The 56970-nt window shown below is 64.3% G+C and carries 54 protein-coding genes and 1 other RNA gene (2 of these 55 running past the window's edge); 19 read left to right on the top strand and 36 right to left on the bottom strand.

Translation table 11 applies throughout. The features are described 5' to 3' along the window. The 12 genes from murC to rsmI all read right to left on the bottom strand — a co-directional run. Positions 1-236 carry the beginning of a UDP-N-acetylmuramate--L-alanine ligase gene (gene murC, locus QD280_RS09410; protein ID WP_216059803.1) on the bottom strand. Its footprint begins 1177 nt before the window's first position, so only the first 236 of its 1413 coding nucleotides appear in the window; it begins with the start codon at positions 234-236; the stop codon falls past the left edge of the window. Positions 237-258: 22 nt separating this feature from the next. After that, complete coding sequence (gene murG / locus QD280_RS09405; RefSeq protein ID WP_279839128.1) at positions 259-1335, bottom strand: undecaprenyldiphospho-muramoylpentapeptide beta-N-acetylglucosaminyltransferase; 1077 nt, start codon at positions 1333-1335, stop codon at positions 259-261. Between the two features lie 77 nt (positions 1336-1412). Then, positions 1413-2642 carry a putative lipid II flippase FtsW gene (gene ftsW, locus QD280_RS09400; protein WP_279839029.1) on the bottom strand — a complete coding sequence of 410 codons (1230 nt, stop codon included), beginning with the start codon at positions 2640-2642 and terminating at the stop codon, positions 1413-1415. After that, positions 2635-4146, bottom strand: a complete 1512-nt coding sequence (gene murD / locus QD280_RS09395; RefSeq protein ID WP_279839027.1) for a UDP-N-acetylmuramoyl-L-alanine--D-glutamate ligase — start codon at positions 4144-4146, stop codon at positions 2635-2637. The genes ftsW and murD overlap by 8 nt, the downstream gene beginning before the upstream one ends. 13 nt (positions 4147-4159) lie before the next feature. Further along, entirely contained in the window at positions 4160-5242 is a 1083-nt protein-coding gene (mraY, locus tag QD280_RS09390) for a phospho-N-acetylmuramoyl-pentapeptide-transferase (RefSeq protein ID WP_043332504.1), read from the bottom strand. 9 nt (positions 5243-5251) lie between these two features. Then, positions 5252-6715 (bottom strand): UDP-N-acetylmuramoyl-tripeptide--D-alanyl-D-alanine ligase, encoded by a 1464-nt coding sequence (murF, locus tag QD280_RS09385; protein ID WP_279839025.1) that lies wholly within the window; start codon positions 6713-6715, stop codon positions 5252-5254. Beyond that, complete coding sequence (locus tag QD280_RS09380; RefSeq protein ID WP_279839023.1) at positions 6712-8310, bottom strand: UDP-N-acetylmuramoyl-L-alanyl-D-glutamate--2,6-diaminopimelate ligase; 1599 nt, start codon at positions 8308-8310, stop codon at positions 6712-6714. Before QD280_RS09380 ends, murF begins: the two co-directional genes overlap by 4 nt. A gap of 105 nt (positions 8311-8415) precedes the next feature. Further along, complete coding sequence (locus QD280_RS09375; protein ID WP_279839126.1) at positions 8416-10077, bottom strand: penicillin-binding protein 2; 1662 nt, start codon at positions 10075-10077, stop codon at positions 8416-8418. Positions 10078-10193: 116 nt separating this feature from the next. Then, a complete protein-coding gene (ftsL, locus tag QD280_RS09370) occupies positions 10194-10514 on the bottom strand; it encodes a cell division protein FtsL (protein ID WP_043332508.1) in 321 nt (106 codons plus the stop codon). Positions 10515-10764: 250 nt separating this feature from the next. Beyond that, positions 10765-11751, bottom strand: a complete 987-nt coding sequence (gene rsmH, locus QD280_RS09365) for a 16S rRNA (cytosine(1402)-N(4))-methyltransferase RsmH (RefSeq protein ID WP_054555089.1) — start codon at positions 11749-11751, stop codon at positions 10765-10767. Positions 11752-12036: 285 nt separating this feature from the next. Then, an RNA gene (gene rnpB / locus QD280_RS09360) (RNase P RNA component class A) lies at positions 12037-12389 on the bottom strand. Positions 12390-12491: 102 nt separating this feature from the next. Beyond that, complete coding sequence (gene rsmI / locus QD280_RS09355; protein ID WP_043332510.1) at positions 12492-13355, bottom strand: 16S rRNA (cytidine(1402)-2'-O)-methyltransferase; 864 nt, start codon at positions 13353-13355, stop codon at positions 12492-12494. A gap of 196 nt (positions 13356-13551) precedes the next feature. On the opposite strand from rsmI, the gene QD280_RS09350 reads away from it, so the two are divergent. The 4 genes from QD280_RS09350 to QD280_RS09335 are packed head-to-tail and all read left to right on the top strand — an operon-like array spanning position 13552 to position 17087. Further along, entirely contained in the window at positions 13552-15453 is a 1902-nt protein-coding gene (locus QD280_RS09350) for a penicillin-binding protein activator (protein WP_279839021.1), read from the top strand. Position 15454: 1 nt separating this feature from the next. Continuing rightward, positions 15455-15856 (top strand): YraN family protein, encoded by a 402-nt coding sequence (locus QD280_RS09345; protein ID WP_052384397.1) that lies wholly within the window; start codon positions 15455-15457, stop codon positions 15854-15856. Between the two features lie 21 nt (positions 15857-15877). Next, positions 15878-16471, top strand: a complete 594-nt coding sequence (locus QD280_RS09340) for a phosphoheptose isomerase (RefSeq protein WP_043332512.1) — start codon at positions 15878-15880, stop codon at positions 16469-16471. 37 nt (positions 16472-16508) lie between these two features. Further along, positions 16509-17087 carry a BON domain-containing protein gene (locus tag QD280_RS09335; protein ID WP_054555092.1) on the top strand — a complete coding sequence of 193 codons (579 nt, stop codon included), beginning with the start codon at positions 16509-16511 and terminating at the stop codon, positions 17085-17087. 208 nt (positions 17088-17295) lie between these two features. Here the strand turns inward: QD280_RS09335 and QD280_RS09330 are convergent, their stop codons facing one another. The 8 genes from QD280_RS09330 to zapE all read right to left on the bottom strand — a co-directional run bounded on the left by QD280_RS09330 (position 17296) and on the right by zapE (position 24027). After that, positions 17296-17892, bottom strand: a complete 597-nt coding sequence (locus QD280_RS09330) for a ClpXP protease specificity-enhancing factor (protein WP_043332514.1) — start codon at positions 17890-17892, stop codon at positions 17296-17298. A 167-nt stretch (positions 17893-18059) separates the two neighbouring features. After that, positions 18060-18686 carry a stringent starvation protein SspA gene (gene sspA / locus QD280_RS09325; RefSeq protein WP_043332516.1) on the bottom strand — a complete coding sequence of 209 codons (627 nt, stop codon included), beginning with the start codon at positions 18684-18686 and terminating at the stop codon, positions 18060-18062. A gap of 215 nt (positions 18687-18901) precedes the next feature. Then, positions 18902-19636 carry a cytochrome c1 gene (locus QD280_RS09320; RefSeq protein WP_279839125.1) on the bottom strand — a complete coding sequence of 245 codons (735 nt, stop codon included), beginning with the start codon at positions 19634-19636 and terminating at the stop codon, positions 18902-18904. A gap of 74 nt (positions 19637-19710) precedes the next feature. Further along, on the bottom strand, positions 19711-20973 hold the full coding sequence (locus tag QD280_RS09315; protein ID WP_107335416.1) for a cytochrome bc complex cytochrome b subunit: 1263 nt from the start codon (positions 20971-20973) through the stop codon (positions 19711-19713). Beyond that, entirely contained in the window at positions 20973-21569 is a 597-nt protein-coding gene (gene petA, locus QD280_RS09310; RefSeq protein WP_043332520.1) for a ubiquinol-cytochrome c reductase iron-sulfur subunit, read from the bottom strand. Before petA ends, QD280_RS09315 begins: the two co-directional genes overlap by 1 nt. A gap of 217 nt (positions 21570-21786) precedes the next feature. Then, complete coding sequence (rpsI, locus tag QD280_RS09305) at positions 21787-22176, bottom strand: 30S ribosomal protein S9 (RefSeq protein WP_043332522.1); 390 nt, start codon at positions 22174-22176, stop codon at positions 21787-21789. A 13-nt stretch (positions 22177-22189) separates the two neighbouring features. Beyond that, complete coding sequence (gene rplM, locus QD280_RS09300) at positions 22190-22618, bottom strand: 50S ribosomal protein L13 (RefSeq protein ID WP_043332524.1); 429 nt, start codon at positions 22616-22618, stop codon at positions 22190-22192. 251 nt (positions 22619-22869) lie between these two features. Then, on the bottom strand, positions 22870-24027 hold the full coding sequence (gene zapE, locus QD280_RS09295; RefSeq protein ID WP_043332526.1) for a cell division protein ZapE: 1158 nt from the start codon (positions 24025-24027) through the stop codon (positions 22870-22872). Positions 24028-24581: 554 nt separating this feature from the next. Between zapE and QD280_RS09290 the strand changes: the two genes are divergently transcribed. Next, the gene (locus tag QD280_RS09290; RefSeq protein ID WP_279839018.1) at positions 24582-25034 is read left to right on the top strand and encodes a DUF1043 family protein; all 453 of its coding nucleotides are present in this window, start codon (positions 24582-24584) and stop codon (positions 25032-25034) included. An 88-nt stretch (positions 25035-25122) separates the two neighbouring features. On the opposite strand, the gene QD280_RS09285 is transcribed toward QD280_RS09290, so the two are convergent. After that, positions 25123-25890, bottom strand: a complete 768-nt coding sequence (locus tag QD280_RS09285; protein WP_279831685.1) for a Nif3-like dinuclear metal center hexameric protein — start codon at positions 25888-25890, stop codon at positions 25123-25125. A 186-nt stretch (positions 25891-26076) separates the two neighbouring features. Between QD280_RS09285 and QD280_RS09280 the strand changes: the two genes are divergently transcribed. After that, entirely contained in the window at positions 26077-27393 is a 1317-nt protein-coding gene (locus tag QD280_RS09280; RefSeq protein WP_192838345.1) for a Do family serine endopeptidase, read from the top strand. A gap of 134 nt (positions 27394-27527) precedes the next feature. On the opposite strand, the gene hisD is transcribed toward QD280_RS09280, so the two are convergent. From hisD to QD280_RS09235, 9 genes are all read right to left on the bottom strand, one after another. After that, positions 27528-28832, bottom strand: coding sequence for a histidinol dehydrogenase (gene hisD / locus QD280_RS09275; protein ID WP_107335420.1), 1305 nt, complete (start codon positions 28830-28832; stop codon positions 27528-27530). 215 nt (positions 28833-29047) lie between these two features. Beyond that, positions 29048-29692: an ATP phosphoribosyltransferase gene (gene hisG / locus QD280_RS09270; protein ID WP_043332537.1), complete on the bottom strand. Its 645-nt coding sequence runs from the start codon at positions 29690-29692 to the stop codon at positions 29048-29050. Between the two features lie 83 nt (positions 29693-29775). After that, positions 29776-31041, bottom strand: a complete 1266-nt coding sequence (murA, locus tag QD280_RS09265) for a UDP-N-acetylglucosamine 1-carboxyvinyltransferase (RefSeq protein WP_043332539.1) — start codon at positions 31039-31041, stop codon at positions 29776-29778. Between the two features lie 12 nt (positions 31042-31053). Further along, positions 31054-31308, bottom strand: coding sequence for a BolA/IbaG family iron-sulfur metabolism protein (locus QD280_RS09260; protein WP_043332541.1), 255 nt, complete (start codon positions 31306-31308; stop codon positions 31054-31056). A 223-nt stretch (positions 31309-31531) separates the two neighbouring features. Beyond that, complete coding sequence (locus tag QD280_RS09255) at positions 31532-31903, bottom strand: STAS domain-containing protein (RefSeq protein WP_279839015.1); 372 nt, start codon at positions 31901-31903, stop codon at positions 31532-31534. Positions 31904-31917: 14 nt separating this feature from the next. Next, positions 31918-32580 carry an ABC transporter substrate-binding protein gene (locus tag QD280_RS09250; RefSeq protein ID WP_043332543.1) on the bottom strand — a complete coding sequence of 221 codons (663 nt, stop codon included), beginning with the start codon at positions 32578-32580 and terminating at the stop codon, positions 31918-31920. A 139-nt stretch (positions 32581-32719) separates the two neighbouring features. Continuing rightward, on the bottom strand, positions 32720-33184 hold the full coding sequence (gene mlaD, locus QD280_RS09245) for an outer membrane lipid asymmetry maintenance protein MlaD (protein ID WP_043332545.1): 465 nt from the start codon (positions 33182-33184) through the stop codon (positions 32720-32722). Beyond that, positions 33184-33984 (bottom strand): lipid asymmetry maintenance ABC transporter permease subunit MlaE, encoded by an 801-nt coding sequence (mlaE, locus tag QD280_RS09240; protein ID WP_043332547.1) that lies wholly within the window; start codon positions 33982-33984, stop codon positions 33184-33186. The genes mlaD and mlaE overlap by 1 nt, the downstream gene beginning before the upstream one ends. Continuing rightward, positions 33981-34901, bottom strand: coding sequence for an ABC transporter ATP-binding protein (locus tag QD280_RS09235; RefSeq protein ID WP_279839013.1), 921 nt, complete (start codon positions 34899-34901; stop codon positions 33981-33983). Before QD280_RS09235 ends, mlaE begins: the two co-directional genes overlap by 4 nt. Before the next feature lie 315 nt (positions 34902-35216). Between QD280_RS09235 and QD280_RS09230 the strand changes: the two genes are divergently transcribed. The 12 genes from QD280_RS09230 to mgtE all read left to right on the top strand — a co-directional run bounded on the left by QD280_RS09230 (position 35217) and on the right by mgtE (position 46325). Beyond that, on the top strand, positions 35217-36161 hold the full coding sequence (locus QD280_RS09230) for a calcium/sodium antiporter (RefSeq protein WP_043332549.1): 945 nt from the start codon (positions 35217-35219) through the stop codon (positions 36159-36161). A gap of 99 nt (positions 36162-36260) precedes the next feature. Continuing rightward, positions 36261-37328 (top strand): KpsF/GutQ family sugar-phosphate isomerase, encoded by a 1068-nt coding sequence (locus tag QD280_RS09225; protein ID WP_215823915.1) that lies wholly within the window; start codon positions 36261-36263, stop codon positions 37326-37328. 126 nt (positions 37329-37454) lie between these two features. Next, positions 37455-38024, top strand: a complete 570-nt coding sequence (locus QD280_RS09220) for an HAD hydrolase family protein (RefSeq protein ID WP_279831699.1) — start codon at positions 37455-37457, stop codon at positions 38022-38024. After that, positions 38024-38707 carry an LPS export ABC transporter periplasmic protein LptC gene (lptC, locus tag QD280_RS09215; RefSeq protein ID WP_279839010.1) on the top strand — a complete coding sequence of 228 codons (684 nt, stop codon included), beginning with the start codon at positions 38024-38026 and terminating at the stop codon, positions 38705-38707. Before QD280_RS09220 ends, lptC begins: the two co-directional genes overlap by 1 nt. Positions 38708-38815: 108 nt before the next feature. Further along, positions 38816-39394, top strand: coding sequence for a lipopolysaccharide transport periplasmic protein LptA (gene lptA, locus QD280_RS09210; protein WP_225347607.1), 579 nt, complete (start codon positions 38816-38818; stop codon positions 39392-39394). A gap of 3 nt (positions 39395-39397) precedes the next feature. Further along, positions 39398-40138: an LPS export ABC transporter ATP-binding protein gene (gene lptB, locus QD280_RS09205; protein ID WP_279839008.1), complete on the top strand. Its 741-nt coding sequence runs from the start codon at positions 39398-39400 to the stop codon at positions 40136-40138. A gap of 233 nt (positions 40139-40371) precedes the next feature. Then, positions 40372-41820, top strand: coding sequence for an RNA polymerase factor sigma-54 (locus QD280_RS09200; RefSeq protein WP_192838341.1), 1449 nt, complete (start codon positions 40372-40374; stop codon positions 41818-41820). A gap of 660 nt (positions 41821-42480) precedes the next feature. Continuing rightward, the gene (gene raiA, locus QD280_RS09195) at positions 42481-42789 is read left to right on the top strand and encodes a ribosome-associated translation inhibitor RaiA (RefSeq protein WP_043332555.1); all 309 of its coding nucleotides are present in this window, start codon (positions 42481-42483) and stop codon (positions 42787-42789) included. 9 nt (positions 42790-42798) lie between these two features. Continuing rightward, positions 42799-43269, top strand: a complete 471-nt coding sequence (locus QD280_RS09190) for a PTS sugar transporter subunit IIA (protein ID WP_043332557.1) — start codon at positions 42799-42801, stop codon at positions 43267-43269. A 137-nt stretch (positions 43270-43406) separates the two neighbouring features. Continuing rightward, the gene (gene rapZ / locus QD280_RS09185) at positions 43407-44342 is read left to right on the top strand and encodes an RNase adapter RapZ (protein ID WP_279831710.1); all 936 of its coding nucleotides are present in this window, start codon (positions 43407-43409) and stop codon (positions 44340-44342) included. After that, positions 44329-44598, top strand: a complete 270-nt coding sequence (locus tag QD280_RS09180; protein WP_043332560.1) for an HPr family phosphocarrier protein — start codon at positions 44329-44331, stop codon at positions 44596-44598. The genes rapZ and QD280_RS09180 overlap by 14 nt, the downstream gene beginning before the upstream one ends. A gap of 371 nt (positions 44599-44969) precedes the next feature. Then, positions 44970-46325 carry a magnesium transporter gene (mgtE, locus tag QD280_RS09175; RefSeq protein WP_043332561.1) on the top strand — a complete coding sequence of 452 codons (1356 nt, stop codon included), beginning with the start codon at positions 44970-44972 and terminating at the stop codon, positions 46323-46325. 105 nt (positions 46326-46430) lie between these two features. Here the strand turns inward: mgtE and pmbA are convergent, their stop codons facing one another. After that, on the bottom strand, positions 46431-47801 hold the full coding sequence (gene pmbA / locus QD280_RS09170; RefSeq protein ID WP_153635169.1) for a metalloprotease PmbA: 1371 nt from the start codon (positions 47799-47801) through the stop codon (positions 46431-46433). A gap of 76 nt (positions 47802-47877) precedes the next feature. On the opposite strand from pmbA, the gene yjgA reads away from it, so the two are divergent. Continuing rightward, a complete protein-coding gene (gene yjgA / locus QD280_RS09165; protein ID WP_043332563.1) occupies positions 47878-48381 on the top strand; it encodes a ribosome biogenesis factor YjgA in 504 nt (167 codons plus the stop codon). Positions 48382-48518: 137 nt separating this feature from the next. Here the strand turns inward: yjgA and tldD are convergent, their stop codons facing one another. The 5 genes from tldD to mreD all read right to left on the bottom strand — a co-directional run. Continuing rightward, positions 48519-49979, bottom strand: coding sequence for a metalloprotease TldD (tldD, locus tag QD280_RS09160; protein ID WP_107335429.1), 1461 nt, complete (start codon positions 49977-49979; stop codon positions 48519-48521). Continuing rightward, positions 49976-54289, bottom strand: a complete 4314-nt coding sequence (locus QD280_RS09155) for an AsmA-like C-terminal region-containing protein (RefSeq protein ID WP_279839004.1) — start codon at positions 54287-54289, stop codon at positions 49976-49978. Before QD280_RS09155 ends, tldD begins: the two co-directional genes overlap by 4 nt. 80 nt (positions 54290-54369) lie before the next feature. After that, entirely contained in the window at positions 54370-55833 is a 1464-nt protein-coding gene (gene rng, locus QD280_RS09150; protein WP_043332570.1) for a ribonuclease G, read from the bottom strand. Between the two features lie 185 nt (positions 55834-56018). Then, on the bottom strand, positions 56019-56627 hold the full coding sequence (locus tag QD280_RS09145) for a Maf family protein (protein WP_279839002.1): 609 nt from the start codon (positions 56625-56627) through the stop codon (positions 56019-56021). A 282-nt stretch (positions 56628-56909) separates the two neighbouring features. Continuing rightward, positions 56910-56970, bottom strand: the final stretch of a protein-coding gene (mreD, locus tag QD280_RS09140) for a rod shape-determining protein MreD (protein WP_043332574.1). Its footprint extends 422 nt past the window's final position; the window shows 61 of its 483 coding nt (coding positions 423-483); the start codon falls outside the window, past its right edge — the gene reads right to left on this strand; its stop codon occupies positions 56910-56912.

Below are 56970 nucleotides of genomic sequence, written 5' to 3'. Positions count from 1 at the left end.
TCCGGGTTGGTGGTGTCCACCGCGGTCGAGACCACGACCACATCCGCGCCTTCGGCATTGATGGCCGCATGACCGATGGCGACACGCACGCCGCACTCACGCAGGTGAGCCGTGACGGCGGATTCCTTGAGGTCACTGCCGCTGACCTCATAGCCCATGTTGCCCAGTACTTCGGCGATACCACACATGCCCACACCGCCGATGCCGACGAAGTGGATACGACGGATGCGGCGCATACCTGCACCGCGATCAGAATTGCTAGCGTTCAAGGCGAGTCTCCATGCAGCCTGCCAGCATGGTCGCTACCGCATCGAGTTCCGCACTATTGCGGGCGCGAGCGGCCATGCCAGTGAGTATCTTGGGGTCGAGCAATTCTGCCAGCGTCTCGGCGAGGCGCTCGGCAGTCAACGTATTCTGGGGAATCAGGCGCGCGGCATCCGCCTTGACCAATACCGCGGCATTGACGGTCTGGTGGTCATCCACGGCGTGGGGGAACGGCACCAGCACCGCAGGGCGACCTGCCGCAGCCAGCTCGGCCACGGTCAGCGCGCCGGCGCGACAGACCACGAGGTCTGCCCAGGCGTAGGCCTCGGCCATGTCACCGATGAACTCGCTGACCTCAGCCGTGACGCCGGCTGCCTGATAGGCGGCAAGGGTTGCCTCCTGCTTGTCACGTCCGGCCTGATGGCGCACCACGGGGCGCGAAGCTTCCGGCAGCAGGGCCAGCGCCGGCGCGAGCGTCTCGTTGAGCGCCTGAGCCCCCAGCGAGCCGCCCATCACCAGCAGATGCAAGGCACGCGACTCGCCTGCCGCCTCGGCAGCAGACTCGGGCGTATGACCTGCGGCACCGACATTCGCGATCTCATCGCGCACCGGATTGCCCACCACCTGAGCCCCGAGGGCCGGCGGGAAGGCGCCCGGGAATGCGGCGTAGACACGCGTCGCCATCCGCGCCAGGACCTTGTTGGTCAGGCCCGCGATGGCGTTCTGCTCATGAATGACCAGCGGAATGCCTTCAAGGCGCGCCGCGAGCCCGCCCGGGCCACTGGCGAAGCCACCGAGGCCCACCACCAGCACCGGCTTGAGCTCACGAATCACGCGCCGTGCCTGCAGGACGGCGCGCGCGAGACGAAACGGGATCGCCGCATAGCCCGCCAGTCCCTTGCCACGCAGGCCTGCGACCTCGACCCGATGCAGCGGGTAGCCGGCGTCGGGCACCAGGCGATTCTCGATGCCGCGCGGGCTGCCCAGCCAATGGATCTCGTGGCCGGCAGCCGCGAGGGCACGCGCCAGCGACAGCGCCGGGATCACATGCCCTCCCGTGCCGCCGGCCATCATCAGCACGACGCCCTTGGAGACAGTGTCTACCGAGTCGACCGCCCCCTCGGGAGCGATGGTAGAAGAAGATGACGTCATGCCTGTGCTCCTTGCGGTGTCTCGGTCGGCTTCTTGGCCTTGCGCCGGGGCGCGGCGGCATTTCCTGTCGAGGTGCGGGTCAGCTTGCGGGTCTCGGCATCGATACGCAGCAGTATCGCGATCTGCACGCAACTGACGATCAGGCTGGAGCCGCCATAACTCATCAGGGGCAGAGTCAGCCCCTTGGTGGGCAGCAGTCCGCTGGCCACACCGATGTTGATGAAGGCCTGCGCCCCCAGCACGAGGGCGATACCGTAGCCGAGGTAGGCGCTGAACGGCAAGCCGGCGAGTTCAGCGCGGCGACCGATCTTGAAGGCGCGGTAGATCAGCAGTCCGAACAGCGCCACCACGGCCGTCGCCCCGATCAAGCCAAGCTCTTCGGCCAGCACGGCAAACACGAAATCGGTATGTGCTTCCGGCAGATAGAACAGCTTCTGCACGCTGTTGCCCAGCCCCATGCCGCTCAGGTGGCCACGACCGAAGGCAATCAGCGCCTGGGTCAGCTGGTAGCCACTGTCATACATGTTGGCCCACGGGTCGGTATAGGTGGTCAGACGCTCCCAGCGATAGGGTTCGGCGATCGCCAACAGCCAACCACCACCGCCGGCCAGGCCCAGCAAGACGATGAAGCCCCACCAGGCAACGCCCGCCATCAGCAGCATGCCCATCACGGCGCCGCCCATCACCACGATGGAGCCAAAGTCAGGCTCCAGCGCCAGCAGCACGATCATCAGCAACAAGGGGACGCAGGGCAGAATGAGGCCGTTGACGACGCTGGCGCGCACCTTGTCGAGGCGGCGGTCCAGATAGCCGGCCAGCCAGATCATCAGACACAGCTTGGCGATCTCTGAGGCCTGCACCCCGCCGACCAATGGCAGCGGTATCCAGCGCTTGGCGCCGTTGATCTCACGCCCGACCACCAACACGACCACCAGCAGCACGAAGCCCAGCATCAGCATCGCGAAGCTGCGCTGCTGCCAGGCAGACATCGGCACGCGCAGCGTACAGATCGCGGCCACCAGGCCGATCACGATGAAGATGCCGTGGCGCATGCTGTAGTAGAAGGCATTGCCATCGAAGCGCTCGCTCGAGATCTCGCTGGAGGCAGAGGTCACCATCACCCAGCCGATACACAGGATCGCCAGCGCGCAGAACAGCAGCCAGCCGTCGACGGGCTGACGCTCTGCCGTCAGGGTGTCATGGACTCGCCGGGCCTTGTTACGCATCGCAGGCTTCCTTGTCGCTGCCGCCAGGGCCAGAATTGCAGTCAGCACCGGACATGATGTGCTGCGTGACCCAGTCACGGAACGCATCGCCGCGCGCCATGTAATTGGGGAACTGATCGAGACTGGCGCAGGCCGGTGACAGCAGTACGCAGTCCCCCGCCTGAGCGATCTGTCGAGCATGACGCATGGCCTCCAACAGCGTCATGACTGGCGTCACGGTAACGCCATCGGCCAGGGCTTGCGTCAATAGCGGCGCATCCTGACCGAACACCACCGCCTCACGGGCGTAACGGGCCAGTGGCGCCGCCAGCGGCGTGAAATCCGCGCCCTTGCCCTGGCCACCGGCCAGCAATATCAGCTTGCCCTCGAGCGTCGGGCCGAGACCGGCGATCGCCGCCAGCGTCGCCCCGACATTGGTGCCCTTAGAATCATTGATCCAGCGCACGCCCGCCACCTCGGCGATCAGCTCGCCGCGATGCGGCAGCCCCGCGAAGCTTGCTAGCTCGGCGACCATCGCCGTCTCGTCGAGGCCGATCGCGGTGCCCATCGCGAGTGCCGCCAGCGCATTGGCCTGATTGTGGCGGCCGGCCAGTCGCACCTCCGCAGCAGGCATCACGCCGCGCAGCTGGCCAGACTCGACATGACACAGCGACAGCGTGCCGCACTGCTCCGCCAGGCACCATTGCGCCTGCCTGGTAGCCTCATCGGTCGACTTACCGGCCGACTCCCCGAGCTGCACGCTGAAGCTGACTCGCGCCACCGCATCATTCTCGGCCGGCCAGCTCCAGGCGTCATCGGCATTGATGACCGCAAGGCCTGCGCCGCGGAAGATACCGCGCTTGGCGGCCTGATAGCCGCGCATGCCATCGTGGCGATCCAGGTGATCTTCGGAGAGATTCAGGAAGCAGGCGACATCGGCCTTGAGCTCAGGCGTGGTCTCGAGCTGGAAGGAAGACAGCTCCAGCACGTAGAGCTCGGCATCAGGCTGCTCACGCAACAATGTCAGCGCGGCAGTGCCCAGATTGCCGCCGACCGCCACGTCACGACCGGCACGCACGGCCATCTGCGCGATCAGTGTGGTCACGGTGGACTTGGCGTTCGAGCCGGTGATCGCGACCAGCGTGGGCCGCTTGCCCTGCGCATCGCGGGCCTGGCGCTCGTCCAGCGCACGCACGAAGAGTGCGATCTCGCCGACCAGCCGCTCGCGAACCCCATCGAATACCGCCTGACGCGGGTCAATACCTGGACTGAGCACCACCTCGCCGAAGCGTGACAGGTCCAACGCTTCCAGCGGGCCGAGATGTACCTCGGCCTGCGGCGCATGCTCGCGCAGGCTCTCGAGGCCCGGCGGTGCGCTACGGGTATCGGCGACGGCAAAGTCGATGCCGCGATCACTCAGATGGCGAGCGATCGCCTGTCCGGAGACACCAAGACCGACCACCAGGGTCGGTCCTTTGGCAGGCACCGGCGAGGCCGGTGCTTGAGAGGTGACAGAGAGGGTCATCGCGAATGCGTCCTCAGCGAACCTTGAGTGTGGCCAGGCCAAGCAGCACCAGCACGACGGTGATGATCCAGAAGCGCACGATGACGCGCGGCTCCGGCCAGCCTTTCAGCTCGAAGTGGTGATGCAGCGGCGCCATGCGGAAGATGCGTCGCCCGGTCAGCTTGTAGGAGCCGACCTGCAGGATCACCGAGACGGTTTCCATCACGAAGACGCCACCCATGATGAACAGCACGATTTCCTGACGCACGATGACCGCCACGACCCCCAGTGCCGCGCCGAGTGCCAGCGCGCCCACATCGCCCATGAAGACCTGGGCGGGATAGGTGTTGAACCACAGGAAACCGAGGCCGGCACCCGCGATGGTGGCGCAGAACACGGCCAGCTCGCCGGAACCGGCGATGAACGGAATGTGCAGATACTCGGCGAACTTCAGGTTGCCAGAGGCGTAGGCGAAGATGGCCAGGCCCATGGCGACCAGTACGGTCGGCATGATCGCCAGACCATCGAGGCCATCGGTCAGATTGACCGCATTGGAGCTGCCGACGATCACGAAGTAGGTCAGCACCATGTAGAACACGCCCAGCGGGATGACGACGTCCTTGAAGAACGGTACCAGCAGGCCCGTCTCGGCCGGCGTGCTCGCCGTCAGGTACAGCACCACGGCGGCGCCGATGCCCACCACCGACTGCCAGAAGTACTTCCAGCGCGCCGGCAGGCCACGCGGATTCTTCTCCACCACCTTGCGGTAGTCATCGACCCAGCCGACGGCGCCGAAGCCCAGCGTGACGGCCAGCACCACCCAGACATACAGGTTGGTCAGATCGCCCCACAGCAGGGTGGAGACGGCCATCGACAGCAGGATCATCACGCCGCCCATGGTCGGGGTGCCGGCCTTGGAAAGGTGAGACTTGGGGCCATCGTCGCGCACGGCCTGGCCGATCTGACCATCGACGAGCTTGCGTATGACCCAGGGACCCAGCCATAGACACAGCAACAGTGCCGTCAACGTGGCCAATACCACGCGCAGGGTCAGATAATTGAAAACCGTAAAGGCGCCATTGAATTGGGCCAGAAACTCAGCAAGCAGCAGCAGCATGACTCACATTCACCTTGATGCGTCGACCTTGAGCGCGGCAACGACATTCTCCATGCCAGCGCTGCGAGACCCCTTGACCAGAACACTGGCCCCGGTGGGTAGATGGTTACGGGCGTAAGCTTCCAGCTCTGCCCGCTCGATAAAGTGCTTGCCACCGGCCCCGAAGGCCTCGGCAGTCGCCTGGGCGCCCTCGCCGCAGGTGGCAATGAAATCTATGCCCAGCTTGCGGGCGTGGTCGCCCACCTCGGCATGCAGACGTTCGGCGTCTGCTCCGAGTTCGCCCATGGCGCCCATCAGGCACCAGCGCGGCGCAGGCAGTGTCGCCAGCAGATCCAGCGCCGCCAGCATGGCGCCGGGGTTGGCGTTGTAGCTGTCATCCAGCAGACGCGAACCGTTGATGCCCGCCACGACGCCCAGCCTGCCGGGCACGCTCTCGGCGCTCTCGAGTCCGGCGATCACCAGATCACTGTCGATGCCCAGTGCCAGGCACGCCGCGGCAGCCGCCAGCGCATTGGCCACGTTGTGACGCCCCAGCAACGCCAGCTGGACACGACCGAGCGAGCGGCCATCAAACGTCAGTTCGAAAGCATAACGCCCGAGTTCATCCGCGCCTAGCTCACGTGCCTGCAGGCGTGCCGGGCGGTCAACGCTATCCACGCTGCCATCCACAACGTCATCCGCAACGCTGAAGTCGATGACATCGACCGCCTGGCCGGTTGCGGCCAGCGCCTGCCATAGCGAGAAGTAGGCGTCATCACGGTTGAGCACCGCGACCGGACGTCGCCCTCCCAACGGGCTCAAGCCCGCCAGGATCTCGCCCTTGGCCTGGGCGATCTGCCCCATGCCGCCGAATTCGCCGACATGGGCGCCGGTGACATTGGTGATCACCGCCACTTGCGGGCGCGCCAGGGCCGTCGTCCAGGCGATCTCGCCGAGATGATTGGCGCCCAGCTCGACCACGCCGTGCTGGTGGGCATTGCTCAAGCGCAGCAACGTCATCGGCAGGCCGAAATCGTTGTTGAGGTTGCCGTGATTGGCGAGGCTTTCGGCCTCGAAACGCGCGGCATCCCGCACAAGGATGGCATGCACCAGGCCCTTGACGCTGGTCTTGCCGCTGTTGCCGGTCACCGCGATCAGCGGCCTCCCCCAGGCACGGCGACGCGCCGCCGCCAGCAGCCCGAAGGCCAGCCGGGTATCCGCGACGACGATCTGCGGCAGCGGATCATCCACTGCCCGCTCGACCAGCGCCGCGACGGCGCCATTGGCGCGCGCCTGGGCGAGGAAGTCATGGGCATCGAAGCGCTCACCCTTCAGGGCCACGAACAGCGGTGCGGCCTGCTCGCCAAGCTTGCGGGTGTCCGTCTCGATGGCGCCCAGCGCCTGATCGCGCAATGCCTGTGGCAACTGCACCCCGAGCACCGCGGCCACTTCCTCGAAGGTACTCAGACCGACGGGCTGTTCAGGCGCACTCATGCGTCACGCTCCTGACCTTCCAGCATCGAGAGCTCTCGACGCTCCAGCGCCGCGACCGCATGAGCCACATCGGAAAACGGCAGTCGCTGACCGTCGATTTCCTGATAGTCCTCGTGCCCCTTGCCGGCGATCAGGATGACATCATGCTCGCCGGCATCGCGGATGACCTGGGCAATGGCTTCGCCCCGCTCGGCGATATCCAGCACGCGCTCGCGGGCATGAATGCCGGTCATCATCTGCTGACGGATGGCGGCGGCATCCTCGCTACGCGGATTGTCATCGGTGATCACGACACGATCGGCGCCCTGTTCGGCGGCCGTGGCCATCAGCGGACGCTTGCCGCTGTCGCGATCGCCGCCACAGCCGAGCACACACCACAGGCGCGCATCATCCCGCGCCGGAAGGTGGGCGCGCAGCGCGGTCAGTGCCGTCTCGACGGCCTCCGGCGTGTGGGCATAGTCGACCACCACCACCGGCGCGCCATCACGGCTCAGGCGCTGCATGCGCCCCGGTACCGGCGTCAGACGCGGCGCGGCGGCAAACAGCCCCTCGAACGAATAGTCGAGGCCATGCAGGATCAGCATTGCCAGCAAGGCGTTGTCGAGATTGAAGCGCCCCATCAGATTGAGGCCCAGCTCGCGCTCGCCATCCGGCGTCGCGATCACGGCAACCTGGCCCAGCGGCTCGGGGAAGACATCCAGCACGCGCAGGGTCGCGACATCATCACGCCCCATCGCCAGCACTCGCACGCCGCGCTGCATGCCGGCCAGCATCAGACGCGCCAGCGCATCATCGGCATTGAGCACCGCAAGCTTGAGTTCGGGGCGCTTGAACAGCTTCGCCTTGGCCGCCGCATAGGCCGCCATGCTGCCGTGGTAGTCGAGGTGGTCTCGCGAAAGATTGGTATAGCCCGCGACGGTGAAGCGACAGCCATTGACGCGCCCTTGATCGAGCGCATGCGAGGAGACTTCCATCGCGATCAGCTCGGCACCGGCCAGGCTCAGGCCCTTGAGCGCCGCCTGCACGGCCAGAGCATCAGGCGTGGTGCGCTCGCCCGCGACCAACGCGCCGGGACGCCCGATGCCGAGCGTGCCGATCATGCCGGCGGGCGTGCCCATCGCTTCGGCCAGCTCGGCGATGTAATGGGTGACGGAAGACTTGCCATTGGTGCCCGTGACCCCGACCAGCGTCAGCGACTCGGGCACACTGAAGGCCTGGCGGCCCAGCTCACCGAGCTGCTCGCCCAGGTTCTCGAGCCAGACGACTCTGGCATCGCCTGAATGCAGCGCGAGACGTGCATCCCCGCCTGCGGGTCTTTCGGCCAGCACCAGCTCGGCACCGCCCTCAAGCGCCGCGGCGATATAGTCGCGGCCATCGCTGGCGATGCCGGGGATGGCAATGAAGAGGGAGCCCTGCGCGGCACTGCGACTGTCGATCGTCAGGTGCCAGTCATCGCGCGCGGCAAGCCGTGCACGGCAATCGTCATTGAGGGCGCCTGGCCACAGCGCCAGCAATGCTGCCAGCATGTCTGTCGCCGTGGCCAACGGGCGCGCCAGAAACTCGCCCAGGCGCCTGGAATCGTGCGGTGAAGTCATGTCGGAAGACCTTCCTTGTTCCCGATGTCCCGGAACGTATTCACTACATGAGAAAAAAGACGCAGTCGCCCGCCTGAGGCCGACGACCGTGCCACATGAAAAGCGTTACTCACCGACCTTGCTGTCCGGCGGCACATCCAGCAGGCGCAATGCCTTGCCCACCACGCGCCCGAACACGGGCGCCGCCACCAGACCGCCGTAATATTCTTCCCCTTTGGGGTTCTCGATCATCACCACGGTCACGATACGCGGATCAGACACCGGTGCCACACCCGCGAACAACGAACGATACGCGGTCTTCTGATAACCACCGGCCGTCACCTTGCGCACGGTGCCGGTCTTGCCGGCGATGCGATAGCCTTCGACCACCGCCCGCTTGGCAGGCCCGTTGGGCTGCACGATCTTTTCCATCATGCCGAGCAAGGCGTGCGCGTTGTCCGATGAGATCACCTGGTCACCGACCGGCGGCGTCTTGACCTTGAGCAGCGACGGCGGCACACGACGGCCGTCGTTGGCGAGCGCGGTGTAGGCGCTGGCCAGCTGCAGCGCCGAGACGCTGATACCGTAACCGTAGGAGATGGAGGCCCGCTTGCTGCGCGACCAGTTGGTCGGCGGCGGCAGCACGCCGGTCGTCTCGCCCGGGAAGCCGGTGCCCGGCGCCTGACCGAGGCCCAGCTCATAGTAGCGATTCCACACCGCATCATCCTCGAGACTCAGCGCCATGCGGCTCATGCCGATATTCGAGGAATGATAGAGGATGCCCGCCATGTCGAGCTTGCCGTAGTTGCGGAAGTCACGAATGGTGAACTGATCGACCCGCATGTAACCCGGCGTGGTATCGATCACCGAGTCCGGCTGATACTTGCTGGAGGCAAGGCCGGCGCTCATCGACAGCGGCTTCATGACCGAGCCGGGCTCGAAGGCATCGGTGATCGCGCGGTTGCGTAGCCCGGCGGGATCAAGCCCGGCGCGGTTGTTCGGGTTATAGGACTTCTGATTGACCATCGCCAGCACTTCGCCGGTGCGCGCATCCATCATCACCAGGGTGCCGCCATCGGCGCGGTGCTCCGCCACGGCCGCCTTGAGCTCGCGGTAGGCCATGTATTGCAGACGCAGGTCGATGGAAAGGGTCAGGTCGCCACCGGGCTTGGCTTCGCTGATCAGATGCAGGTCACGCACCAGGCGCCCCTTGCGATCCTTGAGCACACGTCGCTTGCCCGGCGTACCGGAAAGGTAGGAATTGTAGGCAAGCTCAAGCCCCTCCTGGCCCTTGTCATCGACGTTGGTCACGCCGATCAACTGGGCGGAGACTTCTCCGGAGGGGTAATAGCGCTTGTATTCCTGCTTGTGGCTGACGCCCGGAATATCGAGGTCGATGGCAGGCTGGGCCTGCGGCGGGGTCATCTGGCGTTTGATGTACATGAAGCCCTTGCCGGCATCACGATAGCGGCGGACGCGTGCGATCAGATCATCCGGCTCCTGACCCAGCGCGCGCGCCAGCAATGACAGCCGCACGGGGTCGTCGGGCACCTTGCGCGGGTCGGCCCACAGGGTGATGACCGGCGTGGAGATCGCCAGCGGCTCACCGGTGCGATCGGTGATCATGCCGCGGTGAGCATTGATGCTGTCGACACGCAGGGTGCGTGCGTCGCCCTGATCCTGCAGGAACTGCTGATCGAAGAGCTGGAGATAGCCGATGCGGCCGACCAGAGCGACAAGCCCGGCCAGCACGATGAAGAGCATGATGCGATAGCGGGCAGGCCCCATGGCCGCGCGCGCGCTCTTGCGGGCACCGCTTGCGGCCTTGGGACGAGCGGGCGTCTCAGCGCCGGTGGCTTTGCGCGGATTGCGCGGGCGAGACGAAGGCGGGCGACGCGTGGCCATCAGCGAATGACCTCGACATCGTGGACATCCGGGACGCGCATCTCGAGTCGCTCGATGCTGATGCTTTCGATACGCGCCGGTGCCGACCAGGCACTCTCTTCCAGCAACAGGCGGCCCCAGCGTGCACGCGCATCATCGCGCGCCGCTTCCAGCTTCTGCAGCTGGGCATATTGGCCGCGCGAGAGGTGGGAGCTGATCACGACAGCAGCGGCAGAGCCGAGCAGACTGAGCATCAGCACCGCGAAACACAGGTGACGCCAACGCATCTGCACCTTGATCGGCCAGTTACCCGTCCAGCCATCCTGTCTCCGTCCCGCCATGCCGACTCCCTAATCACTCTGAACGTGATGCCCCGCATCACGAATATCCTTGCAGACTGCCAACGTGCAGGCGCGATGTTCGCTCACTTGTTTGAAGCGCCCGGCGCATTATGTCAGCAAGTGGCGTTAGCCGCTAAGAGTTGCAGCACGGCAACACTTGTGTCGTCCTTTCACCACAGCCCACTTGCGCGCGCGCCTGCCGGTAGGCAGGCGCAGAAAGAGGCACGATTCCCCAGAGGGAGCACTGACGCTATTTGAGCTTTTCGGCAATGCGCATCACGGCACTGCGCGAACGGACATTGGCATCGACTTCGCTTTGCGAAGCCTTCTGCGCCTTGCCCACCAACTTGAGACGCTTGTTGAGCTGGTCTTCACGGATCGGCATGCCACGTGGTGCCTGATCCCCCCGCGCCTTGTCACGCATGAAGCGCTTGACGATGCGGTCTTCCAGCGAGTGGAAGCTGATCACGACCAGACGACCGCCGGGCTTGAGCGCCTCGAGACCGGCATCCAGCGCGCGGGTCAGCTCATCCAGCTCACCATTGATGTGAATGCGGATCGCCTGGAAGACACGCGTCGCCGGGTGCTTGTGCTTCTCCCAGTTGGGGTGGGCATCCTTGATCAGGCTGGCGAAGTCGCCGGTGCGCGTGATGGGTCGCTCGGCACGACGCTCCACCACGGCGCGTGCCAGACGCTTGGCATAACGCTCCTCACCATAGGTCTTGAAGACCCAGGCCATGTCCTCGGCACTGGCACGCGACAGCCACTCGGCGGCGCTCTCGCCACTGGTGGGGTCCATGCGCATGTCCAGCGGGCCATCATTCATGAAGCTGAAGCCACGCTCGGCATCATCCAGCTGCGGGGATGACACGCCGATGTCGAGCAGGATGCCATCCAGCTGGCCGTGCACGCCCTCACGCTCGGCATACTCGCCAAGACGCGCGAATTCACCGGCATGGATACTGAAACGCTCGTCATCGATGGTCGCAGCTTCCGCCAGCGCCTGGGGGTCACGATCACAGGCGATTAGACGCCCCTCGGGCGCCAGACGCGACAGGATCAGACGCGAATGGCCACCGCGACCGAAGGTGCCGTCGAAGTAGACGCCGGCCGTGTCCTGAATCAGGCCATCGACCGCGCCATCGAGCATGACACTGACATGCGCGAAGCGATCAGCCACTTCGACGGACTCGGTATCGGCAGACTCGGTAACGGAAGGAGCGCTGGGCTTGGACATGACGAAACTCTGGACCTTGGCACGCGATGCGAGCAGTGAAAGCCGGTGGCAAAGGGCACCGACAGCATAAGAGCGGAAACAGCGCCTGCGTGCAGCAGGCAAGCGGCTGAAACACGAATTCAAGTGCCATAACCGACAACCGGCGCCTGTCACGGCAGCGTGTTCGTTGCCATCCAACTGCAATGGTCATTCACGAAACACGCAGCGGACGGCGCCGGTCATGCGAATTCAAGGTGTGCTGCCATCGCTCGCATCGCGAAGGCTGGCAGCACACTGACGTTATAAGGCGGGAGATGGCCGATAAGCCGGGTCTTGTCGTGGACAGTCATTCATCTAGGCCCTGAATCACTACAGGGCTCAAGCAACCAACCCGCCCCCACTGCGGGCAGCAGCATAGGGGGCCTATTTGGTCTTGCTCCAGGTGGGGTTTACCTCGCCGCGAACTGTTACCAGCCGCGCGGTGCGCTCTTACCGCACCCTTTCACCCTTACCGGTCAGCCGAAGCTGACGTAGGCGGTCTTCTCTCTGCTGCACTTGCCGTCGGCTCGCGCCGCCCAGACGTTATCTGGCACCTTGCCCTATGGAGCCCGGACTTTCCTCCCCCAGCTTGCGCTGGCGGCGACTGTCTGGCCGTCTCCCAAGCGCGCAAGACTACCAGTGTCATGGGCCTTTCACAAGACGAAGCCTGCGCAGGCCGAACAATGGCAGCGGCAAAAAAGTCTGGCGTGACAGAGGTTTGCTTATTCCTCTGCCGCGTCCTTCATGGCTTGCGCCTTGGCATACCAGGCTTTCTTGCGCCCGCCCACCAGACGCGTGGCGATGGCGGCCATCTGCTTGACGCCGACACCCTCCTCGAACAGCACCTGCAACAGGGCGTCGCCTTCGACACTGGCCGCCTCGTCGCCGTCACGTGCCGGCGCTCCTTCGATCATGACCACGAACTCACCGCGGGTCTGATCACTGTCAGCGTCCATCTGCGCCAACAGCTCGGCTGCCGTGCCATCGAGGAAGGTCTCGAAGGTCTTGGTCAGCTCACGGGCCAGCACGACCCGGCGCTCGCCCAGCACCTCGCGAATATCGCCGAGCAGCGCCTGGATGCGGTGCGGAGACTCGTACAGCACATGGGTGGCGCTATCGTCGCGCAGCGCGGCAAGGCGCGCCTGACGCGGGCCACCCTTGTGGGCCAGAAAGCCCTCGAAGGTGAAGCGATCCGTCGGCAGGCCCGCCGCGCTGAGGGCGGTGATCAACGCGCACGGCCCCGGCAGCGGCACTACCTTGAAGCCACGCTCGCGCAGGGCGCGCACGACGATGAAGCCGGGATCGGAGATCAGCGGCGTGCCGGCATCGGAGACCAGCGCGACGCGTCGGCCTGCCTCCAGCGCCTGACACAGCTGGTCGACACGACCACGTTCGTTGTGATCGTGCAGGGACATCATGGGCACTTCCAGGCCCAGGTGACGCAGCAACCGCGCGCTGTGGCGGGTATCCTCGGCTGCGATCAGGTCCACTTCTCCCAGCACCCGCGCGGCGCGGGGACTGAGATCATCGAGGTTACCAATCGGCGTGGCGACCACGTACAATACGCCTTCAGAAGACTCGGACATTCAATGCTTCGACTCGTTGAACTCAATGGTAGAAATGGTCGTCAGACACAGGCAGATTGCCTTGGGACATTTCATCCGAAGGACGCTGCATGCGTGGCCCTGATCGACCGAGTGCCATGATGCCTTTCACCCTTCATCACAGTAGGCGGCGATGCAGTCCTGACCGCATCGCCCATCAGCCAAGGGACCGTCGTACATGCGCCAGACATGGAATCGTGCATCAGCCAATACGCTGAGCACTTCGTCAGCCATCCGGCAGGAGGCCGCGCGCCGTTCACGTTCCGGCCTGCGCACGCTGGCGGGCCTCGCCGCCTCCGCCCTGCTGCTGGCAGGGTGTGCCGGACAGTCACCGCTTTCCAGCGGCCCCGGTGCCGATGCCCTGCTCGCTCAGGCCGAGCAGCAACAGGGTCAGCAAGCGGCCAGTACGCGCCTGCACGCTGCGGACATCCTAGCACGCAGCGGCGACAACGCGCAGGCGATCACCATCGCATCCGACATCGATCCAACAAGCCTCGAGCCGCAGGAACGCGTGCAATGGGCCCTGCTGCTGTCGCGTATCGCGCTTGAGCAGCAGGACGGCTGGAACACGATCCTGGCCACCTCGGTGCTCGAGGACAACATCCAGATGTCCAGCGATGACCAGCGCACACTGCGCAAGCGTCGCGGCCTGGCACTCGGCATGGTCGGCGAACCCCTGGCCAGCGCCCAGACCCTGATCGCCCTGCAGGCCGACAGCGATGACCTGAGCATCAACGACACCCTGTGGGAGCAGCTCACGCGCCTCTCACCCAGCCAGCTCAATGAGCTGGCCAGTGCCAGCCCCACCGCCAGTGGCTGGACGGACCTGCTGCGCCTGCAGCGTCGCTTCGGCGGCAACATCGACCAGATGTTCTCCGCCATCAACGACTGGTCGGACGCCAACCCGCAGCATCCCGCCGCACGCCAGATGCCGCAGGGCATTCTCGACCTGCGCGAGCTCTCCGGCCAGGAAGTGCGCAAGATTGCCGTCTTCCTCCCCGAGTCCGGTTCGCTCAAGCGGATCGCCCAGGCCATCCGTGAAGGCATCGAGGCGCGCCATCGCAGCGCCATCGACAATGCCGAGGCCACGCCGCAGCTGAGCTTCTATGACACCTCGAGCGCGGACCTCAAGACCCTGTATGCCCGTGCCACCATGGATGGCGCCCAGGTCGTGCTCGGCCCGCTGGACAAGAAGCTGGTCAGTCAGCTCGAGACCCAGAACAGCCTTCCGCTGCCGACACTGGCCCTCAACTACGGCACCCATGACAGCAACCGTGCCGACAACCTGTTCCAGTACGGCCTGTCCGCCGAGGACGAAGCCCGCCAGGTCGCCATGCGCGCCGCACTCGACGGCCATCGTGGCGCCGCCGCTCTGGTGCCCAACAATGCCTGGGGCCAGCGCGTCTACAGCGCCTTCCGCGACCGCTTCGAGCAGGAGGGCGGCGACATCGTCTCCGTCGAGCGCTACAACCCCAAGGGCGCCGTCAGCTCAGCCGTCAAGGACCTGCTGTCGGTCTCGAACCAGGATCAGGCGCGCATGAAGTCCGCCAAGAAATCCGGCAGCAAATACGGCCGCGCCCATTCCGGCAACATCGACATGATCTTCCTGCTGGCACTGCCGAGCTATGCGCGCCAGGTGCCGCCGATGCTGGACTTCTACTACGCGGGCGACCTGCCGATCTACGGCACCTCCCATCTCTATGACGGCGCACCGCAGCCCGATCAGGATGGCGACCTCAATGGCGTCGACTTCGTGGACATTCCCTGGGAAGTGCCGGAGGCCTCCTCCGGCGGCAAGGCGTCCCTGCCGGAAGTCGACACCTACCGCGCCCTGTCCGATGCTTCACCGCGCATGCTCAAGCTCAACGCCATGGGGGTCGATGCCTATCGTCTGGCCCAGCGCGTACCGCTGATGCTGGCCGGTGCGGGCGGCGAACTCTTCGGCGCCACCGGCAGCCTTTTCCCGCGCCACGATGGCCGCATCGAGCGCACGCTGCCCTGGGCTGAATTCAGAGGTGGCGTACCGCGTCCGCCACTGAAAGGCGCCAACAGCCGCACCGTCGAAGCCTACACGCCCTGACATGACACGCGCCGACTCGCCCTCTGGCAAGGCGCACCCGCCTCCCCAGCGTCGCGCCCGAGCGCGCGGCGCCGTCATCGAGGCGGAGGTAGAACAATGGCTGGCAGCGCGTGGCCTGACCCCCGTCACGCGCAACCAGCATGCCAAGGGCGGCGAGATCGACCTGATCATGCGTGACGCCGAGACCCTGGTCTTCATCGAGGTGCGCTACCGGGCCAACTCCCGCTTCGGCAGCGCACTGGAAAGCGTGACCCATACCAAGCAACGCCGGCTGATCACTGCCGCGCGTTTTTATCTGGCCCAGCACGGGCTATCATGTTCCTGCCGCTTCGACGTGGTAGGCGTGGAGGGGACCTCCCCTCGTTCCATTCACTGGATTCGCCACGCCTTCGAAGCGTTCTGAAGCCAACGACCAAGAGCCATCATGGATTTCCAATCGCGTATTCTCGGCCACTTCAACGCCAGCATTGACACCAAGACCTACGCCAGCGAAGTGCTGCCGCCCTTCATCGAAGCGGCCAGCCAGATGATGGTCCAGAGCCTGGTCAATGACGGCAAGATCCTGGCCTGCGGCAACGGCGGCAGCGCCGGCGACAGCCAGCATTTCTCCTCCGAGCTGCTCAACCGCTTCGAGCGTGAGCGCCCGAGCCTGCCGGCCATCGCGCTGACCACCGACACCTCCACGCTGACGTCCATCGCCAACGACTACAGTTACAACGAGGTGTTCTCCAAGCAGATCCGCGCCCTGGGGCAGCCCGGCGACATCCTGCTGGCCATCTCCACCAGCGGCAACTCCGCCAACGTGGTGCAGGCCATCCAGGCGGCTCACGACCGCGACATGCGCGTCGTCGCCTTGACCGGCCGTGACGGTGGCGACATGGCGTCACTGCTGGGCAGCGAAGACTGCGAGATTCGTGTTCCCGCCACCTCTACGGCACGCATCCAGGAAGTCCATCTGCTGGCCATCCACTGCCTGTGCGACCTGATTGATCATCAGCTGTTCGGCAGCAACGAGTAATCCGCGCGCCCCACGGCATTCACCAGGAGAAAACGGCATGACGCCCAAGAATCTGCTTTCCCTCATGGCCACCGCCGGCTTCCTGACGCTAGCCGGCTGCACCACCGTCGCCGACCTGACCAACAGCGGCCCGATCGACGAAGACTATGGCGATCGCACCCTGGGCGCCCAGGTGGAAGACGAGAGCATCGAGACCAAGATCGAGGTCAATCTCGGCAAGACCGATGCCCGCTTCAATGATGCCCACGTCAACGTGAACTCCTACAACGGCATGGTGCTGCTGACCGGCCAGGTCGCCAGCGACGAGCTGAAGCAGAAGGCCACGGACATCGCCAAGGACGTGCGTCGCGTGCGTCAGGTGCACAACGCGCTGGAAATCAGCGCCAATGCCCCGGCCAGCCAGCGCGTGCAGGACACCTGGCTGACCACGCGCGTCAAGGCCACGCTGGCGGCGGATGCCAACATCGACTCCGGTCGCATCCTGGTACTCACCGAGAATGCCAGCGTCTACCTGATGGGTATCGTGACCCGCGCCGAAGCCGACCAGATCGTCAGCAAGGTCTCTGAAGTCGGCGGCATCCAGCGTATCGCCAAGGTCTTCGAGTACCTCGACTGATCGCGGTGGCGCGCTTGCATGCCTGACATGCCTGACATGCAAAGTGCCCTGAACGAAAAGTGCCCCGAACGAAACGTGCCCTGATTAAATAGTGCCCAGAATGAAAAATGCCCCGCAGGCCGAAGCCTGCGGGGCATTTTTCATGACAGGAGCGACATCAGGCGGGCAATGACCAACCCTCATCCATCGCCCCCACCTGCCGACGTGATTACTTGATCACGCGCAGCGAAGGACGCCCCTTGCGCGGCGGCTTGGGCTGATCATTGTCATCAGCCCCCTGCTCGTCACTGGCCGAGTCCGACGCCTGCTCTTCACCGGCGACTTCGGCATCAGCGCCTGAGCTGGTCTCGACGGACGCATCCGCTGATTCCGAGGCAGGCACCTCTTCCTCGACGGGCGCACTGCCGACACTGGCCAGCGTCGGGCGCGCTGCGGCGGCCGGCTCGGCATCTGGCGCGGCTTCACCGAATGTCATCTCATCGGCACCCGGCATCACCGGCTCGTGACCGAAGACCATACCGACACCGTTTTCACGCGAATACAGCGCGACCAGGGCCGCCGTCGGCACGCTGACGTGCATCGGCTGACCACCGAAGCGGGCATTGAAGCTGACCCCTTCATTGGCGATCAACAGATCACGCACCGCACCGGGTGCGATATTGAGCACGATCTGGCCGTTCTGGACGTGTTGACGCGGAACCTGGACACCTTCCTGCTCGGCGTCCACCACGATGTACGGCGTATTGTCGTTATCCAGCAGCCACTCGTAGAGTGCGCGTGCCAGATAAGGGCGACTGGAAAGCATGGGAGAACCTCTTGAACTGCAATGAGTGTCAGCGACGACCGAAGTCCATTCCGCCAACGGGCCAACGCCCCGCACATCGCTCACATCCATCATCCACAGACTGATGAGCGAGGGCGAAAGCCCGAATGCGTGACCGATCGATCAATGACCGAAAGATCACGCACGGATCAGATGCGCATCTCGCGCTCGGCCTCGGACAGCGACGCCTTGAAGGCATCACGCCCGAACAACCGCTCCATGTAGGTCAGCAGCGGCTTGACCTGCTTCTCCGGCAGCTCGATTCCCAGTGTCGGCAAGCGCCACAGGATCGGGGCAATGCAGGTGTCCACCAGCGAGAACTCGTCGCTCATGAAGAACGGCATGTCGTCGAAGATCGGGGAAATGCCGATCAGGCTTTCACGCAATTCCTTGCGCGCCTTGTCGGCTTCCTTCTTGGTGCCTGTCTGGATGGTTTCCATCATCGGCACCCATTCGCGCTCGATGCGGTGCATCCACAGACGGCTCTGGGCGCGCGCCACCGGATACACCGGCAACAGCGGCGGATGCGGGAAACGCTCGTCCAGATATTCCATCATGACCTTGGACTCGTAGAGCACCAGGTCGCGATCCAGCAGCGTCGGCACACTGTTGTACGGGTTCAGGTCGGCCAGTTCGGCCGGACGGCTGTCATCATCCACATCAATGATATCGACTGCCACACCCTTCTCGGCCAGCACGATCCGTACACGGTGGCTGAAGTGGTCGTCACCACCGGAGTAGAAGGTCATCGATGAACGCTTGGCCACAACACCCATGAAACTGTCCTCGCATCTGTTCGAGACATGCCCGTGTCAGCTTTTGGCCTGACAAACGGGGATAAGTTTCCTCTGGCCTGCCCTTGTCACAACAGGCCCTGCCAGAGGGTCAGCCTGCGCCACCTCAAGGCGACGCAAGCGGGCGCGCGACTGATCAGCCGCGCGCCCGTCACTGCCGGCTCGCCATTATCACTGAGACCCCGCCCCGGGGGCCATCAATGAATGTCGCGCCAGTATTCCTTCTTGAGAAGATACGCCAGCAAGGTAAAGATCAGAATGAATATTAACACCTTGGGGGCCATGCTCTCAGCCTTGAGTCGCGAAGGCTCGCCGACATAGGCCAGAAAATTGGTCAGATCCCACATCGCTTGATCAAACTCCCCTGCCGTCATGCTGCCAGGCTGGGTGATCTCTAGAATATCACAGGACGCATAACGCCCCGTGTCGGGATCGATCTCCGCCCCCGCTACCGCCAGGTCACTCTGCCCACAGACCTTTTCCTGCACGCCCTGCAGCGACTCCAGCACATGTGGCATGCCGACCTGGGGGAAGACCGCATTGTTCACGCCCCACGGACGTGACGCATCGCGATAGAAGCTCTTCAGATAGGTGTAGATCCAGTCTGTGCCGCGCAGACGCGCCTCGAGCGACAGATCCGGTGGCGGCGTGCCGAACCAGCCGGCCGCGTCTTCTTTCTGCATGCCCGTGCGCATGGTGTCATTGATCTTGAGCGCTGGCGAGAGAATCAGATATTGCTCGACCAGGTCCTCGGGCATCCCCAGGTCCTCTGCGGCACGCGAGTAACGCTGATACTGCAGGCTATGACAGCCGAGACAGTAATTGGTGTAAAGCTGCATGCCTCGCTGCAGCGAGGGCTGATCATGCAGATCCGGCTCCATCGTCTCCAGCGGCACCGCGCTGCTCGCCGCGCTCACCATGCCCGACCCCATCAGGCTCACTACGGCCAGCAACCCTGCTGCCAGCCCGCGTTCGAGCCACTTCCTTGACCCACCCATCAGCGCGCTCATCGGCCCGTCACCCTGTCAGGCACCGCTCGCGTCGTCTCGAAGCGCGTATACAGCGGCATCAATATGAAGAAGGCGAAATATGCCACGGTCGCCAGCTGCGCGATGATCGTGCGCTCCTGCGTGGGCGGCATCACCCCCAGCACGCCCAGCGTCACGAAACTGACCACGAAGATGACGATGGCGATACGCGACAACCAGCCCTTGTAGCGGATCGAGCGCACCGCCGAGCGATCCAGCCACGGCAGCACGAACAGGATGGCGATCGCCAGCCCCATGACCACCACGCCCCAGAACTTGGCATCCACGCCGAACAGCGGATAATTGACCGCGCGCAACATGGCGTAGAACGGCGTGAAGTACCACACCGGCGCGATGTGCTCGGGCGTCTTGAGCGAATTGGCCGGCTCGAAGTTCGGCGTTTCCAGGAAGTAGCCGCCGCCTTCGGGGAAGTAGAAGATCACCGCACAGAACACGAACAGGAAGACGCCGACACCAACGAGGTCCTTCACCGTGTAATAGGGATGGAACGGAATGCCATCCAGCGGCTGCCCCGCCTCATCCTTCCTGTCCTTGATCTCGATGCCATCGGGGTTGTTCGAGCCCACCTCGTGCAGTGCTACCAGATGCAGCACCACCAGCCCGACGATCACCAGCGGCAAGGCGATGACATGCAGCGCAAAGAAGCGGTTCAGGGTGATTCCCGAGATCAGGTAGTCGCCACGAATCATCTGCGCCAGATCTGCCCCGATGACCGGAATCGCCGTGAACAGCGAGATGATCACCTGCGCACCCCAGTAGGACATCTGCCCCCAGGGTAGCAGATAGCCCATGAAGGCCTCGGCCATCAGCGCCAGATAGATGCACATGCCGAAGATCCATACCAGCTCGCGAGGCGCACGGTAGGAGCCATACAGCAGGCCACGGAACATGTGCAGATAGATGACCACGAAGAAGGCCGAGGCGCCGGTGGAATGCATGTAGCGGATCAGCCAGCCGTACTCCACATCGCGCATGATGTACTCGATGGAGGCAAAGGCCTCCTCGGCACTCGGCGTATAGCTCATCGTCAGCCAGATGCCGGTCAATATCTGATTGACCAGCACCAGCAAGGCCAGCGAGCCGAAGAAGTAGAAGAAGTTGAAGTTCTTCGGCGCGTAGTAGCCGGTCAGATGGTCCTGCAGAAACTGGGTGGCCGGCAGGCGGTCATCGATCCAGCGCATGATGCCGCGTGGCGCCTTGGCACGGTTTGGATTCCCCATCAGGCAGCCTCCTCGTCGACACCCACCACCAGCACCTGCTCACTCTCGTAGCGATGCGGCGGCACTTCCAGATTCGAAGGCGCCGGCACTCCGGTGAAGACTCGCCCGGCGAGATCGAACTTGGACCCATGACAGGCACACAGATAGCCGCCCGGCCAGTCCGCGCCGAGGTCCGCCGCGCCGATCTCGGGACGATAGCCAGGCGAGCAGCCCAGGTGCGTGCAGATACCCACCAACACCACATATTCCGGCTTGATGGAGCGCAGCACGGCATCGACATAAGGGGGCTGCTGGGGACGCAGTGACTCGGGGTCCTGCAGCTCTGCGGGGGGGATGGCGCGGATATCGGCGATCATCTCGGGGGTGCGACGCACCACCCACACCGGTTTGCCGCGCCATTCGATGGTCATCTGCTGGCCGGGTGCCAGCCGCGAGATATCCGCCGTGACAGGCGCGCCTGCCGCACGGGCACGCGCACTTGGCTGCCAGGACGCCAGGAAGGGCGTTGCGATACCGACCACCCCTACCGCCCCGACCACGGTGGTTGCGCTGACGAGGAAGCGGCGTCGCCCTCGGTTCACAGCTTGATCTGACATTTTATTGTTATCTCCCAAACACTACCGCTTGATGCTGGGCCATCCACTTGCCGAGCACTTGATGCTTGCTTGTATTAAAGGGCAAGAACAGAGCGCTCACAACTCAAGAAAGCCACCTTGACCAAAGCCGCTTTCGTCAATCGTGCAGCGAGACCGCAAAAAAAACGTCCAGCACCCTTGCGGGCACTGGACGTTCTTGTGGTCGACGCGAGTTCTCTTAACGCTTGGAGAACTGCGGACGACGACGGGCCTTGCGCAGGCCGACTTTCTTACGCTCGACTTCACGGGCGTCACGAGTGACGTAACCGGCGGCGCGGAGGGCCGGACGGAAGTCTTCGTTGTAAGCCATCAGGGCACGAGTGATGCCGTGACGGATAGCGCCGGCTTGAGCAGAACCACCACCACCAGCAACAGTGACGTAGACGTCGAACTGTTCGGTAGTTTCGGTCAGCTCGAGCGGCTGACGGACAACCATGCGGCCTGTCACACGACCGAAGTAGTCGTTCAGGTCACGCTGGTTGACGGTGATTTTGCCGGTGCCCGGCTTCAGGAAGACGCGCGCGGTAGAAGTCTTGCGGCGCCCGGTACCGTAGTGCTGCTGTGTCATGGCGATGCTTCCCTCAGATGTTCAGTTCTTGCGGCTGCTGCGCAGCGTGCGGATGCTCGGAGCCAGCATAGACTTTCAGCTTGGACTGCATGGCACGACCCAGCGGGCCCTTCGGCAGCATGCCCTTGACAGCCAGTTCGATCACGCGCTCAGGCTTGTGCTCGATCATCTGGTTGAAGTTCATGGAGCGCAGGCCGCCCGGGTAACCGGTGTGACGGTAGTAGGTCTTGGCTTCTGCCTTGCGACCTGTCACAGCGACTTTCTCGGCATTGATGACGACGATGTAATCGCCAGTATCAACGTGCGGAGTGTACTCGGCTTTATGCTTGCCGCGCAGGCGACGAGCAATTTCGGTAGCCATACGGCCCAGCGTCTTGCCGGCTGCGTCGACGACGAACCAGTCACGCTGGACGGACTGCGGCTTAGCAGTAAACGTCTTCATGGATGAATCACCTATAGTCGGGTCTTGCACTTGTGTGCGCGACCAATCCCTATTTTTCTTGGTTGTCCGACGTCTGGCAGCGAGCGGCGTGCTGCTTGCGCAGTCACTGACCTCTCATCTCCAGACTGCCCTCGCCCATCAGGAGTGAATGACTCAGGATGGCTCGAGAACCGGTCAACAGTTCGAGCGAGCGCGCATTGTACATGTCATGCCCGCCTACCACAAAGGCTATTTTGCCCTTGCCGCAGGTCTCACGGCTTGTGCGGCAGCGCGAGATACTCACGCGATTGCATTTCCTGCAGACGTGACAGCGTGCGCTGGAATTCGAAATCCAGGTTGCCGCCGGTATAGAGGTCCTCGACGGGCGTCGCGGCGCTCATCAGCAGCTTGACGCCACGGTCATAGAACTCATCGACCATGTTGATGAAACGACGCACCTGGTCGTCGCTGTCGCGCCCCATCTGCGGCACCTCGGATACCAGCACGGTGTGGAACTCACGCGCCAGCTCGATGTAGTCATTCTGGCTACGCGGGCCATCACACAGCTCATCGAAGTGGAACCACACCACGTCTTCATGGCGACGCAGGGCGTGCAGCACGCGATGATTGATGCTCAAGCCTTCATCGGCATGGCCTTCGGCACCGGCGATGGAGCGGAATTCCCGCGCCAGCCGCGCGGCACTGTCGTCGCCCAGCGGGCTATGGAAGAGCTCGGCGTGCTCCAGCGCGCGCAGGCGGTAGTCGATGCCGGAATCGACATTGACCACCGTGCAGTGACGCTTGACCAGGTCGATCGCCGGCAGGAAGCGCGCCCGCTGCAGGCCGTCCTTGTAGAGATCATCCGGCACGATATTGGAGGTCGCGACCAGCACCACACCCTGCTTGAACAGCTCTTCGAACAGGGTGGCGAGAATCATCGCATCGGTGATGTCCTTGACGAAGAATTCGTCAAAGCAGATCACGCGCGCCTCGACGGCGAACTTGGCCGCCACCAGAGTCAGCGGGTTCTTCTCGCCCTTGTAGTGGCCGAGTTCATTGTGGACACGCTGCATGAAGCGGTGGAAGTGCGTGCGCATCTTGTCGGCAAACGGCAGGCTCTCGTAGAAGGTATCGACGAGATAGGTCTTGCCACGTCCCACGCCGCCCCAGAAGTAGAGGCCCATGATCTCGGGCGCTTCATCGACAGGCGCCGTGCGTGACGGCTTGCCGAACAGACGACGCACCTTGGAGCCCAGCCCGCCGCCACCCGTCGCGTCGGACACCTTGTCGGGCGTCTGGCGCGGCGTGCGCACGAGGTCGTCGTAGAGACGCTGCAGATGGCGGACCGCATCTTCCTGGGCGGCATCGTAGGCAAAGTCATCACGCTTGAGGTCTGCCTGGTACTTCTCGAGAGGCGTCGGTGCTGGCATTGAGAAACCCGCTGCAGGTCAGGCGCCACGCACTGGCGCACGCCTGACATGAAAGGAACAAGATCACGCCTGACCCGACACGGCGGGCAGGCAAGGACGAAATTGCGCGGCATTATACGCCTTGATGGCCACTTTACCCACTCACCGACCAGCAATCGGCTGCGCGACGTGGCTTTCGCCGCGCGCATTGCTCGCAAGGCGTGAGCTGGCATCCGCCCACACCCCGCCGGCTGCGCCGACAGGCGACCAAGGTCGCGCGCCGCGTGAATTGACGCATCGCTGCACCACACCGATATAATGGCGCGTGGACGCTTTTGAAACGCAAGCGGCACGAAAGACCGGATCACGAAAGACCGAGCCACGAAAGACCGAGCAAAGAAAGAGACACGCAAGACTGACGCAAGAAGGACAGCGGCAAGCGGCGCTGACCTGCTGGACACCAGACCGATCCCGAGATCGGCGTGATGGAACATCATTGAATACCGGCATCGTATCTCAGCGCTACCATGCCCCAGCGGTGACGATCACCGCAGTCGTGACACAAGGAGAGCGACGTGAACGAGAGCAACATTGACTGGATCCTGGCCATTGCCTGTTTTCTGGCTGGCATCGGTATCGGCGCCTTGTGCTACCACCTGCTGAATGCCAACGTGGCCCGCAACCAGAAGACCCGCCAGAAGCTGGCTGAGCGCGAGCTGGAGCTGACCCAGTTCCGCGATGCCCTCAACGACCACTTTTCCAAGGCCAGCGACCTGACCGACCAGATCCAGCGCGCCGGCAATGAGCTGCGCCAGCATCTGGCCACTGGCGCCACCGCGCTGTGCGATGACAGCCAGCTCAAGCGCCGCCTGCTGGACACTGACACCACGCCGGACGACAGCGAGACCGACAAGGTCGACCTGCCGCGTGATTACGCCGACAACCGTGGCACCCTGTCAGAGGACTTCGGCCTCAAGCCGCAACCGAGTGAAGGCAAGACACCGGCTACCAACCCGCCGCGTATCTGATCGCCCTGCTGTCGTGAACCTCTCACGGCATCTGAAAACGACAACGGCCACCTCTCGAGGTGGCCGTTGTCGTTTCCGGCATCAGATGTCACGCCGGGTTGTCGATATCCACAAAGCGATGCTCCACACCATGCTCGGTCGCCAGCCACTCGCCGAGGGCCCGCACACCGTCACGCTCGGTCGCATGATGACCCGCCGCAAAGTAGGTCACTCCCTCTTCGCGGGCGCTATGGGTGGTGCGCTCGGAAATCTCGCCCGAGAGGAAGGCATCGACGCCGGCTTCGATGGCCAGGCCGATATAGTCCTGAGCGCCGCCGGTGCACCAGGCAATGCGCTTGATGGGGCGATCATGGCCGGCCACGACCAGCACCTCACGCCCGAGACGCCGGCTGAACTCGGCCCCCAGCGCGGTGCTGTCCAGCCCCTCCACCTCAGCGGCCAGACGCCCGACATGCACCAGGCCACGCCCGGGCACGCCATCCAGACAACCTTCACTGATCAGCCCCAGACGCTCGGCCAGCTGGGCATTGTTGCCAAGTGTCGGATGCGCATCCAACGGCAGGTGATAGGCCGCCAGATTGATGTCATTGGCCAGCAAGGTCTTGAGGCGCCGACGCTTCATGCCGGTGATCTGGGCCGGCTCGTTCTTCCAGAAGTAGCCGTGATGCACCAGCACCAGGTCGGCCTGCCAGGCGAGCGCCTCATCGAGCAGCGCCTGACTGGCCGTCACGCCGGTCATCACGCGGCGCACCTCACGGCGCCCCTCCACCTGCAAGCCATTGACGGTATAGTCCTTGAAGGCCTGCGCCTCCAGACAGCCATCCAGCGCCTTCATCAGCGTGTCACGATCAGCCATTGGGCCTCCAGCAGTCAGAGTCATCGAGTGTTACACTGGCGAGCATTGTAACGGCGCATCGGCGCCATGTAAGCGTGTCGCGCCTTGACCGGGGCCATCCCTTCGCGTGGCACGTGGATCTTCAGGCTTTTCATCTTCATGTCCGCAGCATCGCGTCGGTGCGCGGACTTTTTATCAGGAAATCCGATGCCCCGTTCTCTTCGCAGCACACTGCTCCCGCTACTGTGGCCCGTCGTCACCGGCGTCCTGCTGGCCGTCGTCGTGCTGGACCGCTTTCCGACGCTGGGCCTGGGCGAGCCCGCCCCGCAGCAGAACGAGCAGGCAGGCAACACCCCCTACCCGAGCCCGTCACAGAACCCTGCCGCCAATCAGCAGGTGCTGCCGCCTCCGAGCCTGACGCTGTCAGCGGCGCAGCGCGAGGAGTCGGCAGACCCGGTACTACGTGAAGCACCGCCGCTGCAGCGCAACAGCGGCCCGGCCAGCTATCAGGCCGCGGTGGACGCCGCCGCACCGGCGGTGGTCAACATCTACTCCTCGCGCGAGATCAAGGACGACAGCAAGCATCCGCTGATGTCCGATCCCTTCTTCAACCAGTTCTACGGGGAAGACGCCCTGCGCAGCCAGCGCATGCTGTCGAGCCTGGGCTCCGGCGTCATTCTCTCCAGTGACGGCTATATCCTGACCAACAACCACGTCATCCAGGGCGCCGACCAGATTCAGGTCGCCCTGCGCGATGGCCGCGAGACATTCGCCAAGGTCGTGGGTGTGGACCCGGAATCCGACCTCGCGGCGCTCAAGATCGACCTCGACAACCTGCCCACCGTGGCGATCGCCGATTCCACCCAGGTCCACGTCGGCGATGTCTCGCTGGCGATCGGCAACCCCTTCGGGGTCGGCCAGACGGTCACCATGGGCATCATCTCGGCCACCGGACGCAACCATCTTGGCCTGAACGCCTATGAAGACTTCATCCAGACCGATGCCGCGATCAACCCCGGCAACTCCGGCGGCGCGCTGATCAACACCGACGGCTCACTGGTCGGCATCAATACCGCCATCTATTCGCGCTCCGGCGGCTCGCAGGGCATCGGCTTCGCCATCCCCGCCAACCTGGCGCGCGACATCCTCGAATCGCTGGTCGACCACGGCCGCGTGATTCGGGGCTGGCTGGGACTGGAGGTACAGGAGCTGACACCGTCGCTGGCGCACTCCTTCGGCCTGAGCGCCCCGCAAGGCGTGGTGGTGGCCGCCGTGCTGCGTAACGGCCCTGCCGCGCGCGCCGGCCTGCGCCCGGGCGATATCCTGACCGCCATCGGCGGCAAGCGCCTGCTGGATGCTCGCCTGGCCATGGCCGACATCGCCGCCGTCAAACCCGGCAATGCGCTGGAGTTGCGCCTGCTGCGTGACGGCAAGACGCTGGACATCGACGTCAAGGTCGGCGAGCGCCCGATTCCCGACAACACGGCGGCGGCCGTCGAGCCGTCCCTGCAGGACAAGGGCTGAAGCGGGGTCTCGGCGTGACGCCTTGAGCAGAACACCCGCCCCATGATGACAAAAGCCCCGCGACGGAGTCCGTCGCGGGGCTTTTTTTACTGACAAGACAAGGCTCAGCCTCAGTCTCAGTTTCTGGCTCAGGCTCAGTCGAGAATGCGATTCTCGGCACTGCGCGCGTGCGCCGTCAGCGACTCGCCACGTGCCAGTACCGAGGCGGTACGCCCAAGCACTGACGCGCCCTCTGGCGAGCACTGGATCAGCGAGGAGCGCTTCTGGAAGTCATAGACGCCCAGCGGCGAGGAGAAGCGCGCGGTGCCGGAGGTCGGCAGCACGTGATTCGGCCCGGCGCAGTAATCACCCAGCGCCTCGGAGGTGTGCGAGCCCATGAAGATGGCGCCGGCGTGACGCACGCCCTCGACCCACTCCTCGGGATTCGCCACCGAGAGCTCCAGGTGCTCCGGCGCGATGCGGTTGGTCAGCTCCAGTGCCTGCTCCGGTCCGCTGACGCGAATCAGGGCGCCGCGCTCACGCAGCGAGGTCAGGATGATCTCGGCACGCTCCATGGTCGGCGCCAGACGCTCGATGGAGGCCTCGACGGCGGCCAGGTGCTCGTCATCCCACCCGATCAGGATCGCCTGGGCATCTTCGTCGTGCTCGGCCTGGGAGAACAGGTCCATCGCCAGCCAGTCCGGGTCGGTCACGCCATCGCTGACCACCAGAATCTCGGACGGCCCGGCGATCATGTCGATACCGACCTGACCGAACACCGCACGCTTGGCAGTCGCCACGTAGATGTTGCCGGGGCCGACGATCTTGTCGACGCGCGGCACGGTCTCGGTGCCATAGGCCAGTGCCGCCACGGCCTGGGCGCCGCCGATGGTGAAGACACGATCGATACCCGCCAGGTGCGCCGCGGCCAGCACCAGCTCATTGACCACGCCGTCCGGCGTCGGCACGACCATGATGATCTCGCGCACGCCCGCGACATGCGCCGGAATCGCGTTCATCAGCACGGAAGACGGATAGGCCGCCTTGCCGCCCGGCACGTAGATCCCGGCGCGGTCCAGCGGCGTGACCTTCTGGCCCAGCAGGCTGCCGTGCTCGTCCTTGAAGGACCAGCTTTCCGGCTTCTGATGCTCGTGATAGACACGCACACGCTCGGCAGCCACGGCCAGCGCCTCGCGCTGATCCGCCGGCAGGTCGGCATAGGCCTGGGCCAGACGCTCGGCACCGATGACCAGCTCGGCCATGCTCGAGACATTCAGGCGGTCGAAGCGGTTGGAGAACTCCACCAGCGCCGCATCGCCTTCCTGCTTGACGCGCGCGAGGATGTCGGTGACACGATGCTGAACCTCGGCATCGGACACGCCCTCCCATGACAGCAAGCGGTCCAGGCGGGCAGTAAAATCGGTATCACGGCTATCAAGCCGGTTGATCAAGGTATCCATGCGAACCTCTTTTCTCATTGCTTGGCAGAGAAGGCTGAACCGGACGGGCTCCGTCCAGCGCCTGCCCGCATCATCTTGATAAGCATCGTGATGAACATCTTGATGAGCATCGTGACGAGCAGGGGCGGCAGCTGGCGTTTCGAGAGTCATCTTCTGCCACGGTCATCTATGCGACCTTGGGTATCCATCGGGTCGATGCCGACAGCGCGCGGCCATCACGCCTCGCGGCGGGCTTCCACGGCCTGACGCAGGCGATCGATCAGCGGCTTGAGGCGATCGTGCTTCATGGTCATGGCGGCCTTGTTGACCACCAGACGCGTGCTGATGTCGGTGATCAGCTCGCGCGGCTCCATGCCATTGGCGCGCAGGGTGTTGCCGGTGTCGACGATATCGACGATCTCGTCGGCCAGATTCATCAGCGGGGCCAGTTCCATCGCGCCGTAGAGCTTGATGACTTCGGCCTGGATGCCCTGCTCGGCGTAATAGCGACGCGCGACATCGACGAACTTGGTCGCGACACGGCGGCGAGCGCCCTGCTGCTGCTGACCGACGACACCGGCGGTCATCAGGCGGCACTTGGCGATTTCCAGGTCCAGCGGCTCGTACAGGCCTTCGGCACCATGCTCGAGCAGCACGTCCTTGCCGGCGATACCGAGATCGGCGGCGCCCAGCTGCACGTAGGTCGGCACGTCGGTGGCACGGATGATGACCAGCTTGACGTCCGGCAGATTGGTATCGAAGAGCAGCTTGCGGCTCTTGTCGAGATCTTCCAGCGGCTCGATGCCAGCGTCAGCCAGCAGCGGCAGGGTTTCCTTGAGGATACGCCCCTTGGAGAGGGCGACGACCAGTTGCTTGCTCATGGGGTATTCGCCCGTGCTTGTACGTAGGAATTCGGCACGCGCTGCCGCTCAATCAAGGCCGGCAGCGCGAGGTGGGGCACTGATCAGCCGGCGGAGCGACGGATGATCACGTTCAGCCCGGACAGCTTCTCTTCGATGCACTCGTAACCGCGGTCGATGTGATAGATGCGGTCGACCATGGTCTCGCCGTCGGCGACGATCGCCGCGATCACCAGAGAGGCAGAGGCGCGCAGGTCCGTCGCCATCACCGGCGCACCGGACAGGCGCTCGGTGCCGGTCACGACTGCGGTGTTGCCCTCGAGGGCGATGTGGGCGCCCATGCGGTTGAGCTCCTGCACGTGCATGAAGCGGTTCTCGAAGATGGTCTCGATCACGGTGCTGGTGCCTTCCGCGACCGCATTCATCGCCACGAACTGGGCCTGCATATCGGTGGGGAATGCCGGGTACGGCGCCGTGCGGATATTGACCGCCTTCGGGCGCTTGCCGTGCATGTCAAGCTCGATCCAGTCATCACCGGTGGTGATGGTGGCGCCGGCTTCTTCCAGCTTGGCCAGTACGGCATCCAGGGTGTCTGCACGCGTACGCGTGACACGCACCTTACCGCGCGAGGCGGCCGCCGCGACCAGGAAGGTGCCGGTCTCGATGCGGTCCGGCATGACGGAGTATTCACAGCCGTGCAGCTTCTCGACACCGTCGATGACGATGGTGTCGGAGCCCTGGCCCGTGATCCTGGCGCCCATGGCGATCAGACACTCGGCCAGATCGACGACTTCCGGCTCACGCGCAGCGTTTTCCAGCACGGTGCGGCCATCGGCCAGGGTCGCGGCCATCAGCAGGTTCTCGGTGCCGGTGACGGTCACGACGTCGAAGACGATGCGCGCGCCCTTCAAGCGGCCACCCGGCGCCTTGGCGCGGATGTAGCCATTCTCGACCGTGATCTCGGCCCCCATCGCCTCCAGGCCACGGATGTGCAGATCCACCGGACGCGAGCCGATGGCGCAGCCACCCGGCAGCGAGACTTCGGCGCTGCCGAAGTGCGCCAGCAGCGGGCCCAGCACCAGAATCGAGGCACGCATCTTCTTGACCAGGTCATAGGGCGCGTGACAATGCTCGACCTTGGAGCCATCCAGCTGCACGGTCATGTTGTCGCCCATCACCGGCTCGACGCCCATGCGCCCGAGCAGCTCGAGGCTGGTCGTGATGTCCTGCAGATGCGGCAGGTTGCTGATGGTCACGGGACCTTCCGACAGCAGCGTGGCTGCCAGAATGGGCAGTGCCGAATTCTTGGCGCCGCTGGCCCAGACTTCCCCGTTGACCGGCCCGTTGCCAGTGATGATCAGCTTATCCATGAAATGTTCCGGTCAACCCTGAGCGTTGCCGGCGGCAGCTTCGAACTGCGCCGGGGTATAGGTACGAATGCTGATGGCATGCAGCGCGCCAGAGCGGATCTCGTCATTGAGTGCGGAGTAGACCAGCTGCTGGGCCTTGACGCGGCTCAGCTCGGCAAAGACATCCCCCACGGCGACGACCTGGAAATTGCAGCCCTCACCCTGGATATGAAAATCGACGTTCTCGATACGAGCCTCGAGCAGGGCCTTGACATCATTCGGTTGCATGACGGGCGGTGACTCCTTCGCGGTACATGTCGGGATCGTGGCAGGGAATCCTTGCGCGACGATCGATGCGATATGACCGCACATGGTAATCAAAAGCGCGCGGGAACGCGATTGGCAGTCAATCGCTGCCTCCACGTTGCCGCGCGCATGAATGGCGATACGGACAAGCCTCGAGCCTCCAGCAGAGCGGTGCGGCCTGACAGACGGTCAGGCCGCCGCTGACTCAGGACGTCTCGAGTGACAGCGGGGGCTCGGCGCTGATCTCGGCGACATTCAGCCCCGGCAGCAGGTTTTCCAGTCCGGAGACTGCCGCCAGTCGGCTCAATGCAGGAGACAACGCGAGGTGAGCGACATGCCCACCGTGCTCCGCCAGATGGCGCTGCCACTCGAGCAGCACGCTCAGGGTGGCGGTACTGGCGCTATCCACGCCGCACAGATCGATGGAAACCCCATCCTCGCGGCGCCCCAGCCATTTCCTGCCGTAATCCGCCAGCTCTGCGGCATTGTCGAAATCCGGCTGGCCACTCAGGCTCAGCCGTGCGTCACCGGTTTCCAGCGTGACGCCCTCGCGATCGAAGAGAGTTTTCATGGTCATGGCGACGACAGGGCTCAGCTGTTGCCCTGATCCCCCTCACCCTTCTCGAGGTCGACATCCGGCTGCCAGCCCTTGATGACGGCGTCGATGTCGCGGCCGTTGTCACGCATGGCCTGATCGAACTGGTTGCGGAAGGTCAGGCCAAGGTTGACGCCGTTGACGATCACGTTGACCACCTTCCACTCGTCGTTGCGCAGACGCATGGAATAGGCCACCGGGTAGACCTTGCCCTTGGTATCGACCACGTCCATGTAGACGGTGTCCTGGTCTTCATAGCGACGCTCGCCTTCGCTGTCCTTCACGTCCAGCCTGGCGTAATCGAAGCTCACCAGACCCTTGGCGTAGGTGCCGATCAGGGTGTCATGGAAGACCTTGGAGAATTCGGTGCGCTGCTCAGGAGAGGCGCCCTTGAAGTACTTGCCCATCACGCTGGCGGCGATGTAGCGATAATCCACCACCGGCTTCAGCGCGGAATCCACCAGGGTTTCCAGCTCGTCGACGTTGTCCTTGTAGTAGCTCTCGCGGCTATCGATCTTGGTGGTCAGGCCCTCGACCGTGTCGCGCAGCAGCACGTCCGGCTCCTGCGGGGCGGCCATGGCCAGCGGGCTCAGCGCCATCAGCGCGGACAGGCTCAGCACGCTCAACGGACGAATCAGCTTCTTGAGGCTAGAGGTCATCAGGGTTGCTCCTTGAAAATGTGCATCGTGCTCGAACGTGAAACCGCAGGCACCGAGTCAGGCCTTTCGGTGCATCACACGCGTGCGCCGGGTGCCTGCACTTGGATGAACAGCGCATCGAGAATCAACGCTTCGAGAATCAGCTCTTCGAAAAATTGGACACGAACTGCTGGATCAACTCTTCCAGCACCAGTGCAGACTGGGTATCGCGAATGGTATCGCCGTCCTCCAGCACGTCCGGGTCTCCCCCGGTGCTCAGGCCGATGTACTGCTCGCCCAGCAGGCCGGACGTCAGGATGGCGGCGGTGGTGTCCTTGCTCAGCTTGCCACGCAGGCTGCTGTCGAGCTTCATCGTGACACGGGCGTCAAACCACTTCGGGTCCAGCTCGATCTTCTCGACGCTGCCGACGGCAACACCTGCCATCGTGACCTTTGACCGCGCCTTGAGGCTTCCGATCCCTGAGAAGTTGGCATTGAGCACGAAGGTGTCATCGGCCTGCTGGAACGTGACGCCGCTGACACGCAGCCCCAGGAAGACCATTCCCAGGAAACCAGCGAGTATGAACAGGCCCACGCCGAACTCGAGCATGCGGGTACGTTTCATCAAATCTCTCCGAACATGACGGCCGTGAGGACAAAGTCGAGTCCCAGCACCGCCAAAGATGAATAAACCACGGTACGTGTGGTGGCGCGCGAAATGCCTTCCGAGGTCGGGATCAGGTCATAGCCCTGGAAGACGGCGATCCAGCTGACCACCAGCCCGAAGACCAGTGACTTGATGACGCCGTTCATGACATCACCGATGAAATCGACGTTCGACTGCATGCTGCTCCAGTAGGCGCCCTCGTAGATGCCCAGCCAGTCGACCCCCACCAGCTTGCCGCCCCAGATGCCGACGACACTGAAGCCGATGGTCAGCAGCGGCAGCGAGACGAAACCGGCCCACAGGCGCGGCGCGACGATGCGCTTGAGAGGATCGACACCGATCATCTCCATGCTGGTCAACTGCTCGGTCGCCTTCATCAGGCCGATCTCCGCCGTCAGCGCCGACCCCGCGCGCCCGGCAAACAGCAAGGCCGCGACCACAGGCGCCAGCTCGCGCAGCAGTGACAGCGACACCATCTGCCCCAGCGCCTCCTCGGCGCCGAAACCGACCAGAATGGTATAGCCCTGCAGCGCCAGCACCATGCCGATGAACAGCCCCGAGACCAGCACGATGGCCAGCGACAGCACACCGACGAAGTGCATCTGTCGCACCCACAGGCCGATGCCCTCACGGGACGGAATACCGATGCCGGCCTGCACCAGCAGCATGCCGGCACGCCCGATAGCCGCGATCACATCGATACTGCTGCGGCCCAGTGACGTGATGGCCCCGAGCGGGCCACGATTCAGACCACTCATGACTCTCTCCTGCGGGTTGCCGATTCGCGACCATCGAGAATGTCGCCGGCGAAGTCCGGGGCGGGATAATGGAAGGGCACCGGGCCATCCGGCTTGCCGTGGATGAACTGGGCCACGCGCGGGTCCGATTCGGCGTTCAGCGCCTCGGGGGTGCCCTGCGCCATCACCTTGCCATCGGCGATCACATAGACGTAATCGGCGATGGTCAGCGTTTCCTTGATGTCGTGCGAGACCACCAGCGCCGTCATGCCCAGCGCATCATTGAGGCGCCGGATCAGATTGACCAGCACGCCCATCGAGATGGGGTCCTGCCCGGCAAAGGGCTCGTCGTACATGATGAGGTCCGGGTCCAGCGCGATGGCTCGCGCCAGTGCGACACGCCGCGTCATGCCGCCGGAGAGTTCAGCCGGCATCAATTCACGCGCGCCGCGCAGCCCGACGGACTCGAGCTTGATCAGCACGATGTCACGAATCATCGCATCGGGGAGGTCGGTGTGGACGCGCAGCGGGAAGGCGACGTTCTCGAACACGCTCAGGTCGGAGAACAGGGCACCGCTCTGAAACAGCATGCCCATGCGACGGCGCATGCGAAACAGCTCGCGCCGCGACAGGCCATGCACGTGCAAGCCGGCGATCTCGACGCGCCCCGCCGAGGGCGTCAACTGACCGCCGATCAACTTGAGCAGTGTCGTCTTGCCGGTACCGGAAGGCCCCATGATGGCGGTTATCTTGCCGCGCGGGATCTTGAGGTCGATGCCGGAGAATATCTCGCGTTCTCCACGGGTGAACCGCAGGCCTTCAACACGAATCAGGGCATCATCGAGATTGATCTCGCCTGCCGCGCCGGGTGAAGAAGCCTGCGCATCCTGGCCGTCCGCACCCGTCCGGGTTGCGGTCTGACCGGGCAAATCAGTCATAGAAGCATCCGCTGTGAGGGACCTTCGCCGTGACGAGCCACACGCTGTCGGCTCGTGAACAGGTCGAATGTCCGAGTCATGGGATCCAAGGATCAAGTTAGTTAGCGAACATCGTATCCGAACCCACCCCTGTGCCGCCAGTCTCATCAAGGCAACAGAGCCGTGCCGCGGGTGGTGATGCGCTCAACAATGCGCTCGGCAACACGCTCGACAATGGGAACATGGCCGCTGTCTTGCAAAGGATTGGGGGGATGCGTTTAATGGCGCGGTTCCCGGCGATACGCCACCGCCCTGCCCCCTGCCCCGAGAGTTCTGATGCTATATCCCATCCTTGCAGTCGTCATCGGCCTGATTGGTCTTGTCTGGAGTGCTGATCGCTTCGTCGAAGGAGCCGCGGCCACTGCGTGGCGCGCCGGGATGAGCAAACTGCTGATCGGGATGACGATCGTCTCCGTCGGCACCTCTGCCCCCGAGATCGTCGTCTCCATCATGGCCTCTCTTGATGGCACTCCGGATATCGCGACCGGCAATGCGCTGGGCTCCAACATCGCCAATATCGGCCTGGTGCTCGGCGTCACGGCGTTGATCGCCCCGATTCCGGTGCATTTCGGGCTGGTGCGCCGCGAGCTTCCGCTGCTGCTGGCGGCCACGGCGCTGGGCGGTTATGCGCTGTCCAACAGCGGGCTCGAGCGTCTCGATGGCATCCTGCTGCTGGCCCTGCTGGTCTTCACGCTGGTGTGGCTGTTCAAGGTCGATTCGCCGAGCGAGGCGGAAAGCCAGGATGACGTGCCCGAGATGAGCACCGGACGCGCCATCTTCTGGCTGCTGGTCGGGCTGGCGGTGCTGATCGCCAGCTCGCGTGCGCTGGTGTGGGGAGCGACCGACATCGCCCAGGCACTCGGCGTGCCGGAATTGATCATCGGCCTGACCGTGATCGCCATCGGCACCAGCCTGCCGGAACTGGCCGCCAGCGTGGCCAGCGCCCTCAAGCGCCATCACGACATCGCCATCGGCAACGTCATCGGTTCCAACCTGTTCAACATCCTCGCCGTGCTGCCCGTGCCGGGCCTGCTGGCGCCGGGCCCGGTGGATGGCAGCGCCATCAGCCGTGACTATCCGGTGATGCTGGGGCTGACGCTGCTGCTGGCCGCGCTGCTCATCTGGCAGCGCCGTGGGCGCATCGGCCGCGGCCCAGGTGTTATCCTGCTCGCCTGCTATCTGGCCTACACGGCCTGGCTTGCCATCAGCCTGACTCGCTGACGGCAGCGTCTTCATCATCGTTTGCCACGCCGCCGCGCGGGATGACACGCCCTTTCCGCGCGGTTTGAGCCCTGGCCAACCACAGGCAACAATTCGATCATGACCGAGCCTTCCAGCACCCCGCACGCCACCGCGCCTGGCGCCTCTGCTTCAAGTCAGACCGCCGCCAGCCAGTCCGCCGCCGATGAGACTCCGGCCAGCCAGGCGGATTTTCGCGCCAGCGCCCGCCGTACCTTCGCCATTGAGGAAGCGGCCATCGCCGCGCTCGAAAGCCATCTCGATGACGACTTCGACCGCGCCTGTCAGCTGATGCTGGCCACCAAGGGCCGCGTCATCGTGACCGGCATGGGCAAATCCGGCCATGTCGCCAGCAAGATCGCCGCCACCCTGGCCAGCACCGGCACGCCGGCCTTCTTCGTCCATCCCGGTGAAGCCAGCCATGGCGATCTGGGCATGATCACGCCGGCCGATGTGGTGCTGGCGCTGTCCAACTCCGGGGAGACCGCCGAGGTCACGGCGCTGCTGCCGCTATTGAAGCGCATGGGCACCCCGCTGGTCTCGATGACCGGCAAGCCCGGCTCGACCCTGGCGCGTGACGCCGAGGCGCATCTGGACACCAGCGTCGCCCAGGAAGCCTGCCCGCTGAATCTGGCACCCACCGCCTCGACCACCGCTGCGCTGGTGATGGGCGACGCCCTGGCGGTGGCACTGCTGGAGGCGCGCGGCTTCACTGCCGAGGAATTCGCGCTTTCCCACCCGGGTGGCAGCCTGGGCCGACGCCTGCTGCTGCGGGTCCAGGACGTGATGCACCATGGCGACGCCCTGCCGCGCGTGGCACTCGGCAGCCCGCTGCGCGATGCGCTGCTCGAGATCACGCGCCAAGGCATGGGCTTCACCTGCGTGATCGATGATGACGACCACCTGGTCGGCGTCTATACCGATGGTGACCTGCGCCGCACCCTCGACCAGCACGGCGATCTGCGCGCGCTGAAGGTCGATGATGTCATGACCCGCGGCGGCAAGACCGTGCGCGCCAGCATGCTGGCCGCCGAAGCGGTGCGCATCATGGAAGAAAACCGCATCAGCGTTCTGGTAGTCTGTGACGAGGATGAGCACCCCATCGGAGCCATCCATATGCACGGCCTGCTGGCCAGCGGCGTGATCTGAACTCCCGCGGGCGTTCGCTGTCTCTGTTCGACGGCAGATCGTCCCGGCAAGACGCTACCGCTCTACGCCCATCAGCGCCGTTCACAGGACAGCGTCAAGCATGCACGGAGTGCGAGGAGAAAGACCATGAGCGACACGAATTCCCTGAGCGAAGAATATCCGCAGGACATCATCGACCGCGCACGCCGCGTGCGTCTGCTGGCGCTGGATGTCGATGGCGTGCTCACCGACAACCGCCTGCACTACGATGCCAACGGTGTCGAGACCAAGTCCTTCCATGTCCAGGATGGCCATGGCCTCAAGCTGGTGCTGCGCAGTGGCGTTCGCGTCGCGCTGATCACCGGCCGCAGCTCGCCGATGGTCGAGCGTCGCGCCAAGGAACTGGGCATTCAGGATGTCATCCAGGGCCGTGAAGACAAGCTGGTCGCGCTGACCGACCTGTGCCGCGAGCACGGGATCGCGCTGGAAGAAGTCGCCTATTGTGGCGATGACCTGCCGGACCGCGAGGCCATTCGTCGTGTCGGTCTCGGCGTCAGCGTGCCCAACGCCATGGCCTACGTGATGAGCGAGGCCAACTGGGTCACCTCACGCCAGGGCGGCGATGGCGCCGTGCGCGAGCTCTGTGATCTGCTGCTCAAGGCACAGGGCCACTGGGCCTCGGTGCTGGACACCTACCTGCAGGAGTCGCGTCCCTGATGTTACGTCTGCCCCGCCCTTCTCCGCGTCTCTGGCTGATGCTGCTGTTGCTGCTCGTCGGTGGCGTGCTGGCGCTGATCGAGCAGCGCAACAGCCTGGAATCGACCGTCAATGTCGAGGTCGACAGCAGTGAGCCGGATTACTATCTCGACGGGGCAGACATGACACGCTTCGATGCGCGCGGCGTGGCGATCCAGTCCATGACCTCGCCGCATATCGAGCACACGCCAGGCGATGACGTGACCCGGGCGCAGACCCCGAAGATTCGCACCAACGACAGTGAAGACCGCCGCTGGTATGCCACGGGTGACAGTGGCGTGTTGAGCGCCGGCGGCGACACCTTCACCCTCGAGGGCAATGCCAGACTGCGCCAGCCCGATGACCGCTGGACCCTGGATACCGATGTCCTGCACTACAGCCGTGATCAGAATCGCGCCTGGAGTGACGTGCCGGTCGTGATCACCCAGAATGGCCAGCATGTCGAAAGCGACAGCTTCAGCGCCGACCTCTCCCGGGATTCCGCCGTGCTGCAGGGCCGCGTTCGCAGCGTCCTGCAACCCGGCACGGGCCAGAGCGAGGCCAGCAAGGAAGCTGAGCGCATCGACTCGGGCGCCGACAGCACCACTACCGATGATGGGCGCGTCAACAGCACCTTCGAGGCAGCGCCTGCCAGCGGTGAATGAACCCGCCGGGCTGGCCGTCACGCCATGACCCGCGCCGCAACACCTTCTTCTCTGCCGCTCGATGGCATCATTGCTCGGGCGGCGACCCCGTCATGCCAAGGAGCCACCATGACTTCCACGACTCGCAAGCCCTTGACGGCCTGTCGCCAGACCCTCAACAGCGGTGTCATGGCGCTCTGCCTGGCACTGGGCATGTCCACCTTCGCCCCTGCCGCCATGGCGCTGGACAGCGATGCCAGCCAGCCGATCAACATCGCCGCGGACGCCCTGTCGCTCGATGACAAGGCCGGTACCGCCACCTACACCGGCCAGGTGGAAATGCGCCAGGGCAGCATGAAACTCGATGCCAGCCGCGTCGATATCAGCCGCGCCGGCAGCGGCGAGATCTCGCTGGTCAAGGCCACCGGCAAGCGTGCCTACCTGGAACAGCAGCCCGCGCCCGACGAGAAGCTGGTCAAGGGCTGGGCCGACACCATCCGCTACCATGCGCTGGAGCGCCGCGTGGAGCTGGTCGGCAACGCGCGTCTCGAGAAAGGCGATGACACCTTCGAAGGCGGCTACGTGGAGTACTTCCTCGACAAGCGCCAGGTGAACGCCAACAACAGCAAGACGGCACAGCAGACCGAAGGCGGTCGCGTGCACATGACTCTGACGCCGCGCGGCGCCAATGCCAGCAAGGAAAACTGAGTCATGACTGCTGCTACTCCGCGTACGCTGAGCGCTCGCCATCTGGCCAAGGCCTACAAGGGCCGCAAGGTGGTCAAGGACATCTCGCTGGAGATCCGCCAGGGCGACATCGTCGGCCTGCTGGGCCCCAATGGCGCCGGCAAGACGACCTCGTTCTACATGATCGTCGGGCTGGTGCGCGCCGATGCCGGCAACGTCTCCATCGATGACCAGGACCTCTCCGCTGCCGCCATGCATCAGCGTGCACGCGCCGGCATCGGCTATCTGCCGCAGGAGGCGTCGATCTTCCGCAAGCTGTCGGTGGCCGACAACATCATGGCGATCCTGGAGACCCGCAAGGACCTGGATCGCAATGGCCGCAAGGCACGCCTTGAAGAGTTGCTCGAGGAATTCAGCATCACGCACATCCGCGCCAGCGCCGGCATGAGCCTGTCCGGCGGCGAGCGTCGACGGGTCGAGATCGCCCGGGCGCTTGCCACCGAGCCGGACTTCGTACTGCTCGATGAGCCCTTCGCCGGCGTCGACCCCATCTCGGTGGGCGAGATCAAGAGCATCGTGCGCCAACTGCGCGATCGTGGCATCGGCGTGCTGATCACCGACCACAACGTGCGCGAGACACTCGATATCTGTGACACCGCCTATATCGTCGGCGATGGCCAGATCATCGCCCACGGTGATGCGGACTCCATCCTGGCCAACCAGCAGGTGCGCGACGTCTACCTGGGCCACGAGTTCACGCTCTAGGGTCAGCGGCTGCGCTGAGCCCACCGGAGGCGAAAGCTTCGAAAGCCGCTGCGTGATTTTATCGCGTAGCGGCTTTTTCATGTCTGACATCAGACGCATGCATGACGTCCATACCACCTTGGTGGAAACATGGCATGCAAGTTGCTTGAATATTCACGACAACCTCTTGTCAGTGCCCCGAGTCACGGTATAGCGTAGTAAGCACGTTCCTTTGCCGTGAATTGACTGACTCCATGAAACCCACCCTGCAACTCCGCCTCGGCACCTCGCTGACCATGACGCCGCAGCTCCAGCAAGCGATCCAGCTGCTGCAGCTGTCGACGCTCGACCTGCGTCAGGAGATTCAGCAAGCCCTCGAGTCCAACCCCATGTTGGAGCTCGACGAGGACTACGAGTCGCTGGATGTCGTCGAGACACAGGATTCGAGCGAGATCTCCACTGCCGACTCCTCGAGCGAGATTCCCGAGGAATACCCCCTCGACAGTGACTGGTCGGACCTCTACCAGGACCACGCCGGTAGCCTGACCAGCTCCGGCAGTGGCAGCGGGAGCGAAGAAGGGCCGGACTTCGATCGCAATACCAGCGTCGAGAGCCTGCAGGACCACCTGCGCTGGCAGCTGGCGATGACCGACCTCGATGGCCGTGAACGCCAGATGGCGGAGAGCCTGATCGATGCCGTCGACGGTGCCGGCTATCTGAGCCTGTCTCTCGATGAGCTGGTCGATGGCCTGCGTGGCCAGGGCCTGCCCGGCCTCAAGGCCTCCGAGCTCGAGCAGGTATTGCTGCGTCTGCAGCAGTTCGACCCGACCGGCGTCTTTGCCCGTGATCTGCGCGAATGCCTGCTGCTGCAACTGGCGCTGCTGCCGGATGATCTGCCGCTGCTGGCGCAGGCGCGCCGCCTGGTACGCCAATTCCTCGAGGCACTGGGCAACGATGATCGCAAGCTGCTCAAGCGGCGCCTGAGCCTTGACGATGACGAGCTGGACCACGTCATTCGCCTGGTACGTGCGCTCGATCCGCGTCCGGCATCCGCCTGGGGCGAGCCCGCCAGCGATTACGTGATCCCTGATCTGCTGGTGCGCCATACCCGGCATGGCTGGCAGGTCGAGCTCAACCCGGAAGCGCTGCCCAAGCTGCGCATCCAGCCGGAATACGCCGCACTGATCAAGCGTGCCGACAAGTCCGCCGACAACACCTTCCTCAAGGACAACCTGCAGGAAGCGCGCTGGCTGATGAAGAGCCTGTCATCACGCAATGACACCCTGCTCAAGGTCGGCCGCGAGATCATGGCACGCCAGATCGACTTCCTCGAGCAAGGCGAGGAAGGCATGAAGCCGCTGATTCTGGCCAACATCGCCGAAGTGGTCGAGATGCACGAATCGACCATCTCGCGGGTCACGACCCAGAAGTACATCCACACCCCGCGCGGCGTCTTCGAGCTCAAGTTCTTCTTCTCGAGCCAGGTCGGTGGCAGCGGCAATGGCGACGCCCACTCAAGCACCGCCATTCGTGCCCGCATCCGCAAGCTGATCGCGGAAGAGCCGGCCCGCAAGCCTCTCTCCGACTCGCGGCTGGTCGATCTGCTCGCCAGCGATGGCATCGAGGTCGCACGCCGTACCGTGGCCAAGTATCGCGAAGCGATGGGCATCCCCTCCTCCAGCGAGCGCAAGCGTCTGGCCTGACCCGTCACCTGCGGCTGCCATGCCCTGCTTTCACCTCCACAATGGCAGCCGCCGCCAACCTCAAGCGCTGGATTTTCCGCTCATCAGCCTCTGACTTCGCGGGCAGCGGTACGCCTGTCGCGTTCCCTGTCATCCCGGCAACCGCTCGCCAATTGCCCGTCATGGCACATGACGGCGCGCAGGATGACGGTAAAAAACCGCCGTTACGGCAGCGTCATTCACCGTCAATCGCATGTTTTTAAAGTCACTTTTGCGCGTATTGCACCTGGATGACACCCGGTGAACCTCCCGGAACGCCGCTTGCTCCACGCAATCGGAGCGCCTGAAAGGTGACGTACATGCAGGGATTGGCGACGAAAACCCGCCTTCTTGCGCGTCTTTCACGCACCACCCATCAGACGTGCCCTTGAAGTCCACTCCGATACCCCTCACTGAGTTGAAGACAAGCACTGAGCCACGATGCAGCGCAGCGTTGATCTTTGCGCAAAGCTTGGGCATTGTCGGTACAGACGCTCACGACATCTGACGCCACTGGCAAGGGTGCGAAAACATCGCCAGACGGTGGCCGTCAAGCCTGTTGCAGAGCGTCCGATCAGGGTTTGCTCGTAGTCAAAAAGGGTTACAATTGAATGGCAACCCGCTGGATAAAGGAGCGTGTCCATGCAAGTGAATATCACCGGGCATCATGTGGAACTTACCGATCCTCTCCGCGATTACGTCAACGAGAAGCTCGCTCGCCTCGAACGGCATTACGACAACATCACCAATGTTCAGGTGACACTGTCGATCGAGAAGGAGCGCCAGCAGGCTGCCTGCACCTTGCACGCGGCAGGCGCTGACCTCCACGCCCTGGCAGAAGACCCCAACATGTACGCTGCCATCGACGCGCTCGCCGACAAGCTGGATCGCCAGCTGGTCAAACACAAGGAAAAGTCCCAGGCTCGCTCTCAGGGCACCGGGACCCGTTGACCTTCAGCCATGACACTTGATCAGATCCTTCCCCCCGAGCGCACGCTTTACGGTGTCCCCGGGGGGAGCAAGAAGCGGGTGCTTGAATTCTTCAGCACCTTCATCGCACAGAACATTCCCAGCCTGGATAGCCAGGAAGTCTTCTCGCGCCTGATCGGGCGCGAAAGACTGGGGTCGACCGGCATTGGCCACGGCGTGGCCGTGCCCCATGCACGCAGCCCGCATTGCAAGACGCCAATCGCTGCGTTTCTGAAGCTCGGTGAACCCATCGACTTCGATGCCATCGACGGAGAACCCATCGATCTGCTGTTCGTGCTGCTGGTGCCTGAGGAAGCGGATGAGACCCATCTGACGCTGCTCGGGCAGGTCGCGGAATTGCTCAATTCCCCGACCAATCGCTCGGCCCTGCGCCAGGCAGACAGCCAGCGTGCACTCTTTGAGGCATTGACCCAAGCCATCGCCGAATTACCGGCGCGCTGAATGACAGGCCCGGACATCGTCCGGGCTTTCGTCTTGCTGGCCTTCCATCGGCCGACGTACAGCGCACTGATAGCGGGCAGCCTTCTGCCCCACCCCTGCATTCTTTCGACGTTGACCTCGCCCTTGGAGAGCACTTCATGAAGATCGTGATCATCAGCGGCCGCTCCGGCTCCGGGAAATCCATCGCTCTCCAGGCGCTGGAAGACATTGGCTACTATGCCATCGACAATCTGCCCGGCATGCTGCTGGCGCCACTGGTCGATCAGCTCGAAAAGGACAGCCCGGCGCGTCGGCGCATCGCGGTCTCCATCGATGCCCGCAACCTGCCGGAAGCCTTGACCCGCTTCCCCGAACTGCTCGACAACGTCCGCCAGAGCGGCATGGACGTGCAGGTCGTCTACCTGACCACCGATTCGCGAGTGCTGCTGGAACGCTACTCGGCGACCCGTCGTCGTCACCCTCTGACGCGCGACAACGACCATACCCTGGCCGAGGCCATCGAGATCGAGCAGAAGACGCTCGCTCCCATCCGCCAGAAGGCCGATCTGGTCATCGACTCGACCAACCTGAGCGTGCACGACCTGCGCTCGCGGATCACCGAGCAGGTCGCCCAGCACAGCTCCCGCCACCTGACGCTGACCTTTGAATCCTTCGGCTTCAAGCATGGCGTGCCGACCGACGCCGACATGGTGTTCGATGCCCGCTGCCTGCCCAACCCGTACTGGGACATCAATCTGCGCGGCGATACCGGTCGCGATGACAGCGTGGCCGAATTCCTGCAGCGCTACCCCACCGTCCAGGCGATGCATGACGATATCGCCGGCTGGCTGGAACGCTGGCTGCCCGCCTATCAGGACAGCAACCGCAGCTACCTGACGGTGTCCGTGGGCTGCACCGGCGGCCAGCATCGCAGCGTCTACCTGTGCGAGCAGCTGGCGAGCTACTTCGCCGAGCGCCTGCCTGAGGTGCGCCTGCGTCACCGCGAGCTGGGCATTCATACCGCGCTGAGCAACGCGGGTGAAGCGAGTGATCAGCAAGAGCGTCAGCAGGAGCATCGCGATGGCCTCTCGTGAGCTGACGCTGACCAACCGCCGCGGGCTGCACGCCCGCGCTGCCACCAAGCTGGTCAATTGCTGTGCGCCCTATTGCGCAACGGTGATGGTCAGCCATGGCGAGCGACGCGCCAATGCAGCCAATGTGATGGCATTGCTGATGCTGGCCGCGCCCTGCGGCACCACGCTGTTGATCGATGTCGAGGGTGAACAGGCTGATGAGGCGATGCTGGCCATCGAGGCGCTGTTCGAAGCGCGTTTCGAGGAAGACGAATAGCCGCCACTGACAGTGCTGTGCAGTTGCACTGTGCACTCAGCCTTTCTTCCTCAGCCAGCTCGCTTCTTGGTCAACTATCTTTTCGGCCCGCTCGCTTATCGGCCAGCCCCCTCTGGCGGCCCCCTGGCGACACCATTAACTGCTCGCGCAGGATATCTCGCGCCTGTTCTTGCACCTGTCCTTGCGCCTACCCTTGTACCAATCCCAGCACCTATCCTTGCGCCTGGCAGCCATGCAACGCTGCTTTTGTGCCAGTGGCGGGACGCGGATTGTCCTTTCGATAAGAAACACTGTTTTCTTTTGTCGACGCGCCCCCCTACGCCAATGGTAGAATCAGCGCTGTCCTTCATGTCGACAGGGGAAGCCGACAGATGAGCAAGACGTCTCGTAAACTCAAGCCAAGACTTGATCGCCTGTCACAGGCGCTGGAAAGCGGCGAGCTGGAACAGGCAAGACGCATGCTCAATCGCGGCCTCGCGCCGGTGGACGTGGCCCACCTGCTGGAATCCTCGCCCCCCAAGGAGCGTAATCTGCTCTGGGAGCTGGTCGATGCCGAGCTGCAGGGCGATGTCCTTCAATACCTTGGCGAAGATATCCAGACCGACTTCCTCAAGGACATGGACGCCGTCGACGTTCTCGCCGCCACCGAGAACCTGGAACCGGATGATGTCGCCGACATTCTGCAGCGCCTGCCGAATGCGGTGATTCTCGAAGTCCTCGACTCCATGGAGGCGCAAGAGCGCCTGCGCGTCGAAACGGTACTGTCCTTCCCGGAGGACACCGCCGGCGGCCTGATGAACACGGACACCATCACCATTCGTCCGGACATCACCCTGGATGTGGTGCTGCGCTACATCCGCCGCCACGAGCGCCTGCCCGACTCCACCGATACCCTGCTGGTCGTCTCACGCCGTGATGAATTCATCGGTGCCCTGCCCATCAATCGCCTGCTGGTCTCGGACCCCGGCGTCACGGTGCGCGAAGTAATGGACACCGACAGCGTGGTGATTCCGGCCCTGATGCCGGAAACCGAAGTCGCCTCGCTGTTCGAGAAGCACGACCTGATCTCGGCGCCCGTGGTCGGCGGCGATGGCAACCTGCTGGGTCGTATCACCATCGATGACGTGGTCGACGTCATCCGTGGCGACGCCGAGCACCAGGTGATGTCGATGGCGGGGATGGATGAGGACGAAGACACCTTCTCTCCGGTGATGCGAACCTCGTGGCGCCGCGCCGTCTGGCTCGGCATCAACCTGCTGACCGCCTTCATGGCCTCCGCCGTGATCGGCATGTTCGAAGGCACCATCCAGAAGATCACCGCGCTGGCCGTGCTGATGCCCATCGTCGCCAGCATGGGCGGCATCGCGGGCTCTCAGGCACTCACCGTCCTGATTCGTGGTATCGCGCTGGGGCACGTCAAGAGCGGCAATGTCCGCTGGCTACTCAAGCGCGAGGTCATCGTCGCGGGGCTCAACGGCCTGTTATGGGCCGTGGTGGTGGCAGGCATCGCCATCGTGTGGTTCGGGGATGTCCAGCTGGGGGCCATCATCGGCGCCGCGATCATGATCAACCTGTTGATCGCCGCCGTGACGGGCACGCTGCTGCCGGTACTGCTCAAGAAGCTCAATATCGACCCTGCCCTCTCCGGCAGCGTGATATTGACCACCGTGACCGACGTGATCGGCTTCATGGCCTTCCTCGGGCTGGCGACCTGGCTCTACCTGTAATACGCCCGACGGATTCCAGTGACTGCTCCAGAAACAACACGGCCGCTCCCTCGGGAGCGGCCGTGTTGCATCTCGCCTGTCGCGCGATCAGAGAAGCCTCAGCGATCAGCCTTCCAGCTCTTCGTCTTCGCCTTCGGACATGCCCGCGACGGTCATGCCATCGATCAGCCAGCTACCGCTGTGGATGCTGCCACGCGTATCGACATCATCGCCGACCGCCAGCAGATTGGCCGCCATGTCGCGCAGATTGCCGGCAATGGTGAACTCCTCGACCGCATGCTGGATCTCGCCGTTCTCGACCCAGAAACCGGAGGCGCCGCGTGAGTAGTCACCGGTGACGCCGTTGACGCCCTGGCCCATCAGCTCGGTCACCAGCACGCCGGTGCCCATCTGCTTGAGCATCTCATCGAGAGAGGTCAGCGGCGCGGTGATGCGCACGTTGCGCGCGCCGCCGGCGTTGCCGGTGGTCTGCATGTTCAGGCGCCGGGCACTGTAGGCGCTCAGCATGTAGCTCTGCACCTTGCCGTCGGCAAAGTAGACATTGTCACGCGTCGCGACGCCATCGTTGTCGAAGGCGGCGCTGGACATGCCACCGACTTCCCGCGGCTTCTCGCCCAGCGTGAACCAGTCGGGGAACAGCGGCTGACCCAGGCTATCGCACAGGAAGCTGGACTCACGGTACAACGAGCCGCCGGCGATGGCAGATAGATAGTGACCGACCAGCCCGGCTGACATCTGCGGGTCGAACAGCACCGGCATGCGGCCCGTAGCCACCTTGCGCGCATTCAGACGCGCCAGCGTGCGGCGCGCGGCTTCACGCCCCACCGACTCGGGCGAGCGCAGGTCCGCCGGATTGCGCACGCTGGTGTAGTCATAGTCACGCTGCATGCCCTGTGCATCCTTGGCGATCAGCATGCATGACATCGAGTGGCGGCTGCCGCACTGGCTGGCCAGGAACCCATGGCTGTTGCCATAGACCTGCACGCCTTCGCCACTGGAGAAGCTGGCGCCTTCGGACTGTGCGATGCCTTCCACTTCCAGCCCGGCACGCTCACAGGCCAGTGCCAGGTCAGTCGCTTCATCGACGCTGATCGCCCAGGGGTGATGCGCCTTGAGATCAGGGAAGTCGGTGGCCATCAGCTCGGCCGGCGCCAGACCGGCAAAACTGTCTTCGCCGGTATAGTGCGCGATGGAAACCGCCTTCTCGACCGCGGCACGAATCGAGTCGCTGCCGGCATCGGAAGATGTCGCGCTGCCCTTGCGATTGCCGAGATAGACGGTCACGCCGATGCCCTGGTCACGCGACAGTTCGACCGTCTCGACTTCGCCGTCACGCACCGAGATGCTGACGCCCTGATCGACGCTGGCACCGACCTCACAGGCGTCGGCACCCAGGCTGCGGGCAAGCTCGAGAGCTTCGCTGACGCGACGCTCGAGCAGTTGTTGCTGAGCAACGGCATCAAAGGCCTGGCTCATGTTGTTCTCCTTCTGAGGAGACGGGGGCCCGGCAGTGCTATACTGCCGCAAATTTCCCCGACTCATTGGAATTGGCATGCGTAAAGAAAGACCCGAGGAGCTCGTCGAGCGCCCCAGCAAGTCCCAGTTGAAGCGCGAGATGATCGAGCTGCAGGCGCTGGGCAAGAAGATCATCGATCTGCCGGAAGGCCAGCGCGCCAAGTTCCCGCTCTCTGACGACATGCTGGCCGCCATCGAGGAGACCCATCGCATTCGTAGTCACGAAGGCCTGCGTCGCCACATGCAGTACGTCGGCAAGCTGATGCGCAAGGAAGACCTGGACGCCGTGCGTGCCGTCTTCGAAGCCATGGAGCAGCAGAACGTGCGTCGCGATGCCTCCTTCCAGCGTCTCGAACGCTGGCGCGATCGCCTGCTGGACGACGATGAAGCCTTCGTGATCTTCGTCGAGGATTATCCTCACGTGGACCGTCAGGCCCTGCGTCAGCTGATCCGCAATGCGCGTGCCGAACGTGACGCCGGCAAACAGCCCAACAGTGCCAAGAAGCTCTTCAAGCTGCTGCGGGCCGAACTCGACCTCTGACACGGGGTCTGCCGCTCACGCGCTGCGTCTCTCGTGCTGAACCTCATGCACTGATCCTCAAGCGCTTCCTCGACACCGCCATGGCCCTGCCACGGCGGTGTCGTCGTATTCATCGCTTCATTGTGAACGCGACCCGCTCAGGATTGCGTGCCGCCGACCGTCAACTCATCGAGCTTCAGCGTCGGCTGACCGACACCGACGGGCACGGACTGGCCGTCCTTGCCACACACGCCGACACCGGTATCCAGCTCCAGGTCGTTGCCGATCATCGAGACGCGGCCCATGGCTTCCGGCCCGTTGCCGATCAGGGTGGCGCCCTTGACCGGCGTGGTCACCTTGCCGTCTTCGATCAGATAGGCTTCGCTTGCGGAGAACACGAAACGCCCGGAGGTGATGTCGACCTGACCACCGCCGAAGCTGACCGCGTAAATGCCACGCTTGACGCTCTTGATGATCTCCTGCGGATCGCGATCGCCACCCAGCATGTAGGTATTGGTCATGCGCGGCATCGGCAGGTGCGCGAAGGACTCACGGCGCGCATTGCCCGTCGGCGCCATGCCCATCAGGCGGGCATTGAGCTTGTCCTGCATGTAGCCGGTGAGGATGCCGTCCTCGATCAGCGGCGTGTACTGCCCCGGGGTGCCTTCATCATCGACGGACAGCGAGCCACGGCGATCGGCCAGGGTCGCATCATCGACAACGGTGACGCCGCGTGCCGCGACCTGCTCGCCCATGCGGCCCGAGAAGGCAGAGCTGCCCTTGCGGTTGAAGTCACCTTCCAGACCATGGCCAACCGCCTCATGCAGCAGCACGCCCGGCCAGCCATTGCCCAGCACCACCGGCATCTGACCGGCCGGCGCATCGATGGCCTCGAGATTGACCAGCGCCTGGCGCACGGCTTCACGCGCGTAACGCTCGGCGACATTCTCATCGCGCAGACGGGTCAGCGGGAAACGACCACCGCCACCGGCACTGCCACGCTCGCGACGGCCATTGCGCACCGCGATCACGCTGATGTTGAAACGCACCAGCGGACGCAGGTCCGCGGCGAGGGTGCCATCACTGGCACGCACCATCACCACCTCGTAAAGCGCCGACAGCGAGGCCGACACCTGACTGATGGACGGGTCAAGGCTGCGCGCGATGCGGTCCGCTTCCTTGAGCATCGCGACCTTGTCCTCGGCGCTCAGGCCATTCAGCGGGTCGATGCCCGCATAGAAGGACGGTGCCTCGGTGATGATCGAGCTTGCGACCGTGCCGCTGCTGCCGCTACGCGAGATACCCGCTGCAGTCCGGCCAGTGTCGGCAAGCGCGGCGGCATCGATCTGATTGGAGTACGCGAAGCCGGTCTTTTCCCCCGCCAATGAGCGTACGCCCACGCCGCCATCGATGTTGTAGCTGGCGTCCTTGACGACGCCGTCTTCCAGCACCCAGCTTTCCTGCCAGATACGCTGGAAGTAGAGATCGGCATAGTCGGTGCCCGGGCCCATGGCATGTGCCAGGCCAGCATCCAGATCATCCAGGCTGAGCCCGCCCGGGGTCAGCAACAGGGCCGCGGCATCGTCGAGCACGCGACCGGAACTCGCATTTTGCGTCATTCGGCACTTTCCAGAGTAATGTTCGGGTCGCCCCAGGGGCCTGATACCCGATAGTGAATTTGCGTCACCTTGTCGATGAAGCGGCCGAAGATCTTGTCGGCCACGAACAGCGCCCCGCCCACGGCGGGTGCGCCTGCCAGCACGGCGGCCAGCGGAAGGTTCTGGCTGACCGGCACCGTGATGGCCATGCGTTGATCAAGGGTACCGCGAAGCAGGTCGACCTGCCCGTTGAGTGTCACGGTGGTGGACGGCGCCTCGATACGCAAGGGGCCATCGCTTTCCAGCCGCCCATCGAAGAGCGTCGCTGCGCCGCGCACCTTGTCGAAGGCCGTCCCCTTGTCGGTGACGTCAGAGAAGTCCAGCGACAGGCGGCGCAGCAGGTTATCCACATTGACCAGCCCCAGCAGGCGGGCGGAGGTCGAGCCCAGATTCAGGAAGCGTCCGTCATCCAGCTTGATCTCGACGCGACCATTGGAGCGCGACAGGGCAAAGTCCTGCGGCGCACCGGGCCAGGCCAGCTTGACCTCGGCCCGGGCGCGGTCCGCCTCGATGCCGCGCGGCTGGGAGAGACGCTCGAGCAACCCGCCCAGGTCACTGCCATCGGCGGACAGGCGAGCGCGCGTCAGACTGTTGGTGCCGGCATCCTCCCAGGTGATGTTGCCCACCGCGGTAATCTTGCCCAGCGTGATGGAGAGCGGCAACACCACCAGCTGCTGGCTGTCGGCGGTCCAGTCGGCACTGATCGGCCCCAGTTGCTGGTCGCGCCAGATGAGGTGTGCCAGACGCAGACTGCCCGCGGGCAGGTCGGCAAGCTCGGCGGGATACGGCGTCGGCTCGATGCCGACATCGATAGCCTCGGTAAAGTTGCCTGGCGCACTGGCGGTCTGCGCCTCCTGCTCGACATCCGAGGGCCACAGGGCATCGAGATTCAGGGTATCCAGGTCCAGAATCAGCGGTCGCGCGGCGCCTGACTGCCACACCAGCTCGCCACTGGCGAGCTGACCATCCAGCGTCGCGGCCAGCCCCAGCCCTTGCTGCTGCGAGCTCTGGCGCGGCGCGGCCTCGAGCGTCATCGGCCCCGTACACCGGGACTGGATCATCAGGCAATCGGTGGCAACGCGCAGGCGTGACAAGGCACGCAGGGGGTCACTCTGCTCCGCGTCGCTGCCCTCACCACTCGCGCTGCCCTCTCCACTCACGCCACTTTCACCGGAGAGCGCTCCCGCCCACGGCTTCCAGAGCTCGGGGGCGAGGGTCGGCGTGCGCCAGGCGATGTCCCAGCCGGTCTGGGTGGGCCACTGTGGATCACTCGGCCAACGCTCCAGCCACAACTGCCCCGTCATCGGCACCGTGCTGCCATCGTCTCGCGTATTGCCGTCTTTCCAGCGTGCTCGGGCGCGATTGTCGAGGCGAACATCGCCGCCACCCTCCGCGAGCCCGATATCCACCGCCAGCGGAACCGCCTGATCGCGCGCCTTGCCAAAGGGTGCCGGCAGATTGATGGCGACTCCCTTGAGGTCACTCGAGAGCGCCAGGCTGGCGCCGTCATCCGGCAGCATCAGGCGCGCCTGGTAGTTGAACTCGCCGCCCAGCGCGCGCGGCGTCTCGCCGTCCTGCAAGGCGGCCCGGGTGTTCTCGGCGGCATCGCCGATCAGGTGCTCGGGCGCGCCCAGCCAGCCCAGCACCGGTGCCAATGGCGCCTTGCCGTCGAAGGTGATCGCGCCCTTGCTGCTTGAATCTGCCTGCCCGATGTTGAGCGCCGCCTTGACCGCACCACCGAACAGCTTGCCGGAGAGATTGCCGGTCAACTGCTCACGCCGCCCCTCGGGTCGGGATGGGTCATGCACGAACTCGAGCGGCCCGCGAATGCCGTCAACCTCGATGCCCGGCCCCGGGAAGGCCAGCGTCGCCGCCTGGCGCTCGCCGACCTTGCCCGCCGCCGTGATGCGCGTCTGCTCGGCGTCCTCCAGCGGCACGCGGATGTCCATCGCCGCATCCACCGAGCCCTTGCCCTGCCATTCGGCGATCAGCGCTGCGGTATCTTCCAGCGGCGCATGCGAGAGCAGATCGAACAGCGCCTCGACGCTGCCGGTCACGTCACCCTGAATCTTCAAGGTGTTGTCCTGCATGTCGACGTCGGCCTGACGCACCGCCAGGGGCGCCGCACTGCCCAACGCCGTGGCCGGCTGAGAGCGCGCCGCCGCGACCGTGGCACTCAACGTATTGTCGTGCAGCGCGAGATTGCCCTTCACGCCCTCCAGCGCAGGCCAGCCCTCGGCATAACCGAGTCGCCCATCCTCAATGGCCAGCTCAAGGTCCATCGAATCGCCGGGGCCATAACCATTTTCACCATTGTCGTCATCCCACACCTGAGTGAGATGCAGGCTGCCCTCGGGGACCTGCCCCGCGACATCGCGCGTCAACCACTCGCTCAGCGCCGGGTCCAGTACCTTCATCGGCAACCAGGAGGCCAGCGGAATGCTGCGGGCATTCACGTCACGCATCTCGAGATCCAGCTGGAAGCGGTCATGGTCCTGTGCGGGAATCTGCAGACCGAAGCCGCCCGTCACATCGGCGCCAGCGCGCTGGATATGCAGGTCATGCCCCGAGACGCTGCTGCCACTGTCATCGACCTTGACCTCGACCACCCCGTCAGCGGCCTCGAGCTGCCAGCCGTCGCCGAAGACTTCGGGGAAGTGAAAGCGCATGCCCGGGTCGCCACGAAACGCGATCCGGCTCGCGATGCCACCCTCATCAAGACTCTGCGCGGTGACCCAGGCCGCCAAGGGGCCGAGCCCCGGAGCACCCTGCCAGGGTTCCACCTCGGCGCCGGTGAGGCCCAGCGCCAGCTTCATGGTCAGCGGGGTATCGAGGCCGATCCCGGCCAGCGACAGGGAGAGGCCGGTGGCCGTGCCACGCGGATCGAGAGACTCGAGCACATCGCCCAGCTCGCCGAGCGCCAGCACATTGCGCCAGCGCGCCACCTTCTCCAGATCGAAACTGCTGGTGACCAGTGACACGCTGCCCTCGGAGAGATCCCCCGACAGCGAAATACGCTCGGGCAGACTGGCAAGCGCCGCGGAGACTTCTGGCGATGACGCCGCTTGCGGCGCTTGGCCGTCACTATCTGCCACCGGAACGCCGGACGCCGAAGCGTCGGCCGCCGGAGTGCCGGCCACCGAAGCGTCGGCCGCCGGGGCGTCATCGAGTTGCGTGGCGCCGACCGAGATCTGATTGAGCCAGGCCTGCCAGCGATCACTGCCCGCCAGGTCACGCAGCCACTGGCCACGCGCATGAATGTCCTTGAGCGCCAGCTGGGCGCCATGGTGATCCAGCGTCAGGCGATTGAGATCAAGACGCAGACGAGCATCTTCCAGTCGCGCATCACGCCAGCGCGCCCACAGCGTCGCGTTGCCATCGGCGTCGCGCAGCATCAGGCTGTCGCGCTCGCCCATCAGACGCCCGACACTCGCCAGCGCACCGGCGTCCAGCTCCACCTGCAGCTGGGCCGAGTAGTCGGCGAGGCCGTCGTCTCCCGGCAGCACTTCCAGCACGGCGCTGACACCGGCCTGAGGCGATTCCCCGACCCGCAACTGGCCTTCCAGGTGCGCGCGATCGCCTTCTCCCGACAGCAGCAGCTCGGCGGCATTCAGGTTGAGGGTATCGTTGCGACCATGCAGTACCAGGCGCACATCCTCGAGCCGCACACGCTGACGCGCCAAAAGCGCCAGCCCCTGCTCCGTCTGCGCAAGGCTCATCTGTCCTTCGGGTTCGAGCGCTTCGGGAGGACGCGGCGGCCCCGGCCAGCCCCAGCTGCCATCTTCGCGCTGGTACAGGTGCACGATGACGCCGGTGGCGGTGGCGCGATCAAAGACAGGCGCCAGATGGCGCAGGGAGGAAAGTACATCGAGACGGGTTTCCAGATGCGACACGCTCAACAGCGGCGCCGCCTGCATCTCGTTGGGTCGAAAGAGGTTCAGACCCGACAGCTTGATGGCCGGATCAAGGTGATCCATGCGGCCCTCAAGCGATGACATCCCCACATTGGAGTGGGTCTGGGTGGCAATGAAGTCACTGATGGACTCACTGCGCGAATCCAGCGTAGTCAACCACCAGCGCAGGCCCCCGATCAGGATGGCCAGCACCGCCAGCAGCACCGCGAGCGCCATCAGCAGCCCGCGCGCCCAGCGCCGCCCACGCGAGGGTGGCGCTGGCGTCGCAGCTGACGAAGACGGGGCGTCGTCGACGCCCTCCTGCGCCGCCTCTTGCGAGGTAGAACGCGCCGCCTCTGGTGAGGTAGAACGGGTCACTGGTGGTTCTCCGAACAGGACAGACTCACGATGTGGATAACGCGACTCCCGGCTTCATCGCAGGCGCGGCGGCTGACAGATCACATGAGCACAATATCGTACTGCTCCTGGGTGTAATGCGCCTCGACCTGGAAGCGGATGGTCTTGCCGATGAAGCTCTCGAGGTCCGCCACGGCTGCGGATTCCTCGTCCAGCAGGCGATCGACCACGTTCTGTGAGGCCAGCACCATATAGGTATCCGGGCTGTAGGCGCGCTCTTCGCGCATGATCTCGCGGAAGATCTCGTAGCAGACCGTCTCCGGCGTCTTGAGGGTGCCGCGCCCCTGACAGGTCGGGCAGGCCTCGCACAGCACCTGCTCCAGACTCTCGCGCGTGCGCTTGCGCGTCAGCTGCACCAGGCCCAGTTCGGTCACGCCGGTCATCTTGTTCTTGGCATGATCACGCTCCAGCGACTTCTCGAGCACGCGCAGCACCTGGCGCTGATGCTCGGTCTCTTCCATGTCGATGAAGTCGATGATGATGATGCCGCCGAGATTGCGCAGCCGCAGCTGGCGCGCGATGGCGGTCGCCGCCTCGAGATTGGTCTTGAAGATGGTCTCTTCGAGGTTGCGATGGCCGACGAAACCCCCGGTGTTGACGTCGATGGTGGTCATCGCCTCGGTCTGGTCGATCACCAGATAGCCGCCACTCTTGAGCTGCACCTTGCGGCCCATCGCCTTGTGCAGCTCATCCTCGACACTGAACAGATCGAAGATCGGTCGCTCGCCGGGGTAATACTCGATGCGCCCTTCCATGTCGGGCATGAACTCGCTGGCGAATTCCTTGAGCCGGATGAAATTCTCGCGCGAGTCGATGCGCACGCGCTCGATCTCGTCACGCATCACGTCGCGCAGCGTGCGCATGAACAGCGGCAGATCATCATAGATCACGCTGGGCACGGCGGCGGTCAGACGACGCTCGCTGACCTTGCGCCACAGGCGCAGCAGGAAATGCATGTCCTGCTTGAGCTCGGCCTCGCTGATGCCTTCGGCCGCCGTGCGCAGAATGAAGCCGCCGGGCGCTTCCGGGTCCAGCGCCGTCAGGCACTGCTCGGTGAGCTCCTTGAGGCGGTCACGCTCGGCATCGCTCTCGATGCGCTGCGACACGCCGGTATGCGGCGAGTCCGGCATGTAGACCAGATAGCGTGACGGCACCGACAGATGCGTGGTCAGCCGGGCGCCCTTGGTGCCGATGGGGTCCTTGGTGACCTGCACCACCAGTGGCTGGCCTTCGCTGAGCAGCTCGCGGATCGAGAGCTGCTCGTCATGCGGCGTATGCGCCGGCATGACTTCCTGGGCATGGATGAAGGCGGCCCGTTCGAGACCGATGTCGATGAAGGCCGCCTGCATGCCGGGCAACACTCTCACCACCTTGCCACGGTAGATGTTGCCGACGATGCCGCGTCGCCCGCTGCGTTCGATGAAGGCTTCCTGCAGGACACCGTTCTCGACCACCGCCACGCGGGTCTCCATCGGTGTCAGGTTGATCAATACCTCGCCGCTCATAGCGCAAGTCCTTGTAAAGTCGTTGCTTGCGATTATGACATAGCAAGGGAGCCCCCGGCTGTGATCTATCGACTAAGGATTTCCTGCAACGGGTATTTTGTGCCACGCACGCAAGCCATCGTCCTTCGCGATGGCGCTGGAGTGCTGTCTCGACACCCGACTGCCGCAGTACAGAACATCGCCCGTCAGAGTGGTTGCCACGGCTGAACGCCCGCCTTGCTCAGAAGCTCTGCGGTCTCATGCAGCGGCAGCCCGACCACGGCGCTGTAACTGCCCTCGAGATGACTGACGAAGACGGCGCCGAGCCCCTGGATGGCGTAGCCCCCCGCCTTGTCAGCCGACTCACCGGTCGCCCAGTAGCGCGCGGCCTCCTCCGGAGTGATGGTGCGGAAAGTCACGCGGCTCTCGACCAGCTCGCTCGCGCAGCGCATGTCGCGCCCGGCGTCGCCATGACACAGCGCCACGCCACTGAGCACCTGATGGCTGCGCCCCGACAGGCTGAGCAGCATCTCGCGCGCATCGGCCTCATCACGCGGCTTGCCGAGAATGCGTCCATCCAGCGCCAGCGCGGTATCCGCGCCGAGCACTCGCCGCCCCGCCGTCTGGCCTGCCGCCCGCTGCGCCAGAGCCGCGAAGCCGGCCTGCGCCTTCTCCCGCGCCAGACGCAGCACATAATGCTCCGGCGACTCATTGGCCTGCGGCGTCTCATCGATATCCACCGGCGCCACCTCACATTGGATGCCGATACTGGCCAGCAGGTCACGACGACGCGGCGACCCCGAGGCCAGAATCAATTCCGCTTGAGCAGCGCCCTGTTGAGCAATGCCATGTTGAGCAATGCCATGTTGAGCAATGCCCTGAGACCTTACTTTGCGCTGCGTCGCGGCGTCAGAGTTCGCAAAGAGTGAGGAAGTGGGGCTTTCGGTGTCAGGTGTGGATGGCCTGGAAGTGGATGACCTTGAACTGGATGACATGGAAGACCTCGTGAAGAGAAACATGGCTGACAAGTACCAGAAAGCCGCCCGTAGGCGGCTTTTGGAAGCTCACAAGAAGCGCTAGCGACGTGCCAGTGGCACTCAGGCCGCGACCCGCCGACGCAGCATCTGCAGCAGAGTATAGAGCCACGGCCACAGTGCG

It is taken from the genome of Cobetia sp. 1AS1 (assembly GCF_029846435.1).
Taxonomy (GTDB): Bacteria; Pseudomonadota; Gammaproteobacteria; order Pseudomonadales; family Halomonadaceae; genus Cobetia; species Cobetia amphilecti.
This window is presented reverse-complemented; position numbering and strand designations above follow the sequence as displayed.

Coding starts and splice junctions, on each gene's coding strand:
- QD280_RS09280 (WP_192838345.1), top strand. CDS start 26,077: ATGCCCCGTTCTCTTCGCAGCACACTGCTCCCGCTACTGTGGCCCGTC.
- QD280_RS09285 (WP_279831685.1), bottom strand. CDS start 25,890: ATGGCTGATCGTGACACGCTGATGAAGGCGCTGGATGGCTGTCTGGAG.
- yjgA (WP_043332563.1), top strand. CDS start 47,878: ATGCGTAAAGAAAGACCCGAGGAGCTCGTCGAGCGCCCCAGCAAGTCC.
- mgtE (WP_043332561.1), top strand. CDS start 44,970: ATGAGCAAGACGTCTCGTAAACTCAAGCCAAGACTTGATCGCCTGTCA.
- zapE (WP_043332526.1), bottom strand. CDS start 24,027: ATGCCAGCACCGACGCCTCTCGAGAAGTACCAGGCAGACCTCAAGCGT.
- QD280_RS09200 (WP_192838341.1), top strand. CDS start 40,372: ATGAAACCCACCCTGCAACTCCGCCTCGGCACCTCGCTGACCATGACG.
- lptA (WP_225347607.1), top strand. CDS start 38,816: ATGACTTCCACGACTCGCAAGCCCTTGACGGCCTGTCGCCAGACCCTC.
- tldD (WP_107335429.1), bottom strand. CDS start 49,979: ATGACGCAAAATGCGAGTTCCGGTCGCGTGCTCGACGATGCCGCGGCC.
- rsmI (WP_043332510.1), bottom strand. CDS start 13,355: ATGTCCGAGTCTTCTGAAGGCGTATTGTACGTGGTCGCCACGCCGATT.
- QD280_RS09180 (WP_043332560.1), top strand. CDS start 44,329: ATGGCCTCTCGTGAGCTGACGCTGACCAACCGCCGCGGGCTGCACGCC.
- rsmH (WP_054555089.1), bottom strand. CDS start 11,751: ATGTCCAAGCCCAGCGCTCCTTCCGTTACCGAGTCTGCCGATACCGAG.
- hisG (WP_043332537.1), bottom strand. CDS start 29,692: ATGAGCAAGCAACTGGTCGTCGCCCTCTCCAAGGGGCGTATCCTCAAG.
- QD280_RS09255 (WP_279839015.1), bottom strand. CDS start 31,903: ATGACCATGAAAACTCTCTTCGATCGCGAGGGCGTCACGCTGGAAACC.
- QD280_RS09230 (WP_043332549.1), top strand. CDS start 35,217: ATGCTATATCCCATCCTTGCAGTCGTCATCGGCCTGATTGGTCTTGTC.
- QD280_RS09190 (WP_043332557.1), top strand. CDS start 42,799: ATGACACTTGATCAGATCCTTCCCCCCGAGCGCACGCTTTACGGTGTC.
- rng (WP_043332570.1), bottom strand. CDS start 55,833: ATGAGCGGCGAGGTATTGATCAACCTGACACCGATGGAGACCCGCGTG.
- murF (WP_279839025.1), bottom strand. CDS start 6,715: ATGAGTGCGCCTGAACAGCCCGTCGGTCTGAGTACCTTCGAGGAAGTG.
- pmbA (WP_153635169.1), bottom strand. CDS start 47,801: ATGAGCCAGGCCTTTGATGCCGTTGCTCAGCAACAACTGCTCGAGCGT.
- murD (WP_279839027.1), bottom strand. CDS start 4,146: ATGACCCTCTCTGTCACCTCTCAAGCACCGGCCTCGCCGGTGCCTGCC.
- hisD (WP_107335420.1), bottom strand. CDS start 28,832: ATGGATACCTTGATCAACCGGCTTGATAGCCGTGATACCGATTTTACT.
- sspA (WP_043332516.1), bottom strand. CDS start 18,686: ATGGGTGTTGTGGCCAAGCGTTCATCGATGACCTTCTACTCCGGTGGT.
- petA (WP_043332520.1), bottom strand. CDS start 21,569: ATGTCAGATCAAGCTGTGAACCGAGGGCGACGCCGCTTCCTCGTCAGC.
- QD280_RS09320 (WP_279839125.1), bottom strand. CDS start 19,636: ATGGGGTCGGGCATGGTGAGCGCGGCGAGCAGCGCGGTGCCGCTGGAG.
- murA (WP_043332539.1), bottom strand. CDS start 31,041: ATGGATAAGCTGATCATCACTGGCAACGGGCCGGTCAACGGGGAAGTC.
- QD280_RS09250 (WP_043332543.1), bottom strand. CDS start 32,580: ATGACCTCTAGCCTCAAGAAGCTGATTCGTCCGTTGAGCGTGCTGAGC.
- lptC (WP_279839010.1), top strand. CDS start 38,024: ATGTTACGTCTGCCCCGCCCTTCTCCGCGTCTCTGGCTGATGCTGCTG.
- QD280_RS09345 (WP_052384397.1), top strand. CDS start 15,455: ATGACACGCGCCGACTCGCCCTCTGGCAAGGCGCACCCGCCTCCCCAG.
- QD280_RS09315 (WP_107335416.1), bottom strand. CDS start 20,973: ATGGGGAATCCAAACCGTGCCAAGGCGCCACGCGGCATCATGCGCTGG.
- mlaD (WP_043332545.1), bottom strand. CDS start 33,184: ATGAAACGTACCCGCATGCTCGAGTTCGGCGTGGGCCTGTTCATACTC.
- QD280_RS09225 (WP_215823915.1), top strand. CDS start 36,261: ATGACCGAGCCTTCCAGCACCCCGCACGCCACCGCGCCTGGCGCCTCT.
- QD280_RS09330 (WP_043332514.1), bottom strand. CDS start 17,892: ATGCTTTCCAGTCGCCCTTATCTGGCACGCGCACTCTACGAGTGGCTG.
- QD280_RS09235 (WP_279839013.1), bottom strand. CDS start 34,901: ATGACTGATTTGCCCGGTCAGACCGCAACCCGGACGGGTGCGGACGGC.
- QD280_RS09335 (WP_054555092.1), top strand. CDS start 16,509: ATGACGCCCAAGAATCTGCTTTCCCTCATGGCCACCGCCGGCTTCCTG.
- QD280_RS09375 (WP_279839126.1), bottom strand. CDS start 10,077: ATGGGGCCTGCCCGCTATCGCATCATGCTCTTCATCGTGCTGGCCGGG.
- mlaE (WP_043332547.1), bottom strand. CDS start 33,984: ATGAGTGGTCTGAATCGTGGCCCGCTCGGGGCCATCACGTCACTGGGC.
- QD280_RS09260 (WP_043332541.1), bottom strand. CDS start 31,308: ATGCAACCGAATGATGTCAAGGCCCTGCTCGAGGCTCGTATCGAGAAC.
- QD280_RS09220 (WP_279831699.1), top strand. CDS start 37,455: ATGAGCGACACGAATTCCCTGAGCGAAGAATATCCGCAGGACATCATC.
- ftsW (WP_279839029.1), bottom strand. CDS start 2,642: ATGCGTAACAAGGCCCGGCGAGTCCATGACACCCTGACGGCAGAGCGT.
- rpsI (WP_043332522.1), bottom strand. CDS start 22,176: ATGACACAGCAGCACTACGGTACCGGGCGCCGCAAGACTTCTACCGCG.
- mraY (WP_043332504.1), bottom strand. CDS start 5,242: ATGCTGCTGCTGCTTGCTGAGTTTCTGGCCCAATTCAATGGCGCCTTT.
- murG (WP_279839128.1), bottom strand. CDS start 1,335: ATGGCCGGCGGCACGGGAGGGCATGTGATCCCGGCGCTGTCGCTGGCG.
- rplM (WP_043332524.1), bottom strand. CDS start 22,618: ATGAAGACGTTTACTGCTAAGCCGCAGTCCGTCCAGCGTGACTGGTTC.
- rapZ (WP_279831710.1), top strand. CDS start 43,407: ATGAAGATCGTGATCATCAGCGGCCGCTCCGGCTCCGGGAAATCCATC.
- QD280_RS09340 (WP_043332512.1), top strand. CDS start 15,878: ATGGATTTCCAATCGCGTATTCTCGGCCACTTCAACGCCAGCATTGAC.
- raiA (WP_043332555.1), top strand. CDS start 42,481: ATGCAAGTGAATATCACCGGGCATCATGTGGAACTTACCGATCCTCTC.
- QD280_RS09350 (WP_279839021.1), top strand. CDS start 13,552: ATGCGCCAGACATGGAATCGTGCATCAGCCAATACGCTGAGCACTTCG.
- ftsL (WP_043332508.1), bottom strand. CDS start 10,514: ATGGCGGGACGGAGACAGGATGGCTGGACGGGTAACTGGCCGATCAAG.
- lptB (WP_279839008.1), top strand. CDS start 39,398: ATGACTGCTGCTACTCCGCGTACGCTGAGCGCTCGCCATCTGGCCAAG.
- QD280_RS09380 (WP_279839023.1), bottom strand. CDS start 8,310: ATGACTTCACCGCACGATTCCAGGCGCCTGGGCGAGTTTCTGGCGCGC.